Annotated in this window: 47 protein-coding genes, 1 tRNA gene and 1 pseudogene; 24 read left to right on the top strand and 25 right to left on the bottom strand. The window is 71.3% G+C overall.

Translation table 11 applies throughout. From position 1 onward, the window contains the following. Positions 1–169 precede the first annotated feature (169 nt). The 3 genes from QT196_RS21900 to bldG all read right to left on the bottom strand — a co-directional run bounded on the left by QT196_RS21900 (position 170) and on the right by bldG (position 4,449). Positions 170–2,575: a sodium-translocating pyrophosphatase gene (locus QT196_RS21900; RefSeq protein WP_168480665.1), complete on the bottom strand. Its 2,406-nt coding sequence runs from the start codon at positions 2,573–2,575 to the stop codon at positions 170–172. Positions 2,576–3,560: 985 nt separating this feature from the next. Then, positions 3,561–3,998 (bottom strand): ATP-binding protein, encoded by a 438-nt coding sequence (locus QT196_RS21895; protein WP_085923241.1) that lies wholly within the window; start codon positions 3,996–3,998, stop codon positions 3,561–3,563. 109 nt (positions 3,999–4,107) lie between these two features. Further along, complete coding sequence (gene bldG / locus QT196_RS21890; RefSeq protein WP_018089983.1) at positions 4,108–4,449, bottom strand: anti-sigma factor antagonist BldG; 342 nt, start codon at positions 4,447–4,449, stop codon at positions 4,108–4,110. Between the two features lie 81 nt (positions 4,450–4,530). On the opposite strand from bldG, the gene QT196_RS21885 reads away from it, so the two are divergent. Next, a complete protein-coding gene (locus QT196_RS21885; protein ID WP_168480664.1) occupies positions 4,531–6,975 on the top strand; it encodes a DEAD/DEAH box helicase in 2,445 nt (814 codons plus the stop codon). Positions 6,976–7,053: 78 nt separating this feature from the next. Here the strand turns inward: QT196_RS21885 and QT196_RS21880 are convergent. The 7 genes and pseudogenes from QT196_RS21880 to ssd form a co-directional block, all read right to left on the bottom strand. Then, positions 7,054–7,392 (bottom strand): annotated as a pseudogene (locus tag QT196_RS21880) (Rv3654c family TadE-like protein); the annotation flags it as partial. Next, positions 7,367–7,762, bottom strand: coding sequence for a TadE family type IV pilus minor pilin (locus tag QT196_RS21875; RefSeq protein ID WP_266737923.1), 396 nt, complete (start codon positions 7,760–7,762; stop codon positions 7,367–7,369). The pseudogene QT196_RS21880 and the gene QT196_RS21875, both read right to left, overlap by 26 nt. Beyond that, a complete protein-coding gene (locus tag QT196_RS21870) occupies positions 7,749–7,940 on the bottom strand; it encodes a DUF4244 domain-containing protein (protein WP_290355477.1) in 192 nt (63 codons plus the stop codon). Before QT196_RS21870 ends, QT196_RS21875 begins: the two co-directional genes overlap by 14 nt. Positions 7,941–8,111: 171 nt before the next feature. Continuing rightward, positions 8,112–8,951, bottom strand: coding sequence for a type II secretion system F family protein (locus tag QT196_RS21865; RefSeq protein WP_282189764.1), 840 nt, complete (start codon positions 8,949–8,951; stop codon positions 8,112–8,114). A 12-nt stretch (positions 8,952–8,963) separates the two neighbouring features. After that, the gene (locus QT196_RS21860; protein WP_266737926.1) at positions 8,964–9,884 is read right to left on the bottom strand and encodes a type II secretion system F family protein; all 921 of its coding nucleotides are present in this window, start codon (positions 9,882–9,884) and stop codon (positions 8,964–8,966) included. Continuing rightward, positions 9,881–11,047: a TadA family conjugal transfer-associated ATPase gene (locus tag QT196_RS21855; RefSeq protein ID WP_168480662.1), complete on the bottom strand. Its 1,167-nt coding sequence runs from the start codon at positions 11,045–11,047 to the stop codon at positions 9,881–9,883. Before QT196_RS21855 ends, QT196_RS21860 begins: the two co-directional genes overlap by 4 nt. Beyond that, positions 11,044–12,258 carry a septum site-determining protein Ssd gene (ssd, locus tag QT196_RS21850; RefSeq protein WP_290355476.1) on the bottom strand — a complete coding sequence of 405 codons (1,215 nt, stop codon included), beginning with the start codon at positions 12,256–12,258 and terminating at the stop codon, positions 11,044–11,046. Before ssd ends, QT196_RS21855 begins: the two co-directional genes overlap by 4 nt. A gap of 466 nt (positions 12,259–12,724) precedes the next feature. Here ssd and QT196_RS21845 point away from each other — a divergent pair, with 466 nt between their 5' ends. Further along, the gene (locus QT196_RS21845; RefSeq protein ID WP_085923234.1) at positions 12,725–13,633 is read left to right on the top strand and encodes an HAD-IB family hydrolase; all 909 of its coding nucleotides are present in this window, start codon (positions 12,725–12,727) and stop codon (positions 13,631–13,633) included. 369 nt (positions 13,634–14,002) lie between these two features. On the opposite strand, the gene QT196_RS21840 is transcribed toward QT196_RS21845, so the two are convergent. Continuing rightward, positions 14,003–14,887 carry an oxidoreductase gene (locus tag QT196_RS21840; RefSeq protein WP_290355475.1) on the bottom strand — a complete coding sequence of 295 codons (885 nt, stop codon included), beginning with the start codon at positions 14,885–14,887 and terminating at the stop codon, positions 14,003–14,005. Between the two features lie 101 nt (positions 14,888–14,988). Here QT196_RS21840 and QT196_RS21835 point away from each other — a divergent pair, with 101 nt between their 5' ends. The 7 genes from QT196_RS21835 to QT196_RS21805 all read left to right on the top strand — a co-directional run bounded on the left by QT196_RS21835 (position 14,989) and on the right by QT196_RS21805 (position 24,441). After that, on the top strand, positions 14,989–15,975 hold the full coding sequence (locus QT196_RS21835) for an ATP-binding protein (RefSeq protein ID WP_168480659.1): 987 nt from the start codon (positions 14,989–14,991) through the stop codon (positions 15,973–15,975). Between the two features lie 422 nt (positions 15,976–16,397). Further along, positions 16,398–18,728, top strand: coding sequence for a SulP family inorganic anion transporter (locus QT196_RS21830; RefSeq protein WP_290355474.1), 2,331 nt, complete (start codon positions 16,398–16,400; stop codon positions 18,726–18,728). Positions 18,729–18,876: 148 nt separating this feature from the next. Continuing rightward, the gene (gene acs / locus QT196_RS21825; protein WP_290355473.1) at positions 18,877–20,841 is read left to right on the top strand and encodes an acetate--CoA ligase; all 1,965 of its coding nucleotides are present in this window, start codon (positions 18,877–18,879) and stop codon (positions 20,839–20,841) included. A 326-nt stretch (positions 20,842–21,167) separates the two neighbouring features. Continuing rightward, on the top strand, positions 21,168–22,562 hold the full coding sequence (gene nhaA / locus QT196_RS21820; RefSeq protein WP_168480657.1) for a Na+/H+ antiporter NhaA: 1,395 nt from the start codon (positions 21,168–21,170) through the stop codon (positions 22,560–22,562). 44 nt (positions 22,563–22,606) lie between these two features. Beyond that, positions 22,607–23,065 (top strand): phage holin family protein, encoded by a 459-nt coding sequence (locus QT196_RS21815; protein ID WP_018089969.1) that lies wholly within the window; start codon positions 22,607–22,609, stop codon positions 23,063–23,065. Next, complete coding sequence (locus QT196_RS21810; protein WP_168480656.1) at positions 23,062–24,000, top strand: alpha/beta hydrolase; 939 nt, start codon at positions 23,062–23,064, stop codon at positions 23,998–24,000. Before QT196_RS21815 ends, QT196_RS21810 begins: the two co-directional genes overlap by 4 nt. A 246-nt stretch (positions 24,001–24,246) precedes the next feature. Continuing rightward, the gene (locus QT196_RS21805) at positions 24,247–24,441 is read left to right on the top strand and encodes a hypothetical protein (RefSeq protein WP_168480655.1); all 195 of its coding nucleotides are present in this window, start codon (positions 24,247–24,249) and stop codon (positions 24,439–24,441) included. Between the two features lie 120 nt (positions 24,442–24,561). Here QT196_RS21805 and QT196_RS21800 read toward each other — a convergent pair whose 3' ends face one another. Genes QT196_RS21800 through nth form a run of 3 tightly spaced genes read right to left on the bottom strand, consistent with a single transcriptional unit; the run spans position 24,562 to position 27,591 of the window. Further along, positions 24,562–25,761, bottom strand: coding sequence for a MarP family serine protease (locus tag QT196_RS21800; protein WP_168480654.1), 1,200 nt, complete (start codon positions 25,759–25,761; stop codon positions 24,562–24,564). A 13-nt stretch (positions 25,762–25,774) separates the two neighbouring features. After that, positions 25,775–26,497: a CoA pyrophosphatase gene (locus QT196_RS21795; RefSeq protein ID WP_168480653.1), complete on the bottom strand. Its 723-nt coding sequence runs from the start codon at positions 26,495–26,497 to the stop codon at positions 25,775–25,777. 53 nt (positions 26,498–26,550) lie between these two features. After that, entirely contained in the window at positions 26,551–27,591 is a 1,041-nt protein-coding gene (nth, locus tag QT196_RS21790) for an endonuclease III (protein ID WP_290355472.1), read from the bottom strand. A gap of 445 nt (positions 27,592–28,036) precedes the next feature. Between nth and QT196_RS21785 the strand changes: the two genes are divergently transcribed. Further along, a complete protein-coding gene (locus tag QT196_RS21785; protein WP_006604164.1) occupies positions 28,037–28,711 on the top strand; it encodes a Crp/Fnr family transcriptional regulator in 675 nt (224 codons plus the stop codon). A gap of 143 nt (positions 28,712–28,854) precedes the next feature. Next, entirely contained in the window at positions 28,855–29,664 is an 810-nt protein-coding gene (locus tag QT196_RS21780) for a nucleotidyltransferase (RefSeq protein WP_168480651.1), read from the top strand. A 56-nt stretch (positions 29,665–29,720) separates the two neighbouring features. On the opposite strand, the gene QT196_RS21775 is transcribed toward QT196_RS21780, so the two are convergent. The 4 genes from QT196_RS21775 to QT196_RS21760 all read right to left on the bottom strand — a co-directional run bounded on the left by QT196_RS21775 (position 29,721) and on the right by QT196_RS21760 (position 32,286). Next, a complete protein-coding gene (locus QT196_RS21775) occupies positions 29,721–30,557 on the bottom strand; it encodes an MBL fold metallo-hydrolase (protein WP_168480650.1) in 837 nt (278 codons plus the stop codon). Beyond that, positions 30,554–31,540, bottom strand: a complete 987-nt coding sequence (locus QT196_RS21770) for an NUDIX hydrolase (RefSeq protein ID WP_168480649.1) — start codon at positions 31,538–31,540, stop codon at positions 30,554–30,556. Before QT196_RS21770 ends, QT196_RS21775 begins: the two co-directional genes overlap by 4 nt. 123 nt (positions 31,541–31,663) lie before the next feature. Further along, complete coding sequence (locus QT196_RS21765) at positions 31,664–32,128, bottom strand: RidA family protein (protein ID WP_168480648.1); 465 nt, start codon at positions 32,126–32,128, stop codon at positions 31,664–31,666. Next, positions 32,125–32,286, bottom strand: a complete 162-nt coding sequence (locus QT196_RS21760) for a DUF4177 domain-containing protein (protein WP_003975360.1) — start codon at positions 32,284–32,286, stop codon at positions 32,125–32,127. Before QT196_RS21760 ends, QT196_RS21765 begins: the two co-directional genes overlap by 4 nt. A 209-nt stretch (positions 32,287–32,495) precedes the next feature. On the opposite strand from QT196_RS21760, the gene QT196_RS21755 reads away from it, so the two are divergent. Continuing rightward, positions 32,496–33,554: an ArsA-related P-loop ATPase gene (locus QT196_RS21755; RefSeq protein WP_168480647.1), complete on the top strand. Its 1,059-nt coding sequence runs from the start codon at positions 32,496–32,498 to the stop codon at positions 33,552–33,554. Next, entirely contained in the window at positions 33,551–34,939 is a 1,389-nt protein-coding gene (locus QT196_RS21750; RefSeq protein ID WP_168480646.1) for an ArsA family ATPase, read from the top strand. The genes QT196_RS21755 and QT196_RS21750 overlap by 4 nt, the downstream gene beginning before the upstream one ends. A gap of 281 nt (positions 34,940–35,220) precedes the next feature. Here the strand turns inward: QT196_RS21750 and QT196_RS21745 are convergent, their stop codons facing one another. Then, positions 35,221–35,562 (bottom strand): WhiB family transcriptional regulator, encoded by a 342-nt coding sequence (locus QT196_RS21745; protein WP_042150566.1) that lies wholly within the window; start codon positions 35,560–35,562, stop codon positions 35,221–35,223. Between the two features lie 383 nt (positions 35,563–35,945). Here QT196_RS21745 and QT196_RS21740 point away from each other — a divergent pair, with 383 nt between their 5' ends. After that, entirely contained in the window at positions 35,946–38,135 is a 2,190-nt protein-coding gene (locus QT196_RS21740) for a transglycosylase domain-containing protein (protein ID WP_168480645.1), read from the top strand. Positions 38,136–38,224: 89 nt separating this feature from the next. On the opposite strand, the gene QT196_RS21735 is transcribed toward QT196_RS21740, so the two are convergent. Next, positions 38,225–38,689 (bottom strand): GatB/YqeY domain-containing protein, encoded by a 465-nt coding sequence (locus QT196_RS21735; protein ID WP_168480644.1) that lies wholly within the window; start codon positions 38,687–38,689, stop codon positions 38,225–38,227. Between the two features lie 126 nt (positions 38,690–38,815). Here QT196_RS21735 and QT196_RS21730 point away from each other — a divergent pair, with 126 nt between their 5' ends. The 6 genes from QT196_RS21730 (at position 38,816) to QT196_RS21705 (ending at position 47,586) form a co-directional block, all read left to right on the top strand. Beyond that, the gene (locus QT196_RS21730; RefSeq protein ID WP_190143704.1) at positions 38,816–39,742 is read left to right on the top strand and encodes a metallophosphoesterase; all 927 of its coding nucleotides are present in this window, start codon (positions 38,816–38,818) and stop codon (positions 39,740–39,742) included. 153 nt (positions 39,743–39,895) lie between these two features. Beyond that, the gene (locus QT196_RS21725; protein ID WP_168480642.1) at positions 39,896–40,624 is read left to right on the top strand and encodes a Pr6Pr family membrane protein; all 729 of its coding nucleotides are present in this window, start codon (positions 39,896–39,898) and stop codon (positions 40,622–40,624) included. Positions 40,625–40,636: 12 nt separating this feature from the next. Then, positions 40,637–40,710: transfer RNA gene (locus QT196_RS21720), tRNA-Pro, on the top strand. A gap of 717 nt (positions 40,711–41,427) precedes the next feature. Then, complete coding sequence (locus tag QT196_RS21715) at positions 41,428–45,444, top strand: hypothetical protein (RefSeq protein WP_290355470.1); 4,017 nt, start codon at positions 41,428–41,430, stop codon at positions 45,442–45,444. A 589-nt stretch (positions 45,445–46,033) separates the two neighbouring features. Further along, the gene (locus QT196_RS21710; protein ID WP_168480640.1) at positions 46,034–46,822 is read left to right on the top strand and encodes a GntR family transcriptional regulator; all 789 of its coding nucleotides are present in this window, start codon (positions 46,034–46,036) and stop codon (positions 46,820–46,822) included. 5 nt (positions 46,823–46,827) lie between these two features. Further along, entirely contained in the window at positions 46,828–47,586 is a 759-nt protein-coding gene (locus QT196_RS21705; protein WP_168480639.1) for a glycosyltransferase, read from the top strand. A gap of 8 nt (positions 47,587–47,594) precedes the next feature. Here the strand turns inward: QT196_RS21705 and QT196_RS21700 are convergent, their stop codons facing one another. Then, positions 47,595–48,530, bottom strand: coding sequence for an FkbM family methyltransferase (locus tag QT196_RS21700; protein ID WP_290355469.1), 936 nt, complete (start codon positions 48,528–48,530; stop codon positions 47,595–47,597). Positions 48,531–48,775: 245 nt separating this feature from the next. On the opposite strand from QT196_RS21700, the gene QT196_RS21695 reads away from it, so the two are divergent. Next, on the top strand, positions 48,776–49,306 hold the full coding sequence (locus QT196_RS21695; RefSeq protein WP_168480638.1) for a hypothetical protein: 531 nt from the start codon (positions 48,776–48,778) through the stop codon (positions 49,304–49,306). Between the two features lie 128 nt (positions 49,307–49,434). Here the strand turns inward: QT196_RS21695 and QT196_RS21690 are convergent, their stop codons facing one another. Continuing rightward, positions 49,435–50,652, bottom strand: a complete 1,218-nt coding sequence (locus tag QT196_RS21690; RefSeq protein ID WP_266738150.1) for an amidohydrolase family protein — start codon at positions 50,650–50,652, stop codon at positions 49,435–49,437. A gap of 189 nt (positions 50,653–50,841) precedes the next feature. Here QT196_RS21690 and QT196_RS21685 point away from each other — a divergent pair, with 189 nt between their 5' ends. Together QT196_RS21685 and QT196_RS21680 are read left to right on the top strand one after the other, a co-directional pair. Next, complete coding sequence (locus QT196_RS21685) at positions 50,842–51,291, top strand: DoxX family protein (protein WP_168480637.1); 450 nt, start codon at positions 50,842–50,844, stop codon at positions 51,289–51,291. A gap of 121 nt (positions 51,292–51,412) precedes the next feature. Further along, positions 51,413–51,958 carry a hypothetical protein gene (locus QT196_RS21680; protein ID WP_168480636.1) on the top strand — a complete coding sequence of 182 codons (546 nt, stop codon included), beginning with the start codon at positions 51,413–51,415 and terminating at the stop codon, positions 51,956–51,958. 130 nt (positions 51,959–52,088) lie between these two features. On the opposite strand, the gene QT196_RS21675 is transcribed toward QT196_RS21680, so the two are convergent. The 3 genes from QT196_RS21675 to QT196_RS21665 all read right to left on the bottom strand — a co-directional run bounded on the left by QT196_RS21675 (position 52,089) and on the right by QT196_RS21665 (position 56,215). After that, positions 52,089–53,423 carry an LCP family protein gene (locus QT196_RS21675; RefSeq protein ID WP_248001253.1) on the bottom strand — a complete coding sequence of 445 codons (1,335 nt, stop codon included), beginning with the start codon at positions 53,421–53,423 and terminating at the stop codon, positions 52,089–52,091. A gap of 507 nt (positions 53,424–53,930) precedes the next feature. Then, the gene (locus QT196_RS21670) at positions 53,931–56,039 is read right to left on the bottom strand and encodes a bifunctional polysaccharide deacetylase/glycosyltransferase family 2 protein (protein WP_290355468.1); all 2,109 of its coding nucleotides are present in this window, start codon (positions 56,037–56,039) and stop codon (positions 53,931–53,933) included. Beyond that, positions 56,036–56,215, bottom strand: coding sequence for a hypothetical protein (locus QT196_RS21665; protein ID WP_168480633.1), 180 nt, complete (start codon positions 56,213–56,215; stop codon positions 56,036–56,038). Before QT196_RS21665 ends, QT196_RS21670 begins: the two co-directional genes overlap by 4 nt. A 419-nt stretch (positions 56,216–56,634) precedes the next feature. Here QT196_RS21665 and QT196_RS21660 point away from each other — a divergent pair, with 419 nt between their 5' ends. After that, complete coding sequence (locus QT196_RS21660; RefSeq protein ID WP_266737964.1) at positions 56,635–57,396, top strand: TetR/AcrR family transcriptional regulator; 762 nt, start codon at positions 56,635–56,637, stop codon at positions 57,394–57,396. Positions 57,397–57,671 lie beyond the last annotated feature (275 nt).

The raw sequence follows: 57,671 nt of genomic DNA, 5'->3' as shown, positions 1-57,671 counted from the left end.
GGGCCTCGCCCACCGGTCGGGCATCCCGCCCTGCCCTCATTGCAGCCATTTGCACCAAGGACCGCAGGGCCACCCGGGCACACGGAAGGCGGGTGGCCGGCGTCTGCAAAATACGCCGTCCACCCGCCCAGTTGAGCGGTCCGCGCGCCCTGTTGGTGCTCCTCGACGGCTAGGAAGCCACTGCCGTCTTGGCCGACTTGGCGATGCTTTCCGGATCTTCGGAGTTGTCTTCGTCACCCACGGCGATTCCACGCCGCTTCGAGACGTAGACCGCACCGACGATGACGGCGATCGCCAGCAGCGCGACCACGAGCCGGACACCCGTGCTCTTGTCCTGGCCGTAGGAGAACTGGACCACCGCGGGGGCGATCAGCAGCGCCACCAGGTTCATGACCTTCAGCAGCGGATTGATCGCCGGTCCCGCGGTGTCCTTGAACGGATCGCCGACGGTGTCACCGATGACCGTCGCGGCATGCGCCTCGCTGCCCTTGCCGCCGTGGTGCCCGTCCTCGACCAGCTTCTTGGCGTTGTCCCACGCGCCACCGGAGTTGGCGAGGAAGACCGCCATCAGCGTGCCGGTGCCGATCGCACCCGCCAGGAACGAGCCGAGCGCGCCGACGCCGAGCGAGAAGCCGACCGCGATCGGGGTGAGCACGGCCAGCAGCCCGGGAGTGGCCAGCTCACGCAGCGCGTCCTTGGTGCAGATGTCCACGACCCGCCCGTACTCGGGCTTCTCGCTGTAGTCCATGATCCCGGGGTGCTCCCGGAACTGCCGACGCACCTCGAAGACCACCGCTCCCGCCGACCGCGACACCGCGTTGATCGCCAGCCCGGAGAACAGGAAGACGACCGAGGCGCCGAGGATCAGCCCGACCAGGTTGTTGGGCTGCGAGATGTCCAGGCTGAGCCCCATGCCGGTGGCGGCGCTGCCGACGCCCCGTACGGCGGTGGCGATCGCGTCCCGGTACGAGCCGAAGAGCGCGGCCGCGGCCAATACGGCCGTCGCGATGGCGATGCCCTTGGTGATGGCCTTGGTCGTGTTGCCGACCGCGTCCAGGTCGGTCAGCACCTTCGCGCCGGCACCGGTGACATCACCGGACATCTCGGCGATGCCCTGCGCGTTGTCGGAGACCGGGCCGAAGGTGTCCATCGCCACGATCACGCCGACAGTGGTCAGCAGGCCGGTGCCGGCCAGCGCCACCGCGAACAGCGCCAGCATGATGGAGGCGCCGCCCAGCAGGAACGCTCCGTAGACGGCCAGGCCGATCAGCACCGCCGAGTAGACGGCCGACTCCAGGCCGATCGAGATACCGGAGAGGATGACGGTGGCCGGGCCGGTCAGCGAGGTCTTCCCGATGTCCCGCACGGGCCGCCGGTTGGTCTCGGTGAAGTAGCCGGTCAGCTGCTGGATCAGCGCGGCCAGCACGATGCCGATGGCGACCGCCACCAGCGCCAGCATCCGCGGGTCGCCGGCGCGGCTCAGGATCTCGACGTCGGTGACGCCCTTCAGGCCCTGGTAGCTGGACGGCAGGTAGGTGAACACCGCGACGGCCACCAGGACCAGCGAGATGCCCGCGGAGATGAAGAAGCCGCGGTTGATGGCCGTCATGCCGCTGCGGTCGCTGCGCCGGGGCGCGACCACGAAGATGCCGATCATCGCGGTGAGCACACCGATGGCCGGGACCAGCAGCGGGAAGGCGAGCCCGGCGTCGCCGAAGGCCGCCATGCCCAGGATGAGCGCGGCGACCAGGGTGACCGCGTACGACTCGAAGAGGTCGGCGGCCATACCGGCGCAGTCACCGACGTTGTCGCCCACGTTGTCCGCGATGGTCGCGGCGTTGCGCGGGTCGTCCTCGGGGATGCCCTGCTCGACCTTGCCGACGAGGTCGGCGCCGACGTCCGCGGCCTTGGTGAAGATGCCGCCGCCGACCCTCATGAACATCGCGATCAGCGCGGCGCCGAGACCGAAGCCCTCCAGCACCTTGGGCGCGTCGACCGCGTACACGAGCACCACGCAGGAGGCACCGAGCAGTCCCAGCCCCACGGTGAACATTCCGACGACGCCACCCGTACGGAAAGCGATCTTCATCGCCTTGTGCGAGACGGCCGTAAGATCCTTTTCCTTGGTTTCGCCCTCGGCCGGAGTGGCTTCCCGGGCGGCCGCCGCGACGCGCACATTGCTGCGTACGGCGAGCCACATGCCGATATAGCCGGTGGCCGCCGAGAATCCGGCGCCGATCAAGAAGAAGGCGCTGCGTCCGGCGCGCTGCGTCCAATTCTCCGCAGGCAGCAGCATGAGCAGGAAGAACACCACGACGGCGAATACGCCGAGGGTCCGCAACTGCCGGGCCAGGTAGGCATTTGCGCCTTCCTGCACGGCCGCCGCGATCTTCTTCATACTGTCGGTTCCCTCACCGGCCGCGAGCACTTGGCGGACCAGCACCGCCGCGACAGCCAGCGCCGCCAGGGCGACCACGGCGATCACCAGCACGATGCCGCGGTTGCCCGCCGTAAGTGACGGCCCGGCCAGAAAAGTGGGGGTGTCAAGCAACTGAGGGGTGTAAGGCCCCGCCATTCGTCCTCCTTGACGTTTGGCACATGGGCGCGCGGAAGCACGCTCAGGCGTCCTGAGCAAGATGTGGACGGATTGTAGGGAGCCGCGGTTGATCAAAACAGTACGCGTCAAAGGGAATTCGCCGTGAGCGGCGAAGATCAAAAGGCCGACGCGGTACGGAATTCGCCCGGACGAAGGAAAGCCACGAATTCGCTGACCACTGCCCGATGATCTCTCTGTCGTACTGATCGCCTATGGACCGCCCACTGATCGCCGCTGCTCAAGGACGCCGCCTCGACGACTGGGCCGATTGAGGTGCGCGTGACACCGGAGAGAATTGATCCACCCCACTACGGCCGAACGGGTGACCCGGGCCGCGCGACCCCCTCCCCGGCACCCCATGAAGCACCGTCAGATCGAGTCCGGATCGCAACGCATGCGACGGGAGCGATGACCGGGATGAGGTGGTGAGGGGGAGGCTGTGGCGGGGGCGCGGGGGAGGCTGTGGCGCGGCGTGCGAGGCGTGCGAGGCGGTCCGGGAGTGCGCCGGGGCGGTCTGGGGATGGGCGCGCCGGGCGGTCCGGGCAGGGCGCGGGGGCGGTCCGGTGGGGCTGCGAGAGCGGCCCGAGGGTGCGCCGGGGCGGTCCGGGGCGGGGCGCAGGGTCGGCAGCGTCCCAGCGCCTCAGGCGAACGGGGGCGGAGCCCTCACCGGGCCGGAGCCATCGGGGGACCTCAGGGGCCGGGACCGGCGGCAGCATGGGGTCTGAGGGCGGCAGAGGGCCGTATGGGCGCCTCTCCGGCGATCTCGTGGCCGGGGACATCACCCTCGTGGAGCGGGCCCGCCACAACCGCTGCCCTCGCCGCCATCGCCCTCGGGGCCTTCGGCGCGTGGATGGGTGAATGAGTGGAAGAACTGTGGGCCGGTGGACGTGACGGTTCGTGCCGCGTCACCTACGGACAGCGCGGCTCGGAGACATCCCGCTGAAGGGGCCGTCGGATCGAAGCCCTACGGCAGAACCGCGGCCGTCGTCGTGGGCCAGGTCATGCGGATCAGCCCGCCGTCCTTGCCGGCGGTGACCTCGACATCGTCGACCAGCCCGCTGATCACGGCGAGGCCCATTTCGTCCTCGCCCTCGGCGTCGCTCTCCGCGACGCCCTCGGCCTCGTCGGCACCCCGCGCCGTACCGGAGTCGCCGGTCACCCCGTCGCCCACCTCGATCGAGAACTTCTTCTCGTCCTCGATCAGCAGGACCCGGACCGGCGAGGTGATGTCATGGCTCTCGTGCAGGCCCACGGCCCGGCTGCACGCCTCACCGACGGCGAGCCGCACCTCGTCCAGCACGGCCTCGTCCACTCCCGCGCGCCGTGCCACAGCAGCCGCGACCAGACGCGCGGTGCGGACATGCTCGGGAAGGGCGCTGAAGCGAAGTTCGACGGTGGCCATGCCATCCCCCTCGATATGCGGGCGTGCGACGCAGGGGGCCGGACCTCCGTCCGGTACCCCCCACTTCTTCCTCCCCCGCGCCTGGTGGCGCGGGGGACCGGCAAGACCGTCAGTCAGTCGCTGAGACGGCTTCCTCGACCGAGGTGTGAATCGGGAACACCTTGGTCAGTCCGGTGATACGGAAGATCTTGAGAATGCGCTCCTGGTTGCAGACCAGGCGCAGCGAGCCCTCATGGGCACGCACCCGCTTGAGCCCGCCGACCAGCACGCCGAGCCCAGTGGAGTCCAGGAAGTCGACACGTTCCATGTCCACCACGAGGTGGTAGCTTCCGTCGTTCACAAGCTCGACCAGCTGCTCCCGCAGCTTGGGCGCGGTGTATACATCAATCTCGCCACCGACCTCGACGACCGTACGGTCGCCAACGGTCCGGGTCGACAGGGACAGGTCCACGGATCCTCCAGCACCTTGCTATCGAGCGGTCGCCCCCCTGGGGCCTCCCCACCGAAGGTAGGGGCGGATCTGGCAGCCGCCATGGCATTCAATCACTTACCAGCGGGCGTGCACGACGCCCTTTCAGCATTGTCCGTCACTCCGGTGACACACTCGGTGCCGATGGCCTCCATTCCACTCCCGCCGGATGCGGGCGCACGCACGTCCCCAGGCATGATTCTCGAACGTCTCGCCCGGGGCGCGACCCGCGCTGCGCGCATCACTCATACGGAGCACTTGCCCCCGCGCATCGGCCGCCATGCCGACTGGCCGGAACAGATCCGGCCGGAAGTGATCGCTGCCATCCGCTCAGCCGGAATCGAGCGCCCCTGGGCCCACCAGGCACGGACGTCCGAACACGCACTGCGCGGCGAATCGGTCGTCGTCGCCACCGGCACCGCCTCGGGGAAGTCCCTGGCGTATCTGGCGCCGGTCCTCTCCACGCTCCTGGACGGCTCCGAGGCCCCGAACGGGAGAGGGGCCACGGCCCTGTATCTGGCCCCCACGAAGGCGCTGGCGGCCGATCAGCGGCGCGCCGTCCGTGAACTGGCCGCCCCGCTGGGCACCGCCGTCCGGCCGGCGGTCTACGACGGCGACACCCCCGTCGAGGAGCGCGAATGGGTCCGCCAATACGGCAACTACGTCCTGACCAACCCCGACATGCTGCATCGCGGCATCCTGCCGTCGCACCCCCGCTGGTCCTCCTTCCTGCGGGCGCTGCGCTATGTCGTCATCGATGAATGCCACAGCTACCGCGGCGTTTTCGGCTCCCATGTCGCGCAGGTCGTCCGCCGACTGCGCCGTATCTGCGCGCGATACGGCTCCGAACCGGTCTTTCTGCTCGCCTCCGCCACGGCCGCGGAGCCGGGCCAGGCCGCGACCCGGCTCACCGGGCTGCCCGTGGTGGAGATCACCGAGGACACCTCGCCGCGCGGCGAGTTGGTCTTCGCGCTGTGGGAGCCGCCGCTGACCGAACTCCACGGCGAGCAGGGCGCCCCGGTCCGCCGGACCGCCACCGCCGAGAGCGCGGATCTGCTCACCGATCTCGCCGTCCAGGGCGTACGCACCGTCGCCTTCGTCCGCTCCCGGCGCGGCGCCGAACTGATCGCCCTCATCGCGCAGGAGCGGCTCGCGGAGGTGGACCGCTCGCTGCCCGGCCGGGTCGCCGCCTACCGGGGCGGCTACCTGCCCGAGGAACGCCGCGCCCTGGAACGTGCCCTGCACAGCGGTGAGCTGCTCGGCCTGGCCGCCACCACCGCGCTCGAACTGGGTGTGGACGTCTCCGGTCTGGACGCCGTGGTCATCGCCGGATATCCAGGGACCCGGGCGTCGTTGTGGCAGCAGGCCGGCCGGGCGGGCCGCTCCGGGCAGGGCGCGCTCGCCGTGCTCGTGGCCCGCGACGACCCGCTGGACACCTATCTCGTCCACCATCCCGAGGCGCTCTTCGACCAGCCCGTCGAGTCCACCGTCCTGGACCCCGACAACCCGTACGTGCTCGCCCCGCACCTGTGCGCGGCCGCCGCCGAACTCCCGCTCACCGCATCCGACTTCCCGCTCTTCGGGCCCACGGCCGGCGGGCTGATGCCGCAGCTGGAGGCCGCGAATCTGCTGCGCCGGCGGGCCAAGGCCTGGCACTGGACGCGCCGCGAGCGCGCCGCCGACCTCACCGACATCCGCGGGCAGGGCGGCTCGCCGGTGCAGATCGTGGAGGCCGGTACGGGGCGACTGCTGGGCACCGTGGACGCCGCCGCCGCGCACACCACCGTCCATGACGGCGCGGTGCACCTCCACCAGGGCCGTACCTATGTCGTGCAGCAGCTCGATCTCGCCGACGACGTGGCGCTCGTCGAGGAGGCCGCCCCGCCCTATTCCACGACCGCCCGGGACACCACCGCGATCAGCATCCTGGAGACCGACACCGAGATCCCCTGGGGCGACGCCCGGTTGTGCTTCGGGTCCGTCGAGGTCACCAACCAGGTCGTCTCCTTCCTGCGCCGCAAGCTGATCACCGGCGAGGTCCTCGGTGAGACCAAGCTCGATCTGCCGCCCCGTACGCTGCGCACCCGCGCGGTGTGGTGGACCGTCACCGAGGACCAACTCGACGCCGCCCGCGTCAATCCCGAGCAGCTGGGCGGCGCCCTGCACGCCGCGGAACACGCCTCCATCGGCATGCTGCCGCTCTTCGCCACCTGCGACCGCTGGGACATCGGCGGCGTCTCCGTGCCGCTCCACCCGGACACCCTGCTGCCGACCGTCTTCGTCTACGACGGCCACCCGGGCGGCGCCGGATTCGCCGAACGCGCCTTCCACACGGCCGCCGACTGGCTCACCGCCACCCGCCACGCCATCGCCTCCTGCGAATGCGAGGCCGGCTGCCCTTCCTGCATCCAGTCCCCCAAGTGCGGCAACGGCAACGACCCGCTCCACAAGCGCGGAGCCATCCGGTTGCTGAGCGAGCTGCTGCGGGGGGCGCGGCAGGGGGCGTAGGTGGGGCGCTGGTGTGGCCCGGGCGCGGGCCGTGGTGGCCGGAGCCGGTTCGGCTCGGGGCAGCGCCGGGTCGCCGGGCCCCGGTGGTCCCGCCCGTGCCCGTACCTGCGCGGTGAACGGGCGGCTGCCCGCCTCGGCCGAGACATCGGCGATCTGCCCGGTCACCGCGCAGCGCACCAGGCGGGTGTGCTGCGCGGCCGCCACCCGGCGGGCCGCCGCACAGGCCACGGCCGGGCCCTGAAGGGCCTGATCCGCGGCGGCCAGCGCAGCCAGGTCCGCGGCGCCACCCGCCCGGTGCCGCGCCGCAACGGCCTGGCCCACGCCGACCAGGGCCACGAAGACCGCGCAGAGCGCCGCCACGGCGAAGACCGTCCAGACCGTCGCCGAGCCCTCATCGCCGTACCGTCTCTTCCGCAAGAGCCACCGCCTCCCCCGTGACCTGCGCCGTCAGCCGCCATACGCCGGGCAGCTCGGCCGCGACCCGCACACGCACCAGAGCGCCCTCCCGTGCCAGGGCGATCCGCGCGCCCCGTGGTGCCGCGCTCCGGGCCGCCGAGATCACCGCCGCCCGTGGTTCCGACCGCGCCGCGGCACGCGCCCCGGCCCGCGCCGCGTCCACACACTCGATACGGGCGCAGACCGCCATCAACCCCCAGATGAGCGCCATCACCACCGCCACCAGGACGGGTATGACCACTGCCGTCTCCGCCGTCACAAAACCGGCGTCGCGAGTCCGCAGGACGCCCCGAGCCCGCAGGCCCGGGGCACCGCCGTCAGAACTGCACATTGATCGCCCTCTCGAGCGTCGACCGCAGCAATGCCTGAACCGGTCCACTCGTCACGACCTTGTAGAGCACCGCGGCCAGGGCACACGCCGCGAGCGTCCCGACGGCGTACTCCGCCGTGGTCATCCCCCGGTCGTCGCCCGCGACCGCGCGCAGCTTCGCCCACCACCGTCGCAACATTCCGCCCCGAAACATTCGAACCCCCTTTGAACGGCCCCTAGGAAGGGCCACTGATCTTTGACCTCTGGTGAATGGCTTCTTCTGATGAGTGACTTCTGAGAGCACGACTCGCCAACTCACCCCGCCGTGCCCCCCCCGTGCACCGACCCACGAACGCAGCCCGCCCGCCGCTCAGTTACGTCCCAGCAACCCGCCTGCCAGGCCGATCAGCACAGGCGCGACCCCGAGCGTCAGGAACGCCGGCAGGAAGCATGCCGACAGCGGCAGGGTGACCAGCACCCCGGCCCGTCGGGCCTGTGCGGTCGCCGTCCGGGCCTGCTCCGCCCGGAGTTCGGCGGCGATCCGGGACGCCGACTCGACGGCCGGTACCCCAGATATCCCGGCGCGCTCCATACAGCGCGCCAGCCCTTCCGCACCGGGGAGCGCGGCCAACCGTGGCCACACGACCGCCGGTTCACCGCCCAGGCGCAGTTCCGCCGCAATTTGGCGCAGCCGCTCGGCGACCGGCCCGTCGAGCGACCGACCCACCGCCTCGGCCGATTCCCGTGGTCCGGCCCCGGCCGCGAGGCAGGCCGCCAGCAGATCGCCGGCCGGCGCCAGCTCCGCCCGTACCTCGGCGGCCGCCGACCGGACCGCCTCCGCACCCCGTTGCCGCACCAGGTGACGATGCGCCCCGTAGCCCACGGCGAGTCCCACCAGGACTCCCGTCATGCCACCGACGAGGATGAACACGAGTCCGGCCGCCCCCAGGGGCCCGGCCCAGTCCAACGGGCGGCCATTCCGTGGCGTGCCGTTCGCGACCGTGGCTGTCCGCCGCCACCAGGCGCGGGCGGACGACCTGGTCCCGGCCCCGGCCCTCCCTCTCCGGTCCTGTCCGTCGGCCCACACCGCCGAGAGCCGTCTCCGCACGGCACGTCCGTCGCGTGCTTCCCGCACCAGCGCGAGGGCGCACAGCACCGCCGCCACGGCGGTGACCGCCATCCCCACCCTGTGGACAACTTCCGCACTCACACCGATCCCCTCCTACGCGCCTTCCGCGGCCGCGACGATCCGGGCCGTCCAGGCCACCCCGCCCCACTCCAGTAGCCCGCCGACCACCAGGCAGCCCCACCCGGCCGGGGTGTGCAGCAGCACCCGCAGTGGGTCGGCGCCCAGTGCGCTGCCCATCAGGAGCCCGGCCGCCGGCAGCAGTGCCAGCATCAGCGCGGTGGCCCGAGGGCCCGCCAACTGGGCCTGCAGCTCCTCGCGTTGATCCCGCTGCGCCCTGAGACCGGCCGCGATCCGCTCCAGCCCCGCGGCCAGTCCCGCGCCGCCCTCCACGGCCACCTGCCAGCACGCGGCCATACCGGTCAGCCCCGCGGCCCCCGGCTGCCGCGCCGCCACACGCAGCGCCTGGGAGACGTCCCCGCCGTACCGCGCGGCCGCCAGCACCGCCGAGCCCGACGCACCGAGTCCGGTCGCTCCCGCTGCGAGCAGGGCCTGCGCGGGCTGCCGCCCGGCCCGCAGCTCCCCCGCCACGGCCGCGCACAGCGCGATCACCGCGGCGGCCTGCCGGTCGCGCACCCGCCCCGCGCCGCGGGTGACCAGCCACCGGCGGACGAGGAACACCGTGACCACGGATGCGGCCACCGGGAACACGGATTCGCCCAGCATCCCCAGCGCCAGCCCCGCCGGCAGACACCAGATCTCCTGCCCGATGTCTCCCCTGCGGCCGAGCCTCCAGCGGCGCCCCGCGTCCCCCTCGACCAGCCGCCCCGCGCACCACTTCCGCACCCCCTCGCCGCGCAGCCGGGCCGGCCATCCGCCTTCCGGGTCCGCTGCTCCGCACCCGCCGAGCAGCGCCCGGGCCCGCCGCCGTACGTCGTCCGGCCTGCCACCGGCCGACCGGAGGGCGGCGCCCGCGCAGAGCACCGCGACCAGCAGCGCCACCCCGGCCACACTCATCCGGACACACCCCCGCCCCGCTCACACAGCTGCCTCAACCGCTCCCAGCCGCGCCCTTCTTGGAACCCGTCCGGGCCCCAGACGGCGGCCGGGACGGTCACCACGAAGCCGTCGCGGTCCCGCTCCAGGACATGGACCTCGGCGATCCGGCGCCGCCCGATCCGGTCGCGTACGAGATGCAGCACGACCGAGAGCGCGGCCGCCAGCTGGCTGTGCAGCGCGGCACGGTCCAGGCCCGCCGTCGAACCGAGGGCCTCCAGGCGCGCGGGAACATCGCAGGCGGCGTTGGCATGGACCGTGCCGCAGCCGCCCTCATGGCCCGTATTCAGAGCCGCCAGCAGGTCCGTCACCTCGGCACCGCGCACCTCGCCGACCACCAGCCGGTCCGGGCGCATCCGCAGCGCCTGCCGTACGAGGTCCCGCAGCGTCACCCGGCCGACGCCCTCCTGGTTGGCGGGCCGGCTCTCCAGCCGCACCACATGGGGATGGTCCGGCCGCAGCTCCGCCGAATCCTCGGCGAGGACGATCCGCTCGGCGGGGCCGACCAGGCCGAGCAGCGTGCTGAGCAGAGTGGTCTTGCCGCTGCCCGTACCGCCACTGATCAGGAAAGACAGCCGGGCCGCCAGTAGCGCCCGGAGCAGCCGGTCGCCACCCGGCGGGACCGTGCCGGCCGCCACCAGCTCCGCGAGGCTGAAGGCCCGCGGCCGCAGCACCCGTAGGGACAGACAGGTTCCGGCGACGGCCACCGGGGGCAACACGGCATGCAGCCGGGTGCCGTCCGGGAGTCGGGCGTCCACCCATGGCCGGGCATCGTCCAGCCGCCGGCCGGCCACCGCCGCCAGCCGCTGGGCGAGTCTGCGCACCTCCGCCGCGTCCCGGAAGCGGACGTCCGTACGCTCCAGCCCGCCACCGCGGTCCACCCACACCTCGTCCGGCGCGGTGACCAGGACATCCGTGACATCGGGCGCGGCCAGCAGCGGCTCCAGCGGCCCGCTGCCCACCATCTCGGACCGCAACGCGGCCACCACGCCCAGCACTTCGGCATCGCCCAGCAGCCGCCCCTGCTCGCGTAATGCCACGGCCACCCGGGCGGGCGTCGGCTCCGCCCCGGCCTCGGCGAGCCGCCGGCGCACCATCTCCAGCAGGTCCGTTCCGTGGCTCATCCCCGGCCTCCGCCCCGGCCGACAGCAGGTTCCCTCACACCGGCCCCGTACTCCGTGCTCTCCCCCGGCCCGCGGCCCGGTCCCGCCCCCGCGACAGACGCCGGGCCGCCGCCGTCGACCCCGCTCTCCGTCAACCGCTCCCAGAACGCCGTGCAGAACCGCGCCAGCGGCCCGCGCACCTGCGCCCCCGGTGGCACCCCTCGCGAGAGATCGGCCAACAGACCGGCCTCCCAGGGCACTTCACCGGCCAAGGGCAGCTCCATGAGGCGGGCGATCTCGTCCGGCGGCAGGCCGTGTCCATGCCGTCCGGGAGCCCCGCGCGCCACCACGCGCAGATCACCGAGCACCTTCTGCACCCCGGCGGCCACCCGCTGCGCCGCCGCGACCGCGCGCAGCTCCGTAGGGACGAGCAGCAGGCCCATGTCCACCTGGGCCAGGGCCTCCGCCACCGCTGCGTCGACCCTGCGCGGCAGGTCCACGACCACGACACCGCCGCGCCGCCGCGCCGCGGCCATGACCGCGCGCATGGCCGGGGGCGGGATGGTGACATCGGAGCCCCGGTCCCAGCTGAGGACCCGGAACGAGTGGAGCCGCGGGAGCGACTCGGCCAGGGCTCCGCAGGCGACCCGGCCCCGTGATTCGGCGAACGCGGGCCAGCGCAGGCCCTTTTCCTTCTCGCCGCCCAGCAGGACGTCCAGCCCACCGCCCAGCGGGTCACCGTCGACGAGCAGCGTGCGCCGTCCCGTACGGGCCGCGGTGACGGCCAGCGCGCCGGCCAGGGTGCTCGCTCCGGCGCCGCCGCAGCCGCCGATGACGCCGACCGTCAAGGCCGGCGGCCCGACGCCCTCGACCGCATCGGCGATCCGGTCCGCGAGCCAGCGCTCGCCGTCGGGGAGGGCCAGCACGCGCTCGGCGCCAAGGGCGACGGCCAGCCGCAGGACGGCCGGATCGTCCGCGTCCTGCCCCGTGAGGATGACGCCCGCCCGGCGTCCGGCCCCGCGCATCCGGGGCGCGCAGTCAGCGCCGACGATCACCAGAGGCGGTGCTTCCCAGTCCCCTTTACGGGCCGGCGGGCCGTGCGCCACTTCGGGCAGCGCCCCGGCCGCCGCACACAGCCGCAGAAGATCGTCGAGGAGTCTTTCGTCCTCGGTGATGATCAGCGGACCGCCCCGCTCCTCGCCGGTATGGACCGGCCGTTCCGATGGCGTCATTCCGGCCACGTTCCGTCCCCCTATCGCTACACAACTCGCGCATCCGCGAACTCGCGGACTTTTACGCTGCACCGATCGGGAAAATCTTGGGGATCTTGACCCAAAATTGTGGACAACTCCGGGGCTGTGAATATCCCTGTCACCTATTCCAGCGACGGGCGGCTACTTCTGGGGCTCAAGAGAGCCTTCCATAGAGCAGCACACTGGCTACGGTGCGTAATGAGGTGGGAGCGGAGAGACCGCGGGCGCCGAGCAGGCAAGGGGAAGTGCGGATCAGCGTCCGGCGGCGGAAAATGCGTCCGGACATGCGACGACCCCCGCCGGGGGGGAGAGCGGGGGTCGTCCCCACGGCCGACTCGGGGGGGGAGGAGCCGGACCGGGTTAGCACGGTCGCGAACGATCCGTGACTTCCATGGTGTACCCGAGAGCCTTCTCAGGCAAACCCACGCGCCACACCTTACGCCGAATGGTGGGCGCCTATGCTCGCCCCGTGGAAAACCACTCCGTGCCTCACTCGACTCCCCGTACTGCCGCGTTCTTCGACTTGGACAAGACCGTCATTGCTAAGTCAAGCACGCTGACCTTCAGCAAGTCGTTCTACCAAGGCGGCCTGATCAATCGGCGGGCCGTACTGCGCACCGCGTACGCCCAGTTCGTGTTCCTGGCGGGCGGCGCCGACCACGATCAGATGGAGCGGATGCGGGAATATCTCTCCTCGCTGTGCCGCGGCTGGGACGTGGCCCAGGTGCGGGAGATCGTCGCCGAGACGCTGCACGATCTGATCGACCCCATCATTTACGACGAGGCGGCCTCGCTCATCGAGGAACATCACGCCGCGGGGCGGGACGTCGTGATCGTCTCCACCTCGGGCGCCGAGGTCGTCGAACCGATCGGTGAACTCCTGGGCGCGGACCGGGTGGTGGCCACGCGCATGGTCGTCGGCGAGGACGGCCGTTTCACCGGCGAGGTGGAGTACTACGCCTACGGCCCGACCAAGGAGGAGGCCGTGCGGGAACTCGCCGCGTCCGAGGGCTACGACCTCGAGCGCTGCTACGCCTACAGCGATTCGGCCACCGACGTCCCGATGCTCTCGGCGGTCGGCCACCCCTTCGCCGTCAACCCGGACCGGGCGCTGCGCCGCGAGGCGGTCGCGCGGGGTTGGCCGGTTCTCTCCTTCAATCGGCCGGTCCCGCTCAAGCAGCGGCTGCCGACGCTGTCGATGCCCTCACGACCGGCGCTCGCCGTGATGGCCGCAGTGGGCGCGGCCATGGCGACCGCGACGCTGGTCTGGTACGCGAGCCGGCGGAAAACTCCAAAGCCACGCCTCGGTCTTATTGGCCGGAGCGGCCGCGTCGCCCGTAATGCCCGCGTTTGAAGTCAAACGTAAAGATCTGAGGCACGGGGTTCCGCTTCCCCCGCCCGAGGAGTACAAAGGACTTAACGGCCCGCGAGACCAAGGACATCCGAGAGGAACACCTTTAACGCAGGAAGTGGCCCACGGACCGATGCATGAATGTCGGGAACCCACGCGACGTCGACCCGTCGATTGCGGGCCAGCCGCACCAGGTAACCGGACAAAGATTCCGGCCTGATGGGCAAATATTCGAGCACGCTTGGTAACCCGGCAGACATGCCAGCGGCGGTACCACAGACTGGTACCGCCGCAACCCTTGTTCAGGGGCGAAGGAAGCAATCCTTCCGGAATTCTCCGAGCACCGCCCAAAGGGCTTCACCCGGCCGCCCGTTATGCCGCGCCGCGCTGGAGCGCCTCACAGACAGCGGTGCTCTCCCGTACGCCGAGTTCCACCGCGCGTCCACAGTGCGCGATCCACGCGGCAACGCCCTCCGGGGTACCCGAGACATAGCCCTCCAGGGCCGCGACATACGCCGCGCGCCCCAGTTCGGCGTGCCCGACCTCGGCGGGGCAGATGGACTTCGGGTCCAGTCCGCTGCCGATCAGCACGATCCGCTCGGCGGCCCGCGCGACCAGCCCGTTGCACGTGGCGAACGGCCGCAGGGCGAGCAGCTCACCGTGCACCACCGCCGCGGTCACCAGCGCCGGCGCCTCGCTGCCCGCGAGGAGCAGCCGCGCCAGCCCGTCCAGCCGCCCGGCGACCTCGTCGGCACCCGGCAGCGGCAGCTCGATCAGCGGTTCGTCCACCGGTTCGGCGCCCAGCCGGGGCCGCCCCACGGTCTCGTCGGCCACCCGGCCGGCCTCATCGGCACCGCGCCCCCCGCTGGACGCGGCCACCAGATGGAGCCGCGCCAGCACCCGCAGCGGCGACTGCCGCCACACGCTGAGCAGCTGTCCGGCCTCCGCGGTCAGCCGCAGGGCCGCGCCGACCGTGCGCGGCTCGCCCTCGACGCCGAAGTCGGTGCGGCGCCGGACCTCTTCGAGCGCCCAGTCGGCCCCTGAAAGCGCCGCGGAACCACGCGCTCCGCGCAGCGCCGCCTCGGACGTCACCTCGTTGCTGCGGCGTCGCATGACCCGGTGCCCGTAGACCCGGTCGACGCCCTTGCGTACGGAGTCCACGGAGTCGGCGACTCCCGGGAGCGAGGCCAGGGTCACGAGCGGGTCGGCGCTCGCCTGTGGGGGTTCGGGGGGCGTCCCCCGGGAGATTCCAGCCATGGGTACGACCCTACGCACCACCAGGCCGGACCCCTCGAAGGAGTGGTCTTCCTCACGCAGCCCTCTCACCCTGAGCGAGATCAAGATTACCCTTGGTGAACATGAAGATCGCTTTCGTAGGCAAGGGCGGCAGCGGCAAAACCACCCTGTCCTCCCTGTTCATCCGGCATCTCGCCGCTTCCCGGGTCCCCGTGATCGCCGTGGATGCCGATATCAACCAGCACCTGGGCGCCGCGCTCGGCCTCGACGAGGCGGAGGCCGCCACGCTTCCCGCGATGGGTGCCCAGCTGCCACTGATCAAGGACTACTTGCGCGGCAGCAATCCCCGGATCCCGTCCGCCGAATCAATGATCAAGACCACCCCGCCCGGCGAGGGCTCGCGGCTGCTGCGGGTCGGCGAGGACAACCCCGTCTACGACGCCTGCGTCCGGCCGGTGGAGCTCGACGGGGCCGCCGTGCGGCTGATGGCGACCGGCCCGTTCACCGAGTCCGATCTCGGCGTGGCCTGTTACCACTCCAAGGTCGGTGCCGTGGAGCTGTGCCTGAACCACCTCGTGGACGGCCGGGAGGAGTATGTCGTCGTCGACATGACGGCCGGTTCCGACTCCTTCGCCTCCGGGATGTTCACCCGCTTCGACATGACCTTCCTGGTCGCCGAGCCGACCCGTAAGGGCATCGCCGTCTACCGCCAGTACAAGGAGTACGCACGGGACTTCGGCGTCCCCTTGAAGGTCGTGGGCAACAAGGTGCAGGGCCCGGAGGACCTGGCCTTCCTGCGCGAGGAGACCGGCGACGACCTGCTGGTCACCGTCGGCCACTCCGACTGGGTGCGGGCCATGGAGAAGGGCCGCCCGGCCCGCTTCGACCAGCTGGAGGAGGCCAACCGGCGCGCCCTGGAAGCGCTGCACCACACCGCCGACGCCGCCTACGCGCGCCGCGACTGGGAGCGCTACACCCGGCAGATGGTGCACTTCCACCTGAAGAACGCGGAGAGCTGGGGCAATGCGAAGACCGGAGTCGATCTCGCCGCCCAGGTCGACCCCGCCTTCGTGCTCTCCGAGGGAGCTGCCACCCCACAGCCCGCCTGACCTGCCGGACGACGCGGGCGGGCGCCACCGGTTCGGCCGGTCCAGCCGGGCGGCAGCCCGTTCCGCGTCGCGACTCAGCAGCCGCCGACGTTCTTCGCGGTGCCGGTGAGCGCCGTCCCGGTGAGGGAGCGGAATCACCGCGCACCACCTTGAGACGTCAAGAAATTGAGATGTCAAGAAAAGGACGGAAAACCGCAAGCCGAAAGTCCCCACGTTCACCGGATAGGGGGATGAATTGCGGCGAATGACCGCAAAAGCTTCTCCTTGCCTTTACCTCTCATTACGGTTCATTTACCGATGCTTGAGAGTCACCGGACCATCGCCCAACAGTGATACCCGCCGGTCGGCTCACGTCCCGCCGCAGTACACCGCCGCCCCACGATCGCGCCCCGCGCGACCGCGTCGCCCCGGAGGAGACGGGAATGCCGCAGACCGAGAAGTTGCCGCCGCAGCCGCCGCGCACATCGCACCGCACCGACATCCCTCCCGAGCCCCGTACACCGTCCGATCTCGGCTCCCCGGCGAAAAAGGGCCGGGCCGCCCGCCGGGACCTCTCCGCCTCGGTCGTCGTCTTCCTGCTCGCCGTCCCGCTGTCCCTGGGCCTCGCCCTGGCCACCGGCGCCCCGCTCCAGGCCGGTCTGGTCTCCGCGGTCGTCGGCGGCATCGTCGCCGGTCTCCTCGGGGGCGCTCCGCTCCAGGTGAGCGGCGCGGCAACCGGCCTCCTGGTGGTCACCGCCGATCTGGTCCAGCGCTACGGCTGGCGCGCCACCTGCGCCCTCACGGTGCTGGCCGGCCTCACCCAACTCGCCCTCGGCGCCCTGCGCGTGGCCCGCGCGGCGCTGGCCATCAGCCCGGCGATCGTGCACGGCATGCTGGCCGGCATCGGGGCCACCATCGCCCTCGGCCAGCTCCATGTGGTGCTCGGCGGCAGCCCGGACAGCTCGGCGCTCGACAACGCCGCCGCGCTGCCCGGCCAGTTGGCGCACCCCCACGCCGTCGCGCTGCTGATCGGCGCCGTCACCGTCACCGTGCTCCTCGGCTGGGGACGGCTGCCGGGCCGCGCCGGGCGGTGGGCGCGGGTGCTGCCCGCCCCGCTGGCCGCCGTGCTCGCCGCGACGGCCGTCAGCGCGGGAACGGAGGTGGCGCGGGTGGAGCTGCCGTCCTGGCGGATGCCCGAGCTGCCGGTGCTTCCGGACGACTCCCTTCCGGCCCTTGCCGCCGCGGTACTGACCGTCACCCTCGTCGCCAGCATGGAGTCGCTGCTGTCGGCGGTGGCCGTGGACCGGCTGGCGGCCGATCGTCCGGACGCCCCCACGGGGCGCGCGCGGCTCAACCGTGAGCTGGCGGGCCAGGGCGTGGCCAATACGGTCTCCGGGCTGCTGGGCGGGCTGCCGATCTCCGGGGGCGCGATCCGCGGCTCGGCCAATGTGCGGGCCGGCGCGGTCACCCGCCGCGCCACCGTGCTGCACGGCGTCTGGGTGCTGCTGTGCGCGGGCCTGCTGGCCACGGCGCTGGAGCTGATTCCGCTGGCCGCACTGGCCGCGCTGGTGATGGTCGTCGGCGTACGGATGGTGAGCTTCGCGCACATCCGGCACGTCCAGCGGCACCGGGAATTCCCGGTGTACGCGGCCACGTTGGGCGGTGTGGTCCTGTTGGGTGTGCTCCAGGGTGTGGTGACGGGCATCGCGGTCGCGGTCTTCCTGGCGCTGCGCCGCCTGACGCACACCCGTGTCACGGTCACGGAGGAGGCGGACGGCCACCGGGTGCGGGTCAGCGGGCAGTTGACGTTCCTGGCGGTGCCGCGGCTGAGCCGGGCGCTGGCGCAGGTGCCGGCGCACACCGATGTCGTCGTCGAGCTGTGCGGTTCGTTCATGGATCACGCCGCCTACGAGGCGCTTCAGTCCTGGTCGGCCACCCACCGGGCGCACGGAGGCCGGGTGACGCTCGGCGGCCGCTCGGGGCGGCCGCTCGCCGCGCAGGCCGGTGCGCACTCCTGCCGTCCGTGGACGCCCTGGCGCAATCATCACTGCACCCGGCCCGCCCCGGACCCGGCGGCGGTCCCGGAGAGCAGCGGCAGCCAACTCATGGGCGGGGTCTCGGCATTCCAGCGCCATACGGCTCCGCTGGTGCGCGAGGAGCTGTCCCGGCTGGCGCGCGAGGGTCAGCGGCCCACCCAGCTGTTTCTGACCTGCGCCGACTCCCGGCTGGTCACGAGCATGATCACGTCCAGCGGGCCGGGCGATCTGTTCACCGTGCGCAATGTCGGCAATCTGGTGCCGCCGACCGGCTCCGACGCCTCCTGCGACTCCGTGGGCGCGGCGATCGAGTACGCGGTGGAGGTGCTGCGGGTCGGCTCGATCACGGTCTGTGGGCACTCGGGGTGCGGCGCCATGGGGGCGCTGCTGGGCGCGGCCGCACCGGCAGACGCCGAGCCGACCCCGCTCTCCCGCTGGCTGCGGCACGGCCGGCCGAGTCTGGCCCGTATGCAGCGCATCGGACGGCTGGGCCGGGGCGAAGTCGCCCTCAGCGGGCGGCCGGTGAGTGATGACCAGGAACGGCTCGCGCTCGTCAACGTCATGCAACAGCTCGACCACCTCCGGGCCCACCCGTGTGTGGCCCGCCGGGCGGCCGAGGGCACACTGACCTTGCACGGCATGTATTTCCATGTCGGCGAGGCCCAGGCATATGTGCTCGACGAGGCCGCCGGGCGGTTCTGCGCGGTGCGCGGCGAACCTGCGCCGGTCACGGTCTGACCTGCGCGGCGTCTCCTCAACAGCCCTTGAACACGCCCTGAACGAAAGGTCTACACCAATAACTGTCCACAGCCCTTGTCAGGGCCGGGCGCGGGCTGATGAGCTATGGCCTGGGGACACATCGGACGCCCTGGGATTGGGAGATGTCGTGAGCAACGAAAGCCTGGCCAACCTGCTCAAGGAGGAGCGGCGGTTCCCGCCGCCCGCCGATCTGGCCGCGAACGCCAACGTCACGGCTGCCGCGTATGAGCAGGCCGCGGCAGACCGGCTGGGCTTCTGGGCCGAGCAGGCCGAACGCCTGTCCTGGGAGACCGCGCCGACCCAGACCCTCGACTGGTCCAACGCACCCTTCGCGAAGTGGTTCGCGGACGGCAAGCTCAATGTCGCGTACAACTGCGTGGACCGGCATGTGGAGAACGGCCTGGGTGACCGGGTCGCCATCCACTTCGAGGGCGAGCCCGGCGACACCCGCGCGATCACCTACGCCGAGCTCCAGCGCGAGGTCTCCAAGGCCGCCCATGCGCTGACCGAGCTGGGCGTGCGCAGCGGCGACCGGGTCGCCATCTACCTGCCGATGATCCCGGAAGCGGTCATCGCCATGCTGGCCTGTGCGCGGCTGGGCGCTCCGCACTCGGTCGTCTTCGGCGGCTTCTCCGCGGACGCCCTGGCGACCCGCATCAACGACGCGGACGCCCGTGTGGTGATCACCGCCGACGGTGGTTACCGCCGCGGCAAGCCGTCCGCCCTCAAGCCCGCCGTCGACGCCGCACTGACCAAGCCCGGCACGGAGAACGTCCGCAGCGTCCTCGTCGTACGCCGCACCGGCCAGGAGGACGTCGACTGGCACGAGGGCCGCGACGTGTGGTGGCACGAGATCGTCGACCGGCAGAGCGACCAGCACACGCCCGAGGCCTTCGACGCCGAGCACCCGCTGTTCATCCTCTACACCTCCGGCACGACAGGTAAGCCCAAGGGCATCCTGCACACCACCGGCGGCTACCTCACCCAGGTGTCGTACACCCACCACGCCGTCTTCGACCTCAAGCCGGAGACCGACGTCTTCTGGTGCACCGCCGACGTCGGCTGGGTGACCGGCCACTCGTACATCACCTACGGCCCGCTCTCCAACGGCGCGACCGAGGTGCTCTACGAGGGCACGCCCGACTCCCCGCACCAGGGCCGCTGGTGGGAGATCGTGCAGAAGTACGGCGTGACGGTCCTCTACACCGCGCCGACCGCGATCCGCGCCTGCATGAAGTGGGGCGACGACATCCCGGCGAAGTTCGATCTGTCGTCGCTGCGCGTCCTCGGGTCGGTGGGCGAGCCCATCAACCCCGAGGCGTGGATGTGGTACCGCAAGCACATCGGGGCCGACAAGACACCGATCGTCGACACCTGGTGGCAGACCGAGACCGGCGGGATGATGCTGAGCCCGCTGCCGGGCGTCACGACGACCAAGCCCGGTTCGGCCCAGATGGCGCTGCCCGGTATCGCCGCGACGGTCGTGGACGACGACGCGCGCGAGGTCCCCGACGGCGCCGGCGGCTACCTCGTCCTGACCGAGCCCTGGCCGGCCATGCTCCGCACGATCTGGGGCGACGACCAGCGCTATCTCGACACGTACTGGTCCCGCTTCGAGGGCAAGTACTTCGCCGGTGACGGTGCCAAGAAGGACGACGACGGCGACATCTGGCTGCTCGGCCGGGTGGACGACGTGATGCTGGTGTCCGGCCACAACATCTCCACCACCGAGGTCGAGTCGGCGCTGGTGTCGCATCCGAAGGTGGCCGAGGCCGCGGTCGTCGGCGCCGCCGACCCGCAGACCACCCAGGCCATCTGCGCCTTTGTCATCCTGCGCGGCGGTGCGGCGGAGGACGAGGGCCTGGTCGAGGAGCTGCGCGCCCATGTCGCCCAGCAGCTCGGCCCGATCGCCAAGCCCAAGCGGATCCTGCCGGTCGCGGAGCTGCCCAAGACCCGGTCCGGCAAGATCATGCGGCGGCTGCTGCGCGATGTCGCCGAGAACCGCGACCTCGGTGATGTCACCACCCTCACCGACTCCTCGGTCATGGACCTGATCCAGGCGAAGCTGCCGAGCGCGTCCAGCGAGGACTGAGCGGGACGGCGTACGCAGGGGCATCCGGCCGACGCGGCCGGGTGCCCCCTTGCCGTGGGCCGGCCGCCCCTCCCCAGCGGCCCCTCGTCCGAATTGACCGTAAAGTGAGGTCACCGGATAGCCGCTTGCGCCCGCCCGGTACAGTGGGACACGCGTCAATGACACGCTAAAACTCTGGGTGCGCCGGGAAGTCTGGTCGGCAACTGCAACAGCCGTACACAGCTGCCGAAAGCCGGAGGTCATCCAGTGAGCGCGCCAAGCAATCAAACGATCAAGAAGTGTGCGCCGCGCGCCCACCGTCCCGCCGAGCGCGACGAGGCCCGCGCATGAGCGCCCCCCGGAACCGCCGCACCCCGTTCCTCGGACGGATGTCGCTGCCCGAGCGGAACTTCATCGCGGAGGCGCTACGTGCCGAAACCGTCGGCGGCGTCCTCCTCCTCGCCGCCGCCGTAGCCGCTCTGATCTGGGCAAACACCCTCGGCAAGAGCTACGAGACGGTCCGCGGCTTCCACCTGGGGCCGGCCGCGCTGGGCCTGGACCTGTCCCTCCAGCACTGGGCCGCCAACGGGCTGCTCGCGATCTTCTTCTTCGTCGCCGGTATCGAGCTCAAGCGCGAACTGGTCGCCGGCGAGCTCCGTGACCCCAAGGCCGCCGCCCTCCCCGTGGTCGCCGCGCTCTGCGGCATGGCGATGCCGGCGGTCGTCTACTTCGCGGTCAACAGCATCGGCGGCGGCTCGCTCCAGGGCTGGGCGGTCCCCACCGCCACCGACATCGCCTTCGCGCTCGCCGTACTCGCCGTGATCGGCACATCCCTGCCCGCCGCGCTGCGCGCCTTCCTGCTCACCCTCGCCGTCGTCGACGACCTCTTCGCGATCCTGATCATCGCGATCTTCTTCACCTCGAAGATCAACTTTCTGGCGCTCGGCCTCGCCCTCGCCGGCCTGGTGCTCTTTTACCTGCTGCTGCGCAAGGGTGTCCGCGGCTGGTACGTCTACGTCCCGCTCGCCCTGGTCATCTGGGGCCTGATGGAGAACAGCGGGGTGCACGCCACCATCGCCGGCGTCGCCATGGGCCTGATGCTGCGCTGCACCCGGCACGACGGTGAGACGCAGTCCCCGGGCGAACACATCGAGCATCTGGTCCGCCCGCTCTCGGCCGGCTTCGCCGTGCCGCTGTTCGCCCTGTTCTCCGCGGGCGTGTCCATATCCGGCGGTGCGGTCCACGAGGTCTTCACCCGGCCGGAGACGCTCGGGGTCGTGCTCGGCCTGGTGGTGGGCAAGGCGCTCGGCATCTTCGGCGGCACGTGGTGCGCCGCCCGCTTCACCCGGGCCGAGCTCAACCCCGACCTCAAGTGGCCGGATGTCTTCGCCGTCGCCTCCCTGGCCGGCATCGGCTTCACGGTCTCCCTGCTCATCGGCGAACTCGCCTTCGCCGGAGACCTGGTGCTGACCGACGAGATCAAGGCGTCGGTGCTGATCGGCTCGCTGCTGGCGGCCGTCCTCGCCGGCATCCTCCTCAAGGTCCGCAACACCAAGTACAAGAAGCTGTGCGAGGACGAGGAGCGGGACGAGGACCAGGACGGCATCCCCGACATCTACGAACTCGACAAGCCGGAGTACCACCTGCGGATGGCGGCGATCCACGAAGCCAAGGCCGCCGAGCACCGGCGGCTTGCCGAAGTGGCCTCCGACTCGCATGCCGGAGACGATGGTCCGGCATGATCTGAGAGGCTTTGCATCCGGGTGAAGAGAAGAGGGAGACGGCGATGAGCGCAGTCCACGACGGCACGGACCGCAGCCTCGGACAGCTGGTGGCCACGGCCACGGCCGAAATGTCCGCGCTGGTGCACGACGAGATCGCGCTGGCCAAGGCGGAGTTCCGGCAGGACGCCAAGCGCGCGGGCATCGGCAGTGCCGCGTTCATGGTGGCCGGTGCGCTGGCGCTGTTCGCGCTGCCGGTGCTGAGCTTCGCGGCGGCGTACGGCATCCACAACCTCGGCCTCGGGCTCGCCTGGTCCTTCCTGATCGTCGGGGGCGCCTTCCTGGTCCTCGCCGGACTGCTGGCCCTCATCGCGATGGCCAAGATGAAGAAGATCAAGAAGCCGGAGAAGTCGATCAACTCCGCCAAGGAGACCGCAGCCGTACTCCAGAAGGCCAAGCCGCACCCGCGTGTGGCGCCCGTGGAGCACCCGGTGCTGGAGTCTGTGACACGCTCATCGGTATGACAGCCCCTGACAGCACCGCCGCGGTCGTACGGCTCGGCATCCCCAGCGGGGAAGAGGTGTCGCACCGCGACGTCGCGGCCAACGGCGCCCGCTTCCACATCGCGGAGATGGGCGACGGCCCCCTGGTGCTGCTGCTGCACGGCTTTCCACAGTTCTGGTGGACCTGGCGGCACCAGATGCCGGCGCTCGCCGAGGCGGGCTTCCGGGCGGTCGCGATGGATCTGCGGGGCGTCGGCGGCAGCGACCGCACCCCGCGCGGCTACGACCCGGCGAACCTCGCTCTGGACATCACGGGCGTCATACGGTCCCTGGGAGAGCCGGACGCCGCCCTCGTCGGCCACGACCTGGGCGGCTATCTCGCCTGGACGGCGGCGGTGATGCGGCCCAAGCTGGTGCGCCGGCTGGCGGTGTCCTCGATGCCGCATCCGCGGCGCTGGCGCTCGGCGATGCTCGCCGACGTCCGGCAGAGCGCCCGGAGTTCGCACATCTGGAACTTCCAGCGCCCCTGGCTGCCGGAGCGCGCGCTGACGGCGGACGACGCGGCGCTGGTGGGCCGGATGATCCGCGACTGGTCCGGCCCCCGGCTGCCGGACGACGACGACCTGATGGTCTACCGCCGGGCGATGGGCATCCCCTCGACGGCGCACTGCTCGATCGAGCCGTACCGCTGGATGGTGCGCTCGATGGCCCGCCCCGACGGTCTCCAGTTCAACCGCCGGATGAAGATGCCCGTACGGGTCCCGACGCTGCATCTGCACGGCTCGCTCGACCCGGTGATGCGCACCCGCAGCGCGGCCGGCTCCGGCGAGTACGTCGAGGCGCCGTACCGCTGGCGGCTCTTCGACGGGCTGGGGCACTTCCCGCACGAGGAGGACCCGGTGGCGTTCTCCACGGAGCTGATCAACTGGCTGAAGGACCCGGAACCGGACCGGTGACGAACCGCCGTCCCGGGGCCGGGCAGAGCGCAACGCCGCCCCGGGACGGGCTGTTGAACCCACCACGCGAACCGGTTCTTCCACGCTCCCCGCGCACCTCTCAGCGGGCTTTCCGTACCGCTCGGCGGCGCGGCCGCACACCGCACTCGAACGTGCATCTGACGAACAGCCACTTGCCCGGCGCATAGGCCAATTGGCGGTCCCCGGGGCGGTTACGGACCTTGGGCCACGGGCAGAGTCGAGGGTATGGGCTGGACGCACGACTACCGTGACGTGGCACGCAACCGCCGCAGCAGTACCGTTGCCGTGGGTACTCAGGAAAGGGGCCCGGACCTCAGGTCCGGCGCAGCCCCCGACCCGGCGCACCCGATGGGGATTCCGCGCATCCTGCGCCGCAGAGCGCGCTGGATGAGCGCGCGACTACGCCATCCCCGCACCTGATTCCTCGGCCCGCCGACGGGCGCGGGACTTCCCCCGCCGGACGTCGACGGGCGGCAGCGCTTCTCCGAACCGCCAGGACCTCTCCGGTGGCCGGGCCCACGCCCGCCCACCGGAGTGGCTCTAGATCGCGCAGCCCTGGCTGTCGACCTGCTGCTGGGCCTTGCGCCCCCTGATGGCGTCCTCACGGACCTCGTCGGCGGTCAGCGCGTAGCCGGTGCGCGAGTCGTCCCGCGACTTCGCGAAGACGACGCCGTAGACCTTGCCCTGCGGGGTGAGCAGCGGGCCGCCGGAGTTGCCCTGCCGGACCGTGGCGTAGAGCGAGTAGACATCGCGGCCGACCGTGCCGCGGTTGTAGATGTCCGCGCCGTTTGCCTGGACACGGCCGCGGACCCGGGCCGCGCGGACGTCGTAGCCGCCGTTCTCCGGGAAGCCGGCGACGATGGCGCTGTTGCCGCTGCTCGCGTCGGTACCGGTGAACTGGAGCGCCGGGGCCTGGAGCGAGGGCACGTCCAGGACCGCGATATCGCGCCGCCAGTCGTAGAGCACGACCTTGGCGTCGTACGTACGGCCCACGCCGCCCACCTGGACGGTCGGCTCGCGCACTCCGCCGACGACATGGGCGTTGGTCATCACACGGTGCCGGCCGAAGACGAAACCGCTGCCTTCCAGGACCTTGCCGCAACTGGGGGCCGTGCCGACGACCTTGACGATGCTGCGCTTGGCCTGCGCCGCGACCGGGCTGGTGGCCAGCCGGGGATCGGGCGCCGGGACATTGTTGATCGGCTCGTTGGAGAACGGCGTGAAGACCTGCGGGAAGCCGTTCTGGGCGAGGACCGAGGAGAAGTCCGCGAACCAGGTGCCGGCCTGCGGGGGCAGCACCCGGGACACCCCGAGCAGCACCCTGGAGTTGCGGACCTCCTTGCCGAGCGTCGGCAGGGAGGTGCCGGCCAGCGCCGAGCCGATCAGCCAGGCGACCAGCAGCATCGCCAGGACGTTGACCAGCGCCCCGCCGGTGGCGTCCAGCGCTCTCGCCGGTGACCACGTGATGTGGCGGCGCAGTTTGTTGCCCAGATGGGTGGTGAGCGCCTGGCCCACGGATGCGCACACGATCACGATGGCGACCGCCGCGATGGCCGCGAAGGTGCCGGGAGTCGCCTCCCCGGTGATCTCGTTCCAGATCACCGGCAGCAGATAGACCGCGATCAGGCCGCCCCCGAGGAAGCCGATCACGGACAGGATGCCGACGACAAAGCCTTGCCGATAGCCGATGATGGCGAACCACACGGCCGCGACCAGCAGCAAAATGTCCAGGACGTTCACGCCGGACACCGTCTCACGAGCGCCAGTCGAGCGGGACGGCCTTGTCACGGTCCCACGGAATCTCCCAGCCCGCGTAGTGCAGGATCCGGTCGATGACTCCGGCCGTAAACCCCCAGACCAGGGCGTTCTCGACAAGGAAAGCAGGCCCGATGTGGCCGCTGGGATGGCGGGTTGTCACGCGGTGGGCCGGGTCCGTGAGATCCGCCACGGGAACCGTGAACACCCGGGCGGTCTCCGCCTGGTCGACCGCGCCGACCGGGCTCGGCCGGCGCCACCACCCCAGGACGGGCGTCACCACGAAGCCGCTGACGGGGATGTAGAGCCGCGGCAGCACGCCGAAGACCTGCACACCGGAGGGATCGAGTCCGGTCTCCTCCTCGGCCTCGCGCAGCGCCGCCTGGACCGGACCGGAGCCCTCCGGGTCGCCGTCCTCCGGGTCGAGGGCGCCACCGGGGAAGGAGGGCTGGCCTGCATGGGAGCGCAGGGTGCCGGCGCGCTCCATCAGGAGCAGCTCGGGGCCGCGGGGGCCGTGGCCGAAGAGGATCAGTACCGCGGACTGCCGGCCACCGCTCTCGGGCGGCAGAAAGCGGCTGAGCTGGGGCGGCTCGATCGTGGCGGCCACCCGGGCCACCGGGGCCAGCCACTCGGGCAGGCCCTCGGCCGTGACCGCCGCCTCCCGGCCGGACGCCTCCCCGGCGTCCTCCTTGCCGTACCGCTGCTCCCGTGCACTCCGCATCCGCGCCCCCTCAGGCCTGGCATCGATCGTCGGTCACCTCTGGGCGGCGGTCGTCAGGACGCGGCCACCGGGGGCGCCATCGGCGGCGCGGGCCGCCCCGGATAGTCGGCCGGTGGCTTCAGGCGCTGCCCCGGCTGGCCGCCCAGCTCGTACTTCAGCAGCTTCCTGGCCTTCTCCGGGTCCGTCTCGCCCTCGCCGTACGCGGGGCACAGCGGGGCGATGGCGCAGGCTCCGCAGGCGGGCTTGCGGGAGTGGCAGACGCGGCGGCCGTGGAAGACGACGCGGTGCGAGAGCATCGTCCACTCGCTCTTGGGGAAGATCTCGGCGACATCCGCCTCGACCTTCTCGGCGTCCTCGGCGGTGGTCCAGCCGAAGCGGCGGGCCAGCCGGCCGAAGTGGGTGTCGACGGTGATACCCGGGACGCCGAAGGCGTTGCCCAGCACCACGTTGGCGGTCTTGCGGCCGACTCCGGGGAGGGTGACGAGGTCCTCCAGGCGGCCCGGGACCTCACCGCCGAAGCGGTCGCGGAGCGCCGCCGACAGGCCGATCAGCGACTTCGTCTTGGCCCGGAAGAAGCCGGTCGGCCGGATCAGCTCCTCCAGCTTCTCCGGAGGCATCGCCGCCATGTCCTCGGGCGTCGGGCAGACCGCGAAGAGGCGCGGGGTGGTCTGGTTGACCCTCAGGTCGGTGGTCTGCGCGGACAGGACCGTCGCGACCAGCAGCTCGAAGGGGTTGGTGAAGTCCAGCTCGGGGTGGGCGTACGGATACAGCTCGGCCAGCTCGCGGTTGATCCGGCGGGCCCGCCGCACCATGGCGACCCGGGACTCGGGCTTGCGCGCGGGCGCCTTCTTGGCGGGCGTCTTGGCGGGCGTCTTCCCGGCGGCCGTCTTGGCGGGCGTCTTCGCCGTCGCCTTCTTGGCCGTCGACTTCTTGGCAGGCGCCTTCTTGGCCAGGGCGGTCTTCCCGGCGGCCGTCTTCTTGGCGGGGGCCTGCCCGGCGACCGCGGTGGCCTTCTTCGCGACAGGCTTTTTGGCGGTGGCCTTCTTCGTGACGGCCTTCTTGGCCGCCGCCGGCTTCTCGGGGGTTGCGTTCACGGGGCGGCCTTCTTCCCTGCCGAGGTCTTGCCTGCCGGAGTCGTCCTCGCGGCGGTCTGCACGGTCGTGTCCTGCGCCGGCGGTCGCGACGCGCCGGTTTTCCGGACCGGCGGCTTCCGGTGGGGCGCCACCCCGGAGAGGGATTTGTTACATTTATCCGAATCCGATGCGCGGCCGGACGGCTGTTCGCCCACAGCGGAATCCCGCCCTGCGCTCACTCTTCCGGCCCCCCAGTCCTCTGCTCTCACCGGCGTATTGGACACTCGGCCAGACTAAGGCCAGCCACTGACATCCGGCTTGATCGCTGTGATTCCTGACCCCAATCGGCCCCCTGCCTTATGGCTCGGGGCACCGGTCCGGCAAACTTGTGATTGATCGCACTGTTTTGCATTCCGGCATGATGGGGACCACAGTCCCCCGGAGCATGTCGACAAGGAGAGATCTCGTGGACGACGTTCTGCGGCGCGCACCGCTCTTCGCGGCGCTCGATGACGAGCAGGCGGCGGAGCTGCGCGCCTCAATGGGAGAGGTCACGCTCGCCCGCGGCGACGCCCTGTTCCACGAAGGGGACCCCGGCGACCGCCTCTACGTGGTCACCGAGGGCAAGGTGAAGCTGCACCGCACTTCCCCCGACGGACGAGAGAACATGCTCGCCGTCCTCGGCCCCGGAGAGCTGATCGGTGAGCTCTCGCTCTTCGACCCCGGCCCCCGTACGGCCACGGCTTCCGCCCTCACCGAGGTCAAGCTCCTCGGTCTGGGGCACGGCGACCTTCAGCCCTGGCTGAACGCCCGCCCCGAGGTGGCCACGGCCCTGCTGCGGGCGGTCGCCCGGCGGCTGCGCAAGACCAACGACCAGATGTCCGACCTGGTGTTCTCGGACGTACCGGGCCGCGTGGCCCGCGCCCTGCTCGACCTGTCGCGCCGCTTCGGTGTGCAGTCCGAGGAAGGCATCCACGTGGTCCACGACCTGACGCAGGAAGAGCTGGCCCAGTTGGTCGGCGCCTCCCGCGAGACGGTCAACAAGGCGCTCGCGGACTTCGCGGGCCGCGGCTGGCTGCGCCTGGAGGCGCGCGCCGTGATCCTGCTGGACGTCGAGCGGCTGGCCAAGCGCTCGCGCTGAGCCGCCCGCAGACAGCCTGGAAGGGCCCCGCTCCGGCGGGGCCCTTCGTCATGGGCGCCCGCAGGACCGCCGACGGCCCGAGGGCCCGCCACGGCCCGCTAATTCGCTCGCCGGACCACCGCGGTCCGCGCCATGGTGGCGCCATGACCCACAGCACGGGACTGGACCGGGACGGCTGCTTTCTACGGGAGGGGGCGCTGGACCGGGTGTCCGCGCCGTTCGCGCCCGTAGTGGCGGAGCTGGGCGCCCGGCTCGGCGACCACTTCGGCCCCGCCAGGCTGCACAGCGGCTATCTCTACGGCAGCGTCCCCCGTGGCACCGCCGTCCCCGGCGTCTCCGACCTCGATGTGCTGCTCGCCCTGCGGGACGCGCCCACCGAGGGCGACCGGGCCGCCGCCCGCGCCGTAGAGGACTGCCTCGACGCCGCCTTCCCCCAGGTCGACGGCGTCGGGATCCTGCTGTTCGGCGTGCAGCGCCTGCTGAGCGCGCCGGAGCGGTACGACCTGGGGTGGTTCGTGGCCTGCCTGTGCACGCCGCTCAGCGGCCCCGATCTCGCCGCTCGGCTGCCCCGCTACCGCCCCACCCCGCTCCTCGCCCGCGAGACCAACGGCGACCTCTTCCGCGGCCTGCCCGGTCTGCGCGCACAGGCCGCGGCGGCCACTACGGAAGCCGAGCGCACCCGGCTGACCCGGAGTGTGGCGCGCCGACTCGTCCGTACCGGATTCACCCTGGTCATGCCGCGCTGGCGCGGCTGGACCAGCGACCTCACCGAGTCCGCCGAGGTGTTCGGCCGCTACTACCCGGCGTACGCCGAGCAGATGCGCGCCGCGGCGCGCGCTGCCCGGACGCCGGCCGCGCACCCGGAGCTGCTGGACGAGCTGCTGTCCGGCCTCGCCCCCTGGCTGGCCGACGAGTATCTGGCCGTCCACGGGGCGAAGGCTCCCCGCCCGTAGGCGCCCTGACGGGGCCTCTCGGCGACCCGGGGCCGCCCGGCGGCCGGTCCGCCGCGTCAGTCCTCGATCAGCCCGTGCTCGCCCAGGTAGTCCAGCTGCGCGCGCACGGACAGCTCAGCGGCCGGCCACAGGGAGCGGTCGACATCGGAGTACACGTTCGCCACGACCTCGCCGGGCGTCCGGTGGCCGGCCTCGACGGCGGTCTCCACCTGGGCGAGCCGGTGCGCCCGGTGCGCCAGATAGAACTCCACCATCCCCTGGGCGTCGTTCAGCACCGGCCCGTGGCCCGGCAGGACCGTCGCCACCCCGTCGTCGACCGTGAGCGAGCGCAGCCGGCGCAGCGAGTCCAGGTAGTCGCCCAGCCGCCCGTCGGGGTGGGCGACCACCGTGGTGCCGCGCCCCAGGATCGTGTCGCCGGTGAGCACCGCACGGTCGGCCGGGAGGTGGAAGGAGAGCGAGTCCGCGGTGTGGCCCGGGGTGGGCACCACCCGCATCTCCAGGCCCCCGGTGGTGATGACATCGCCCGCTTCGAGCCCCTCGTCCCCCAGGCGCAGCGCCGGATCCAGCGCCCGTACGGAGGAACCGGTCAGCTCGGCGAAGCGGACGGCGCCGTCGGAGTGGTCCGGGTGACCGTGGGTCAGCAGCGTCAGCGCGACGCGCTTGCCGGCCCGCTCGGCGGTGTCGATGACGGCGCGCAGGTGGCTCTCGTCGAGCGGCCCGGGGTCGATGACGACGGCGAGGTCGGAGTCCGGCTCGGCGACGATCCAGGTGTTGGTGCCGTCCAGCGTCATCGGCGACGGGTTCGGCGCCAGGACGCAATGGGCGCGCGCGGTCGCGGGCCCCGAGAGCACTCCGCCGCGGGGCTGACCGGGAAGGGCGGCTGCGTCGGTCATGCGGGGGTCCCTCCCGAGGGGCCGGCGCCGTCCGCGGGCCCGTCGGGCACGTCGCCCCCAGGGGCACCGGTTCCGGCGTCCGTCCGTGTGATGTGCTTGGTGAACTCGTCGTGCCCCGGCCAGCTCAGCTCGATCTCGCCGCCCACGAGGCGGGCCCTGGCCAGTACGGGCGTCAGATCCTGGGCCTCCGCGGCGGCCAGCGCGTCCGCGGCGGTGGCGTACGGCTGGAGCCCGCGCAGGGTCGCGATGGTCGGCGGCATCATCAGCAGCTCACCGCGGTCGTAGCCGGCGGCCGCCTCCTCGGGCCGGATCCACACCGCGAGGTCGGCCTCCGTGGTGGCGAGGCGGGCCCCCTCCGGACCGGAGCCGGCCGGCGGCTCCTGTGGGAGGGTGCGCTGGCCCTCGGGCAGTGCGGCGACGAAGAACCAGGTGTCGTAGCGCCGTGGTTCGAACTCCGGGGTGATCCAGCGGGCCCAGGCGCCCAGCAGGTCGGAGCGCAGCACCAGGCCGCGGCGGCCCAGGAAGTCGGCGAAGGACAGCTCATGGGCGACCAGGGCGGCGCGGTCCGCCTCCCAGTCCTCGCCCGTGGTGTCCGCGACGACCGTGTCGGCCGAGGCACCGGCGAGCAGCACGCCCGCCTCCTCGAACGTCTCGCGGACCGCCGCGCAGACGATGGCCTGCGCGGTGGCCGGATCGACGCCCATACGGACCGCCCACTGGGCGCGCGACGGACCGGCCCAGGCCACCGGCCGCTCGTCACGGGGATCGACGGAGCCGCCCGGATAGGCGTACGCACCTCCGGCGAAGGCCATGGAGGTGCGTCTGCGCAGCATGTGGACGGCGGGGCCGGAGCCGGAGTCCCGCAGCAGCAGGACGGTGGCGGCCCGCCGGGGCTCGGCAGGGGTCAGCTCGCCGTTCGCGAGCGCCCGGATACGGTCCGGCCACTCCGGCGGGTACCACTGGCCATTGGTCGTGGACGACATGGCCGGATGCTATGCGCTCGCGCGCGGATGTTCGAGGGCCACTTTCGCGCCGGAGGGCCCCTGCTGACGCGGGGCCCTCCGGCGCACGGCACGCCACCACGGGGGCGGCGTCCCTACGGGTGCCTATTCGGCGATCTCGACCTGGATCTCGACCTCGACCGGCGCGTCGAGCGGCAGCACCGCCACGCCGACCGCGGACCGGGCGTGCACGCCCTTGTCGCCGAGGATCTCGCCCAGCAGCTCGCTGGCGCCGTTGAGGACGCCCGGCTGGCCGGTGAAGTCCGGCGCGGAGGCCACGAAGCCGACGACCTTGACGACCCGCTGGATCTTGTCGAGGTCGCCGATGACGGACTTCACGGCGGCCAGCGCGTTGAGCGCGCAGGTCGCGGCGAGTTCCTTGGCCTGCTCGGCGCTGACCTCGGCGCCGACCTTGCCGGTGGCCGGCAGTGCGCCGTCCACCATCGGCAGCTGGCCGGAGGTGTACACATAGGCGCCGGAGCGCACCGCGGGCTGGTAGGAGGCCAGCGGCGGCACGACCTGGGGCAGCTTCAGCCCGAGCGCCGCGATCTTGTCTTCCACCGCGCTCATGCCTGCTTCTCCCGCTTCAGGTAGGCCACCAGCTGCTCGGGGTTGTTCGGGCCCGGAACGACCTGGACCAGCTCCCAGCCGTCCTCGCCCCAGGTGTCCAGAATCTGCTTCGTCGCGTGCACGAGGAGCGGCACGGTCGCGTATTCCCACTTGGTCATGGGCCGAGCGTAATGCCTGTCCAGGGCCGCGCCGGACCCCGTCCACCCCGGCCCGCCCGCACCGGCCCCGGACGGCGTTCAGCGGCCCGGGACGCCGGGCCCCTACGGATCATCCCTGACCCGTCCCCGACGGATCGCGGGCAGATATCCGGGGCTTCCCAGGTGTATCCCGTGCGTAGCCGGGACGCGGACTGGTTAGGCTCCTTGGCGTGAGCAGGCTCCATGTCGTCAGCGGCAAGGGCGGCACCGGCAAGACCACGGTCGCCGCTGCCCTCGCCCTCGCCCTGGCCACCGAGGGTCGCCGTACCCTCCTGGTCGAGGTCGAGGGCCGGCAGGGCATTGCCCAGTTGTTCGAGACCGAAGCGCTTCCTTACGAGGAACGCAAGATCGCCGTGGGTCCGGCATCGGAAGGTGCCGCCCCGTGGGGTGCATCCGGCGCGCCGTCCGCCGGGGATCCCCCGCGCGGCAGTGGCGGGAGACGGGCGGGCGGCGAGGTCCATGCCCTCGCCATCGACGCCGAACGCGCCCTTCTGGACTACCTCCAGATGTTCTACAAGCTGGGCAGCGCGGGCCGGGCGCTGAAGAAGCTCGGCGCGATCGACTTCGCCACGACCATCGCACCGGGGCTGCGGGACGTCCTGCTGACCGGCAAGGCGTGCGAGGCGGTCCGCCGCAAGGACAAGAACGGCAAGTTCGTCTACGACGCGGTCGTGATGGACGCCCCGCCGACCGGCCGCATCACCCGCTTCCTGAACGTCAATGACGAGGTGGCCGGGCTGGCGAAGATCGGCCCGATCCACAATCAGGCGCAGGCCGTGATGCGGGTCCTCAAGTCGCCCGAGACCGCGGTGCACCTGGTCACGCTCCTGGAGGAGATGCCCGTCCAGGAGACCGCCGACGGGGTCGAGGAGCTGCGCGCCGCCGGCATCCCGGTGGGCGGCATCGTCATCAACATGACCCGCCCGGCGCTGCTGGACAACGGCGATCTCGACATCGCCGCCCGGGACGCCCGCGGCGGCGTCGCCAAGGCGCTCTCCCAGGCCGGTCTGGGCGGCGCCCGCCGCGGCGGCCTGGCGGAACGGCTGATCGACCCCTTGCTGGAGCAGGCCCGCGAACACGCCGAGCGGGTCGAGCTGGAGCGTGCCGAGCACGCCGAGCTGACCGCCCTCGGCCTGCCCACCTACGAGTTGGAGCTGCTCCCCGAGGGAGTGGACCTCGCCGGGCTCTATCACCTGGCGAGAGACCTGCGGAAACAGGGGCCCATATGACCTCGGACAACACGACGCTGGACGCCTCGGCCCCGCGGCTCGAGGTCGATGCGCTGCTCGACGACCCGCACACCCGCATCGTGGTGTGCTGCGGCTCGGGCGGCGTCGGCAAGACCACGACCGCCGCGGCGCTGGGTGTGCGCGCCGCCGAGCGCGGCCGCAAGGTCGTGGTGCTCACCATCGACCCGGCCCGCCGGCTGGCGCAGTCCATGGGCATCTCCGAGCTCGACAACGTCCCGCGTCAGGTCAAGGGCGTAGACGAGACATCGGGCGGCGAACTGCACGCGATGATGCTGGACATGAAGCGCACCTTCGACGAGATCGTCGAGGGCCATGCGGACGCCGACCGGGCCCGCGCGATCCTGGAGAACCCCTTCTACCAGTCCCTGTCGGCCGGTTTCGCGGGCACGCAGGAGTACATGGCCATGGAGAAGCTGGGCCAGCTCCGCGCGAACGACGAGTGGGACCTGATCATCGTCGACACCCCGCCGAGCCGCTCCGCGCTGGACTTCCTGGACGCGCCCAAGCGCCTGGGCTCCTTCCTGGACGGCAAGTTCATCCGGGTGCTGATGGCGCCGGCGAAGGTCGGCGGCCGGGCCGGCATGAAGTTCCTCAACGTCGGCATGTCGATGATGACCGGCACCCTCAGCAAGCTCATGGGCGGTCAACTGCTGCGCGATGTGCAGACGTTCGTGGCCGCGATGGACACCATGTTCGGCGGCTTCCGCACCCGCGCGGACGCCACCTACCGCCTGCTTCAGGCGCCCGGTACGGCGTTTCTCGTGGTGGCCGCGCCGGAGCGGGACGCCCTGCGCGAGGCGGCGTACTTCGTCGAGCGGCTGGCCGCCGAGCAGATGCCGCTGGCCGGCCTGGTGCTGAACCGTGTCCACGGCAGCGGCGCCGCCCAACTGAGCGCCGAGCGCGCGCTGGCCGCCGCGGAGGCCCTCACGGACCGTATGGCGGAGGACACCCACGCGGACCCGCCCGCGGACGCCGACGCGGAGGCCGGGTCGGCCCCGGACACCGTGGCCGGTCCCGCCGCCGACCGCACAGAAAATAATCTTGAAGCAAACGGCATTGTGGATCTCGACGGCGGGAAGGCTGGATCACGTACCGCCGGCGGCCTCTCCCCCGCTGCCGCGGCGGAGCATGTGACACCCACCTCGGCCTCAGCGGCGCAACTGGCCGCCGGGCTGCTTCGACTGCACGCAGAACGCATGCAGGTCCTCGCGCGCGAACGGCGCACGCGGGACCGCTTCACCGCGCTGCACCCCGAGGTTCCGGTGACGGAGGTCGCCGCGCTGCCCGGCGATGTCCATGACCTCGCGGGACTGCGTGCCATCGGCGACCGTCTGGCGCTGAACCCCACGGACACCGACGACTGAGCCGTACGGCGACTCGGCTGTACAACGACTCAGCCGTACGCCCACCCGGCCCGGTCGTTCACACGCCGAACCCTTCACACACCGACGAAGCGCCCGCACCACACCCCGGGCGCCGCACCACGTCTTCACCGGGCGCGCCGGATCAGCGCGCCCACCCCCATCCCTGCCTCCAACTCCGGTGCCGCGCACCGTGACTGATGGCACATCGCGTCTGTCGGACCGATCAGACCGCGCCATCAACCGAACCTTCTCGGCCGACTTCTCCCGGCCGGTGCCCGTGGCTAACCGACCGCCGCGAACTCGTCGAAGGCCTCGTCCTCACAGTCCACCGGCAGGATGCCCGTGCTGTGCTCATATTCCGTACGCGCTGTCTCCAGCAGCCGGCGCCATGACGTCACGGTCGGGCGGCGACGCAGCAGCGCCCTCCGCTCGCGTTCGGTCATTCCGCCCCACACGCCGAACTCCACCCGGTTGTCCAGGGCATCGGCCAGGCACTCCGTGCGCACCGGACACCCGGTGCACACCGCCTTGGCGCGGTTCTGGGCCGCCCCTTGAACGAACAGTTCATCCGGATCGGTAGTGCGGCAGGCTGCCTGTGCACTCCAGTCGGTTACCCAGCTCATGCTGGCGCCGTCCTCTCCCGAATCGAGGCTCCCCCACGGCGGCAAGCGGCATATTCACCGTTGCCAGTTGAGGACGTTACGGAAAGCAGGCAGGGCGCAACACCCCCTTCGGGCCCAATCTTGGATGGCCCGAACGGACTATGCGTATGCGGCAGATCACCCAACGGAGTGACCGGACGACATACGTCACTTTGCGCGCAAGACGGGACAGTTCACCGGCCTGACACGGGGTTTTCTTCGACGCCTGCGGTCACGTGGGGGTGCGTACCGCGGGGAGTGGGGGTTGACGAACTCGGGCGTAACCGTTCGGCTGTGGTAGCTGAGGACAGGCTAAACGAACACGTGCGCCCCTGTCCGGCGGATGGAGAACGTAGGCTGCCCTCATGCCTAAGAAGCGCGATGGCGGAGGTCTGTCCAAGACGCAGCAGGCCGCCAAGTTCCTCGGTGTCAGCGTCCTGGCCGGAGCGGTACTCGCCGGTCTTGCGCTCCCTGCGGCCGGGGCGCTCGGTCTGACCGCCAAGGGATCGGTCGAGGGCTTCGACGACATTCCCGCGAACCTCAAGACGCCGCCGCTCAGTCAGCGGACCAGGATTCTGGACGCGAAGGGCGGCGAGATCGCCAAGGTCTACTCCCGTGACCGCACGGTCGTCGGCCTCAAGGACATGTCGCCGTACGTCCGGCAGGCGATCGTCGCGATCGAGGACGCGCGCTTCTACGAGCACGGCGCGATCGACATGAAGGGCATCCTGCGGGCGGTCAACAAGAACGCCCAGTCGGGCGGCGTCTCCGAGGGCGCCTCGACGCTGACCCAGCAGTATGTGAAGAACGTCTTCATCGAGGAGGCCGGCGACAACGCGGACAAGGTCGCGCAGGCCACCCAGCAGACCCTCGGCCGCAAGGTCAGGGAGCTGAAGTACGCGATCCAGGTCGAGAAGGAACTGGGCAAGCGCAAGATCCTTCAGAACTACCTCAACATCACGTTCTTCGGGCAGCAGGCCTACGGCGTCGAGGCGGCCGCCCAGCGCTACTTCAGCAAGCACGCCAAGGACCTGAATCTGGAGGAGTCGGCGCTACTGGCCGGCATCGTCCAGTCGCCCACCCGCTACGACCCGGTCACCGCCCCGCAGGAGGCCACCCGGCGGCGCAACACCGTCCTCCAGCGGATGGCCGATCTGAAGGACGTCACCCAGGCGCAGGCCGACGCTGCCGCCAAGAAGCCGATCAAGCTGGCGGTCAGCCGTCCCAAGAACGGCTGCATCACCGCCACCGACGGCGCCGGCTTCTTCTGCGACTACATCCGCAAGGTGTTCCTCACCGACAAGCACTTCGGCAAGAGCCGGAAGGCCCGTCTGCAACGCTGGAACGAGGGCGGGATGACCATCCGCACCACCCTCGATCCGCAGTCCCAGAAGTCGGTCCAGGCCTCGCTGAAGGATCACGTCTACGAGGACGACCCGGTCGCCGGTGCGGCCACCCTCGTCGAGCCGGGCACCGGCAAGATCCTCGGCATGGGCCAGTCGCGCCCGTACGGCTTCGGCGAGAACCAGACCGTGATCAACCTCTCGGTCGATCACGACATGGGCGGCGGTGCCGGCTACCAGCCCGGGTCGACCTTCAAGCCGCTGATCGCGGCGGCCGCGCTGGAGCAGGGGACGAACCCGGAGCAGGAGTACCCCTCGCCGTACCGGATGCCGTACCCGAGCCCGGTGCAGACCTGCGACGGCGAGTGGCAGGGCAGCGCCATGACGCAGAACGAGAACCGGGAAGAGGTCGGCCCGTACGCCATGAAGGAGGCGACCGCGAAGTCGGTCAACACCTACTTCGTGCAGCTGATCAGCGATATGGGCATCTGCCCCGCGGTGAAGATGGCCCAGAAGATGGGCATCGAGCGGGCGGACGGCAAGCCGTTGGAGGAGGTCCCGTCGATGACGCTCGGTGTGCAGGAGATGTCGCCGCTGACCATGGCGGCCGGGTACGCCGCGTTCGCCAACGGCGGTGAGTACTGCTCCCCCGTCGCCATCGAGTCGATCACCGACGCACGCGGCCGGGCGCTGAAGGTCCCGCAGACCAGCTGCCGCAGCGCGATGTCCAAGAGGACCGCCGACACGATCAACACCCTCCTCAAGGGCGTGGTCGAGGACGGCACCGGCAAGGAAGCCGGTCTCCAGGGCCGTGACAGCGCCGGTAAGACGGGTACCAGCGACAGCCGCTACGCCGCCTGGTTCGTCGGCTACACCCCGAACGCGGCCGGTGCGGTCTGGGTCGGCGACCCGATGCACAAGCGCAAGATGTACGACATCACCATCGGCGGGGTCCCGCACGACAAGGTCTACGGCGCCGACACCCCCGGCCCCATCTGGCGCGATGCGATGAGCGGCGCCCTCGACGGCCGGCCCGCGCCCGGGCTGCCCACCGTCCCGATCGACGATCCCGCCAAGGACCGGCCCCAGGGCGACGACAAGGGCCACGGCAAGCACAAGCCCGGCCGGGGCCACGGCGGCGACAACAAGCCGGGCGGCTGGAGCATCCCGGGCTTCCCCGACATCCTGGGCGGCGGCAACGGCGGCTGGTAGGCGGCCGATTGGCCCGTACGGCAACGGCTGAGGGGCGCCCCACCACGGGGGCGCCCCTCAGCCGTCTTTCCGGGACCCGGTCCGGCCGCTCAGCCGGCCAGCAGCTTCTTCACCACGGCGGCCACCCGGCCGCCCTCGGCGCGGCCCGCCACCTGAGGATTGACGATCTTCATGACGGCGCCCATCGCCCGCGGGCCCTCGGCGCCGGCGCCCTTGGCCTCCGCCACGGCCGCCGCGACCAGCTGCTCCAGCTCGTCATCGGACAGCTGCTTGGGGAGATAGTCCGCGAGGATCTCGCCCTCGGCGCGCTCCCGCTCGGCCTGCGCGGCCCGGCCGCCCTGCTCGAAGGCTTCCGCGGCCTCCCGGCGCTTCTTCGCCTCCCGCGCGATGATCTTCTCGACCTCGCTGTCGGACAGCTCCCGTGCCTCGGTGCCCGCGACCTCCTCCTTCTGGACGGCGGTCAGCGTGAGACGGAGGGTGGAGGAGCGCAGCTCGTCGCGCGCCTTGATCGCGACGGTGAGGTCGTCCTTGAGCTTGGACTTGAGCGTGGTCATGCCGTTGAGTATGCCTCCCCCCACCGACAACCGCCGAGCCTTTTCCTCCCGGCCCGCCACGCCCGCCGCACGACGGCGCCGCTCCGCCGCTGCATCCACCCCCCGCACTCTGCGACGATGGGACGCATGCGCGCGCGATACGGAGTACCCCTGACCCTGACGGCAGTCGGCGCGGCCGGCCTGGCCTACGCCGCCGGCTTCGAAGTCCGCTCCTTCCGCCTCCGGCGCGTCACCGTGCCCGTACTGCCCCGCGGAATGCGGCCGTTGCGCGTCCTCCAGGTCTCCGACATCCACATGGTCAGCGGGCAGCGCAAGAAGCAGCGCTGGCTCCAGTCGCTCGCCGGGCTGCGCCCCGACTTCGTCATCAACACCGGCGACAACCTCTCCGACACCGAGGGCGTCCCCGAGACCCTGGACGCGCTCGGCCCGCTGATGGAGTTCCCCGGCGCCTACGTCTTCGGCTCGAACGACTACTACGGCCCCAAGCTCCGCAACCCTGCCCGCTACCTGATCGAGCGGGCCCAGGGCCGGCACGGCCTCAACGGCAACGCACCCGCGGTGGGCGTCGTCCACAACCCGTGGGAAGAACTGCGGGACGCGTTCGACGCGGCCGGCTGGGTCGGCCTGTCCAATTCCCGCGGCCGCCTGAAGCTGGAGGGCATCGAGATCGCCCTGACCGGCCTGGACGACCCGCACATCAAGCGGGACCGGTACGCCGAGGTGGCCGGCGGCCCGGAATCCGGCGCGGATCTCTCGCTGGCCGTCGTCCACGCCCCCTACCTGCGCTCGCTGGACGCCTTCACCGCCGACGGCTATCCGCTGATCCTGGCCGGTCACACCCACGGCGGCCAGCTCTGCATCCCCTTCTACGGCGCCCTCGTCACCAACTGCGACATCGACACCGACCGTGTGAAGGGCCTGTCCACCCACACCGCCGCCGGTCACACCTCGTTCCTCCATGTCTCCGCCGGCTGCGGCACCAACCGCTACACCCCGGTCCGCTTCGCCTGCCCCCCGGAGGCGACCCTGCTGACCCTGACGGCGCGGGACTGACGGCTCAGGGCCGAACTCAGGGGCGGGGCCGGGAACCGGCCCGGGGGCTCAGGGCCGAGGCCGGGCCCCTAGGAGGCGGGGACCCGGGGACGACGCGCGGATTTGCCGGATCGGGTCTCCCCGCCCGCTGATCATCCCCCCTAACGTGGAGGAATGTCCGACCCCACCCGGACCTCGCAGTCCACCCGCCACGCCACCGACCCCGCCGCTGCCGCCGCCCGCACCCCGGCCGCAGCCGTCGCCCCCACGATCCGCCGCCCCCTGGCGGCCGCCTTCCGCGCCGCCCTCGCCGCGGCCGCCCTGACGGGCCTGGTCCTCGCCGCCCTCGGCGACCCCGCCCCGGCCCACCTCCTCACCCGCTTCACCGTGCAGGCCAACCTCGCCGTGGCGCTGGTCTCCGCCGGTTCCGCCTATCGCGCCTGGACCGGCCGCCGCCCCGTGAGCCCCCGCCTCACCGGCGCGCTCCTCTGCTTCCTCGCCCTCCCCGCGCTCGTCCACTACGCCCTCCCCGCCGCCGACAGCACCGCCTTCACCCTGCCGGGCACCGGCACCCCCACCGCCGCCCAGGCCCTCTCGCACCTCCTCCTCCACGGCCTCACCCCGCTCGCCGCCCTCGCCGACTGGCTGCTGCTCACCGCCCCCCGCGGCTTCCGCCTGCCCTGCGCCTGGCAGTGGCCGGCCTACCCGCTCCTCTACCTCGCGTTCACCCTCGTCTCCCCCGCCACGGCCGGTGCCCCGCCGCCCACCGTCCCCACCGCGCTCACCCTCGCCTTGGCGGTCTTCCTGCTCCCCCTGATCGCCATCGGGATCGACCAGGTCAGGCCCTCTCCCCAGCTCCGCAGGAACCGGATTTCACCTACAGGGATCAGTCCGCTAAAGTAGAGCTCGTTGCTTCGGGGTGTAGCGCAGCTTGGCAGCGCGCTTCGTTCGGGACGAAGAGGTCGTGGGTTCAAATCCCGCCACCCCGACTGAAGGAACAACAGGTCAGGCCCGGCCTTCCGTCAAGGAAGACCGGGCCTGAGTTGTTTCCCGGGGCAGCTCGAGAGCGGGCGATGAGGGGTTCTTGACTTCGCACGGGACGGGCGCCGCCCGCTGACGCCCCTTCAAGGGCTTTTCTCTGCCCGGCAGACGCAATCTCGCATGTGATTCGGGCCACAGGTGGCGGTGTTCCCGCACTGCCTGGTCGCCCCGGCGGACTGCCCCCGGGCTCCACCTCCCCCACGGACGGGTCGGCAGAAGGCCCCTCCGGGTCGTACGGCGGGAACTACGCCGCGCCGTTCGCCACCGGTCCCTCCCCTGTGAGGACCGGTGCCGAACGGCGCGGGCGGCGGTGATCCGCGCCCCCCGTACCGGCGCGGATCCAGGAAGGGCCGGACCCGTGGTCGACGCGGCGGCAGTCCGGCGGGGACCGTTTCCACGGTTCCCTCGCGTGAGCGCGCCAGGACCCTCACCACTGGCTCGTGACTCCGGCGGAGAATGACCGCCAACGTGTCTCTGGAGTGGTCTGCGAGCGCTGCGCCGGTGAGCTGTCCGGGTGAGCCCGGTTGCTGTGCCGCTGCGAGGGGATCCTGCCAGCTGGGGGTCCCCACGGGGAGGTTCCGGTCTCAGTCGGACGGTGTCTCCACAGGTCAGGCAGCTAAGGTGAGTTTTCCGGTCCGGATGTCCAAGTGCGGGGGACGTAGGGGGTGGAAGCCTTGAGTTCCGACTCAGGGGCACGTACAGCCTTCGCGGAACGTCTCGCGCTGCTGTACAAGGAAGCCGGCAACCCTCCGCTCAAGAAGGTGGCCGAGGCGGTCGTCCGGCTCCAGCGGGTCGACGAACGAGGGCGCCCCGTACGGGTGTCCGTGCAGCGGATCAGTGACTGGCGACGGGCCAAGAACGTACCCGCTCAGTTCGCCGCGCTCGCCGCGGTGCTGCACATCCTGATTCCGCAGGCGCGACGGCTGCGGCCCACGCCGGTGTCGCCGGGCCTGTACGACCTGGCGCAGTGGCAGCGGCTGTGGGAGCGAGCGGTCGCCGGGCCGGTCGGCGAGCGTGCCGCGGGAGCGGGGCAGGAGGAGGAACGCCCTCCGGTCGACGCCGCGGCGGTGCCCGGTGTGTGCCCGTACCGGGGGCTGGCTTCGTATCGTCAGCAGGACGCCGGGTGGTTCTTCGGGCGGGAGCGGAGCACGGAGGCGCTCGTCGCGCAGCTGTGCACGGCGGAGGAGACCGGCGGCCTGGTCATGCTGGTGGGCGCCTCGGGGGCGGGAAAGTCCTCGCTGCTGAACGCCGGCTTGGTACCGGCGTTGCAGAACGGCGCACCGGGTGACGAGAACGGCCCGAAGCGGGAGGTTATCCAGTTCGTGCCGGGCGGTGATCCGCTCGCGGAGCTGGCACGCCGGATCCCTGAGCTGGCCGGGGTCATCTCCGCCGCGGCGGGCTCGGCGGCGACGGAGCCCGGTACTCCGCATTTCGCGCAGGCGGTGCGGGAGGCCGCCGCGGCATGGGCGGAACGCGAGGCGGCATCCTCCGCCGCCCGTCCGGTCGTGCTCGTGGATCAATTCGAGGAGGCCTTCACCCTCTGCTCCGACGAGGCGAGCACCCGCACCTTCATCCAGACCCTGCACGCCGCGTGCACGCCCTCCGATGCGGGCGAACCCGCCCCCGTGCTCGTCGTCCTCGGCATACGGGCCGACTTCTACGAGCAGTGCCTCGGGCATCCCGAACTGGCCGATGCGCTCCAGCACCGGCACATGGTGCTGGGGCCGCTGACCACCGCGGAGCTGCGCGAGGCGGTGACCGGCCCGGCCAAGGCCGTGGGCCTGGAACTCGAACCGGGGCTGACGGAACTCATCGTCCGGGAAGTCAGCGCCGACGGCGCGGGCGGGGCGCACGACGCGGGGGTGCTGCCGCTCCTCTCGCACGCCCTGCTCGCCACCTGGCAGCGGCGGAAGGCGGGACGGCTGACGATGTCCGGTTACCGCGCGGCGGGCGGGATCCAGGGGGCGGTGGCGGCGACCGCCGAGCGGGCCTGGTCCGGTCTCGACCCGACGGCGCGTACGGCCGCGCGGCTGCTCCTGCTCCGGCTGGTCCGGCTGGGCGAGGACACCCAGGCCACTCGCAGGCGGGGAAAGCGTCACCAGCTGGCGGATGAGTCGACGGACCCGGGCAAGACGGAGGAATCGCTCGAAGCGCTGGTGCACGCCCGGCTGGTGACCCTCGACGCGGAGGCGGTCGAGATCACCCATGAGGCGCTGCTGCACGCCTGGCCGCGCCTGCGCGACTGGATCGACGAGGACCGGAACGGCAATCTGCTGCGCCAGCGGCTGGAGGAGGACGGCCGGGCCTGGGAGGACTCGGACCGCGACACCTCCATGCTCTACCGGGGCTCCCGTCTGGAGCAGGCCCGCACCTGGGCCGACTCCGCCGGTGACACCTTTCTGACCCGCAGCGCGGTGGAGTTCCTGGCCGCCTCGGTCCGGCTGCGCAAGCGCACCGTCCTGCTGAGCCGTGGTGCGGTGGCGGCGCTGGTCGTCATGACGCTGCTGGCGGTCGGTTCGGCGGTGATCGCGCGGCAGCAGCGGGACGACACCGTTTTCGAGCAGGTGCTCGCCCAGGCCGACCGCGCCCAGTACACGGATCCGTCCCTGTCGGCGCAACTCGATCTGGTGGCCCACGGCTTGCGGCCCGACGACGCGGGCACGAACAACCGCTTGATCTCGATGGTGAACGCGCCGCTGGCCACACCGCTGCTGGGCCACACCGGCGCCGTCTACCTCACCTCGTTCAGCCCGAACGGACGGATCCTGGCCACCGCCAGCTACGACCGGACCGTGCGGCTGTGGGACGTGGCGGACCCGACGCATCCGAAACCCCTGGGCAAGCCCCTCACCGGCCACACGAGTTGGGTGAGCACCGCGGTCTTCAGCCCGGACGGCCGCACCCTCGCCAGCGCCGCGGACGACGGCACGGTCCGGCTGTGGGACGTGCGGGATCCCGCCCATCCGCACCGGCTCGGGGCGCCGTTGTCCGGTCACAACGGCACGGTCTTCCTGCTCGCCTTCAGCCCCGACGGGCAGACGCTGGCCGCCGCCGACGAGGACCACACCGTGCGCCTGTGGGACGTCCGCGATCCCCGGCGGCCGAAGGCGCTCGGTACGCTGACCGGCCCCACCGCCGCCGTACGCTCCGTGGCGTTCAGCCCCGACGGGCGGACGCTGGCAGCCGGCAGCGATGACAACATGGTCCGGCTGTGGGACGTGGCCGACCGGCGTCACCCGACGCCGATCGGCAAGGGGCTGACCGGGCACACGGACACGGTGCACTCCGTGGCCTTCAGCCCGGACGGCCATACGCTGGCCAGTGGCAGCGACGACAACACCATCAGGCTCTGGAACGTGTCCTCCCCCCGGCACGCGGCACCGCTCGGCGCGCCGCTCACCGGACACACCGGCCCCCTGTGGTCCGTGGCCTTCAGCCCCGACGGCAACATGCTCGCCGCCGGCAGCGCGGACAGCACGGCGAGCCTGTGGAACGTCAGCGATCCGGCGTACCCGTCGCAGGTCGGCGAGCCCCTCGCGGGCAGCAGCGGTGAGATGTACGCGGTGGGCTTCAGCCCCGACGGGCGGACCCTGGCCACGGGGAGCGGCGACAGCAAGGTCCGTCTCTGGTCGATTCCGACGTCCAACATGGTCGGCCGGATCGGAGCGTTCCGCCCGGACGGGCGGGTGCTCGCCACGGGTGCCCGCGACCGGAGGGTGCGGCTGTGGAACGTGCAGCGTCCCCACCGGCCCGTGGTGCTGGGCAAGCCGTTCGCGCCCGGCAAGGGCGATGTGCGTTCCCTGGCGTTCTTCCCCGACGGCCGCACCCTCGCGGTGCTGATGGGAAGCCAGGCCGTGGAGCTGTGGAACGTCACCGACCCGGCGCACCCGGTCCGCTACGGGAAACCCGCCAGGCTGCGGACCCGCTTCGTGGGCCCCGACGCGCTGGCCATCAGCCCCGACGGGCGCACGATGGCGAGCGCGTACGAGGACCACACCATCCAGCTGTGGGACGTCACCGCCCCGTCCCGCGTCCGTCCGCTCGGCGGGCCGCTCACCGGGCACAAGGGGTACGTCAACTCCCTCGTCTTCAGCCCGGACGGGCACACGCTGGCGAGTGGCAGCGCGGACGACACCGTACGGCTCTGGAACACCACCGACCCCCGTCATGCCGTCCTCTCCGGCAAGCCGCTCACCGGGCACCTGGGGCCCGTCAACGCGCTCGCCTACAGCCCGGACGGCCACACGCTGGCCAGTGGCAGCGACGACGACACCGTACGGCTCTGGAACACCACCGATCCCCGTAAGGCGACCCGGCTGGGCTCCCCGCTCATGGGCCACACCGAAGCGGTGGTGTCGCTGACGTTCAGCAAGGGCGGCCACACCCTGGCGAGTGGCGGAAACGACAACACGGTCCGGTTCTGGGACGTCACCCCGCCGTCCGGGGCCACGCCCATCGGACAATCGACGAGTCCCAACGCCAAGACCGGCAATTTCCTGTCGTTCAGTCCGCAAAGCCAGATGCTCGGAGTGTCGAGCGGGGCGGGAACCGTCCGGCTGTGGAACCTGGACGCCGACAAGGCCATTCGCCGCATTTGCTCGACCACCCGGGGCGTGCTGACACCGGAGAAATGGCGCGAGTATCTGCCCCATCTCGCGTACGCGCCCCCGTGCGACAAGTAACGGCGCCGGGCCCCTGTCGGACGGCAGGAGCCCGGCCGCCGGACGGGCCGCCCCCACCCGGCTGCGCGGCGACCGCGGCCCTCCGTTTCCCCTTCCGGCGGACCGCGCCACGTGACTCCAACCACAACTCCGCGTTCCACTTCCGCAGTTATCTCCCACTGCACGGCCGGCCTTGCTACTCTTGGCCACAGCCCGATCGCTGGTGCATCCCCCGTCGCCAGCGATCGGGTCCTTTCATGCCCTGTCCCCTCATGCCCTGTCCCCATTGCGCGGCGCTTTGCGCACCGGAAGAGACCGGAGACCCGAATTCCGGGCAAGGGGCCTCTCGGGCGAATGGTCTCGGTTTCACATACCGTTGCGGCCACTCAGGAAAGAGCACTCGGGCCGCCCGATTTCCCGCAGGGGAAAGCGGAGCTGATGGACTTCGCGGTGCTTCCCGGTGCTTCCCGGTGCTCTGAGGACGCCCGCCATTGCGGCACGTACGCCTCCTCGCCTCCACACTCGTCAACACCTCTTGAGGAGTCGTAAGGTGGGGCCGTCCGGCGGGGACGAGCCGTCCGGGCGCCAGGGAACGGAACGGTGAGCACCCATGGCAGTGGCGTACGAGCGGATCGCGGACGAGCTCCGCGCGGCCATCCGTGCGGGTGAGCTGAAGCCCGGGGACAGACTGCCGGCCGAGTCGAAGCTCGCCGAACGGTTCCGGCGCAGCGTGCCGACCATCCGCGAGGCACTCCGCGCCCTCCGGGACGAAGGGCTGATCGAGAAGCAGCACGGCCGCGGCAACTTCGTCCGCCGGCCACGCACCCCGGCACTGCGCTCGAACCTCCGCCACCAGTGGGAGAAGGGCCGGGCCCGCGAGCCGCTGGCGGAACGGGCCCAGACCGGCGCCACCGAGCACGACACCGGCCTGACCGTCGGCGACCTGGTCTTCCACGCGTCGTACCGCACGATCGAGGCGCACCGGGACCTCGCCGAAGCCTTCGGCCTCCCCGAGGGCACCGCCCTCCTCGAACGCACCTACCGCACCCGCTACGCGGCCGAGAACGCGCCCTTCAGCCTGGTGACCTCGTATCTGGTCCACGATCTGATCGCGCGGAACCCCGCTCTCCTGGACGAGGCGAACGAGCCGTGGCCCGGGGGCTCGCAGAGCCAGCTCCACAGCGTCGGCATCGAGCTCGACCGCGTCGAGGAGCGTGTCACCGCCCGCCCGCCGACGCCGGAGGAGGCCGCGGAGCTGGAACTCCCGCCCGGCACCTCGGTCCTCGCCCTCCGGAAGACCTCGATCGACCTCGACGACCGGGTCGTCGACGTCTCTGACGTCGTTCTGCCCGGCGACCGCACGGAATTGCTGTTCACCACTCCCCTGGAAAGGTGGTGAGTGCCGTGCGCCGGCGCATCATCATCGTCACCGCCGTCCATCCGCCCTCGGCACACTTCCTGCCGGACGCCTACCGGTCGCTCTGCCAACAGGAGCTCCCCGAGGGGTGGGAGTGGCACTGGGTCATCCAGGAGGACGGCACGAGCGACGCGGTCGCCCCTCATGTCCCCGACGACGAGCGGGTGACGTTCCGACAGGGGCGGGCCGGTGGCCCCGGCGTCGCCCGCACCATCGCCCTCGCGCACGCGGAGGGCGAGTACCTCAAGGTCCTGGACGCCGATGACCAGTTGGCGCCCGGCGCGCTGACCCGTGACCTGGCCGCCCTCGAAGGCGACCCCGGCCTCGGCTGGGCGACGTCCCGCGTCCTGGATCTGCTGCCCGACGGCTCCACCGCCGGCTTCCCCGGCGACCCCGAGCCCGGGCCGGTCGAGCGCGGAGCCGTGCTCGCCTACTGGAAGGCGAACGGCTTCCGCGCCCAGGTCCACCCGGCGACGCTCTTCATGCGCCGCGACCTGGTGCTGGCCCTCGGCGGCTGGATGGCACTGCCGGCCTCGGAGGACACCGGCCTGCTGCTCGCCCTCAGCGCCACGAGCCGCGGCTGGTTCTCCTCCGAGGTGGGCCTCCACTACCGGAAGTGGCCCGGCCAGGCGACCAGCCAGGCGTCCCACACCGAGACCGCCGAACGTGCGGCCCGTATGGCCGTCGTGGAGGCCAGGGCACGGGAGCTGGCGCGGCTGAACTGGGGGTATCCGGGGGTGGGTTGAGGGTCCCCTCAGGGCAGCGTTTCCGCGTCGACCCGCGAGAAGATCAGATCGCTCTCCTCGACCACCGGGTGCCGCCACCGCACCGGCACGCCCCCGGACCGGCGCATCGCCGCCGGATAGCTCCCCGGGTCATAGCTGTTGGGGAGGCGGTAGACGTGAAACCCGTGCTCCCGCATCGTCGTGAGCAGTTCCTCGGGCGACTCCCCCAGCGCCGCCATCCGCTCCGGGGTCACCTCCACGGTGATCTCCGCGTCCGGCCGGAGGGTGTCGAGCAGGGGGGCCAGGCCGCGGATCACGCCGCCCTCGGCGCCCTCCACATCGATTTTGATCACCCTGGCGGACGCGACCTCGGCCGGATCGAGAAGGTCGGGGAGCGGGCGTGCCTCGATCTCGCGGATGTCCTCAGCGGGGCCCCCGTACGGGACGATGCTGGCCGCCCCCATGTTGTTCGAGCTCGCAAGGATGAGGGTCACCGTTTTCCGCTCGTCGGCGACAGCGGCGTTGACGGCGCGGAGGTGGTGGCAGTCGTTGAGTTCGGCATGCCGGAGGATTCTGGCGTGAAAGGTAGGCGAGGCCTCGATCGCCACCACCCGGCCCTTCTCCCCCACGAGCTGTGCGGCGAGCAGACTGAAGTAGCCGACATTGGCGCCGACGTCGATATACGTATCCCCGGGGCGGAGCCGGCGCTTCAGCCACTGCGTCATATGCGGCTCCCACACGCCGAACATATAGACAAAGCGCTGGATCAGATCCTGGGTGTCCACGGCCATCGCGGCGCCGAATCGGGTGCGGACGACCCGCCGGCGCGGGTGCTGCCGTAACCACGGATTGAGGCAGCGCGTGGCGAGCGCCGCTTTGCCCAGCGATCCGGGGGCGTCCCTCAGATATCCGCGCCCGAGGGTGATCAGGGTCTCCCTCAGGGTGTCTCTCAGGGTCTTGCTCATCCATTCGCCTTTCCGCCGGTTCGCTCGGCGCCGTGGCGCGCCGCTGCCTCCCTGCAATCCTTATCTCCGCGGCCACGGCGCCTACTCCGCGTACGAGGGAATCGGACACCGCTCTGGTCTGTTGCGGCCCGGCGTGCCACCCTGCGCGACACCCACGGCGCGGCCTCGGCACACACGGTGCCCGGCCCCGCCAGGGGACACCCAGTCAACGCAGCACTGTCGCTCTGACAGACAAGGAGACGGCAATGAGCGAGTCCCATGGAGACGCGTCGCAACAGGGCGCCTTACCGGACCGAGCCACCCTGAGCCCCGGAACAGCGGTCCTGAGCACCGAAGAAGCGCTCAGAAAGCGGCACACCGCGCGTGCGCGAAGCGCCGCCGACCGCACCAGGGCCGCCTGCCGCGCCGCCGGGGTCGAAGCGGACCCGGCGGCCGTGATCGCCGTCCCCACGGAGGCGGCGGCGAAGGCCGCCAACGCCCTTCGCCTGTCCGCCGACGCGCTCGCCGCGCTGGCCAAGGGAGCCCCGGACCCCGCGGCCGACGCCCGGCAGGCCCGGAACGCCGCCGCTGCCGCCGTCCTCGCCGCCCAGATCGCGCAGTCCCACGGCACCGGCGCACTCGCCGATGCCGCATACGACGCCGCCCTCAGGGCCTCGCAAGCCGCCGGTACGGCCGCGGGGAGGGACGGCATGGGCAGGAGCGAGGCGCTGAACGCCGAGGCGGAGACGGCCGAGGCAGCCGCCGTCGCCGCTGCCGGGGCCGCGGGCTGGCGGTAGCACGCACCGCGACGGCCTGTCCGGCACCGCCGGCCACCAGGTGGCCGGTGCCGGTGCCGGACAGGCCGGTGGGCGGGTTGCGGCCGCTCAGCCCTGGTCGACCGGGCCGGTCTCCGGGGCGCCGCCGCTCAGCCCCGGTCGAAGGGCAGATCCAGCATCCGGATGGCATTGCCACGCAGCAGCTTGTACGTCACCTCATCCGAAAGGCCCGCCACATGCTCGGCCGCGACCTGCTTCGTATGCGGCCAGGTCGAGTCGACATGCGGGTAGTCGGTCTCGAAGGTGGCGTTGTCCACGCCCACGGTCTCGATCGACTCGACTCCGTGCTTGTCGCGGAAGAAGCAGCAGAAGATCTGCCGGTAGTAGTACGTGGACGGCGGCTCGGGGATCAGGTCCTTCACCCCGCCCCACGCCCGGTGCTCCTCCCAGACGTCGTCGGCGCGCTCCAGGGCGTACGGGATCCACCCCATCTGGCCCTCGCTGTAGGCGAGTTTGAGCCGCGGGAACTTCACGAGGACGCCGCTGAACAGGAAGTCCATCATCGACGCCATGGCGTTGTTGAAGCTCAGGGACGCCTGCACGGCGGGCGGTGCGTCCGGTGACGCCGCGGGCATCTGTGACGACGAGCCGATGTGCATGTTCACGACCGTGCCCGTCTCCTCGCACGCGGCGAAGAACGGGTCCCAGTAGCCGGAGTGGATCGACGGCAGCCCCAGGTACGTGGGAATCTCGCTGAAGGTCACCGCCCGCACCCCGCGCGCGGCATTGCGCCGGATCTCGGCGACCGCCAGATCGATGTCCCACAACGGGATGAGGCACAGCGGAATCAGCCGGCCACCGCTGTCCCCGCACCACTCCTCCACCATCCAGTCGTTGTACGCCCGCACACAGGCCAGCCCGACCTCCTTGTCCTCGGCCTCGGCGAAGGTCTGCCCGCAGAACCGCGGGAACGTCGGAAAGCAGAGCGACGCCTCGACATGGTTGAGGTCCATGTCCGCCAGCCGGGCCTTGGGGTCCCAGCATCCGCGCCGCATCTGCTCGCGGGTGATCCCGTCCAGCGTCATCTCGTCGCGGGAGAAGCCCACGGCCGCGATGATGCGCTTGTACGGGAAGATCAGCCCCTCGTACTCCCACCAGTCCGTGATCTGGCCCTCGGGGTCGGTCGTGAACCGGTACTTGCCCCCGACGTACGCCAGCTCACCGATACCGGCGGTGAAGGGCTTCGGGCCCTTGTCCTGGTACTTCTTCGGAAGCCAGGTCCTGAAGAGGTGCGCGGGCTCGATCACGTGATCATCCACGCTGATGACCCTGGGAAGCTCCGCCGTGCCGCTCTGGTTGCTGATCACGCTGTACCCCCAACTGCCTGCCGGATGGTCACGCCGCCGGACCGATATCTGACGACCCATCAGTTCGGAGGTTATGGGCTCACCCTTCTGACGACAAGGCGAGGCCGGGAACTCCACCCCTTGCGGTATCGCGCGGCGTCCGCTGAACTGACGCATCGTCAGTTCAGGTTGAGGAGTCGAGGAGGCAGCATGCAAACGATCTGGCTCAGCGGTGCCGAGTGGTTCGCCGTCCTCCGCATCGGCCTCGGCCTGTGGTGGCTGGAGAGCTGGCGCCACAAGGACAAGAAGACCTGGTTCACCGGCGGCGGCATCACCTGGGCCGCCGGAATCGCCGCCGACCACCGGTGGCCCGTGATCCGCAAGAGCTTCGACCGCCTGGTGAAGCCCCACCCCCGCCTGATGGCCTACGTCGTCGCCTACGCGGAACTGGCCCTCGGCCTCGGCCTGATCGCCGGCTTCCTGACCCCGATAGCCCTGGTCGCCGGCGCCGTCCTCAACCTGATCTACCTCGTCCTGATGATCCACGACTGGGCGGAACAGGGCCAGAACCTGATGATGGTCCTGATCTCCCTCACCGCCCTCCTCGCCATGAGCTGGCAGAGCTGGTCGCTCGATGGGGCTTGGGGGTTGTTCTTGTAGCCGGGGGCTCGGCGACCCACGGGCGACCTCGATCCGGCCACCCGCCCCCACTTGTATGATCGCCAGGCATTTTTCAGGAGTGCGTGTACCGGGGGGACGCATGAATGCCGGTGAGCAGTGGGTGACGATTGCAGCGGTGTTGCTGGGGTCGGTCTCCACGCATCTGACCACCTACGCGATGGAACGCCAGCGCAAGAGGCACGAGTTGGTGACGCGCTGGGACAGCAAGAAGCTGGAGGCGTACGAGGGGTACGTCGACAGTGTGCGGGCGTGCATCTTCCTGGCGGTGCAGCTCTTCGAGCACCGGGAAGGGCTGCGGGCCTGCGAGATGAGCGAGCCGGACATGCTGGTGGAGATGGCGGCGGCGGGCCGGTTACGGGGACGGGCTTTCGAGCGGATCATGCTGCTCGGCGGAGATGACGTCGTCGAGGCGGGGCACGATCTCAACGCCCTGGCGCTCAAGGTCGACTGGCAGGCGAACGGCCGGATCGGCGGCACCCTGGAGGAGTGGCGGGAGCGGCATCGCGCCGTGTTCCGGGGGATCAACGACTTCCATGAGGCGGCCCGTTCGGACCTGGGCGTCGACGGTGGCGTCACGGGCGAGAAGCACCCTGAACGCGATCTCCTGCTCCCGCCGGCCCAGCGCGAGGCGGGCGGCGGGTCGTAGAGCGGGGATTCGTAGGGCGGGCATAGGGGCCGGGCACCGGGGGCCGCGGCATCAGGGGCCGGGGCGTCGTAGGCCCGGTGTTCCGTCCTGCCCACCCGGGCCGTGGGGGCGCCCGGGTGGTCAGGTGCGGTCAGCCCTTCTTCCCCACGGTCACCGGGCGGTCGCTGTTCAGCTCGGTGAAGAGCTGTTGCGCCTGGCGGGCGTTCCACTGCACGGCGCTGCCCTTAGGGGTTTGCAGGGCGAGGTTCGAGACGGGGACGTTGAGCCTCTTGCCGTCACCATCGGTGACCGCCTTCATCGCCTTGAAGAGCGAGGTGAGGTTCGGCAGGCCGGTGTCCTTGTCGACGATGAGGGTGCCGAGGCCCGCGCTCATCGTCGGGTAGACCGTGCCGGGGTCGAGCAGGACGCCCGGGGTGGCGGCCTTGTGGGCGAGGGCGGCCAGGAACTTCTGCTGGTTCTGACTGCGGCCCAGATCGCCCTGGGCCTCCTGGTGGCGCTGGCGGACGAAGGCGAGCGCCGTACGGCCGTCGAGCGTGTGGCAGCCCTTCTTCAGGTTCGCGCCCGACTTCTCGTCCTTGATGTCCCGGTCCAGGCACATCGGGACGCCGCCGACCGCGTTCACGATGCCGACGAAGCCGGCGAAGCCGATCTCCGTGTAGTGGTCGACGTGCACGCCTGTGTTGGCCTCGATGGTCCGGACCAGCAGGTCGGGGCCGCCGAACGAGAACGCCGCGTTGAGCTTGTTCTTCGTCGCGCGGTAGTGCTTGCCGGTCTCGGGGCGGATGTGCGCCGGGATGGTCACCCACGAGTCACGCGGCAGGCTCACCATGGTCGTGCCGTGGGCGCCGGTGTGCAGCAGGATCATCGAGTCGGTGCGCCGGCCCGCGTCGGCCGAACCGCCGGTGTGCAGGTCCTTCCTGGCGCGTTCGGAGAGGCCCACCCGGCTGTCGGAGCCCACGATCAGGTAGTTGGTTCCCTGGCCCTGCGCCGGGCGGTCCGCGATCTTGCCGAGATCGACCTCGCGGTGGAGCTCGGTGTCGGCCCAGACGTAGGTGCCCACGGAGCCGAGGGCCAGCACGGTGGACAGGACGATCAGCGCCCGGGTGATCCGGCGGCGCCGGCTGGGCGGCTCCGCGGCGCGCCGGCCCCGGACGGTGGTGCCGCCGCCCGGGCCCGTACCGCCGGTGCGGGCAACGGGGCGTCCGTTGTCGGGGTGACCGTCGTCGGGGTGGCCGTCGCTGAGGTGGCCGTTGGTGACGTGGCCGTTGGTGAGGTAACCGTTGCTGACGTGGCCGTTGCTGAGGTGCCCGTTGCTGAGGTACCCATCGCTGAGCTGACCGTCGCTGAGGTAACCGTTGTCGAGGTAACCATCGCCGACGTGACCGTTTAAGCGGGGTGGTGGCACCAGGGTCTGCGGGCCGGTGTCGTACCCGTCGTAGGGGTTGGGTGGCCGTGCCGGGTGCACCTGAGGCGCGTATTCAGCCGGGTACGCCTGAGGCGCGTATGCGCCTGACTGCGCCTGAGACGCGTACTCACCCGGGTACGCCTGAGGCACGTATGCCCCTGGCTGCACCTGAGACGCGTACTCACCCGGGTACACGTGAGACGCATACTCGCCCGGGTGCACCTGAGGCGCGTACTCGCCCGGGTGCCATATCTGCCCGGTGCCGATGTGGTCCTGTGCGTGGCCGTCGCTCCAGTTCCCGTCGAGCGGCCTCTCCAGCCAGTCATTCATGCGCGGAAATCTCCATGCTCGTCTCTTCTCCACCAAATAGGGTGCGGATCTGCACAAGCGAACGTGGGGAACGTGGGGAACGCGGGGAACGCGCGGTCCGGCGGCGGCGTACGGGGCCACGGCCGGGCTCGCGGGCGCAGGCACGGCGGCGGGCGGGGAGCGCCCGGCCTCGCCGCGCGGGATGTCCGTCCGGTCCATGGCCGGGCGGACACCCTGGGGCCGCACTGCCGACGGTCATCACGACGGCAAACTCTCGTACGCGACCGGCTGGCCGAGCTCCGGCTGGCCGATGTGCTGCGCGGCGGTGCCGGAGCGGTGCATGCGCTGCCACTTCAGCCGGGTGCCGAGCAGGAAGGCCACCACGGACTGGATGACCACCAGGTACATCAGCTGCCGGTAGACGAAGAGCTGGAGCGGCATCGCCCACAGCTCCCGCACCGGCTCGCCGTCGAGCCGCAGGGCGTAGCCGGCGCAGGCCAGTTGGAGGGCGAGGAAGCCGACCCACACCCCGGCCGAGAACACCAGCCCCTGGAAGAGCGCCCCGTAGAGGGCGAAGACGTCGACGATCGGTGCGAACAGCGGCAGGGCGACCTGGAAGAGCGTGAGGTAGCTCAGTCCGCGGCGTCCGAAGCGGCCGGCCGGGCCCACTTCGATGACGGCACGGCGGTGCTTCCACATGGCCTGGAGCGTGCCGTAGCACCAGCGGTAGCGCTGCCGCCACAGCTGGCTGAGCGAGGTGGGCACCTCGGTCCAGGCGATCGCGGTCTCCTCGTAGACCACCCGCCAGCCCGCCTGCCACAGGGCCATGGTCAGGTCGGTGTCCTCGGCGAGGGTGTCCTCGCTGACCCCGCCGACGCCCATCAGCGCGTCCCGGCGGAAGGCGCCGATGGCGCCGGGGACCGTCGGCATGCACTCCAGCACCTCGAACATCCGCCGGTCGAGGTTGAACCCGAAGACGTACTCCAGGTGCTGCCATCTGCCCAGCAGATGGCGCCGGTTGCCGACCTTGGTGTTGCCGCTGACGGCGCCGACGGCCGGGTGGGCGAGCGGCTGGACGAGCCGGTAGATGGCGTCCGGCTCGAAGACGGTGTCGGCGTCGACCATGACGACGATGTCGCATCGCGAGTGGGCCAGACCGGTGTTGAGGGCGGCCGCCTTGCCCGCGTTGGGCTGGCGGATGACCTCCACCCGGGGGTCGTCGATGGCGGCGGCGAGGTCCGCGGTGTCGTCCGTCGACCCGTCGTCGATCACGATGATCTGTAGTTGCGGGTGGTCGGAGGCGAGCAGCGAACGGACGGTGGACTCGATGCCCGCCGCTTCGTTGTAGGCGGGGACCAGGACCGTCACCGGGTCGGTGATCTCGCGTAGCCAGGGGGAGCCCGGCCGGATGCGTACCAGCCGCCGGACGTGGGCACGGGCGAAGAAGACGAGGGAGGCCAGCCGCAGCACGCCCAGGGCGCCGGCGATGCCCAGCACCCAGGTCATCCCGTGCACGAACCCGTACCCGAGGGCCTTGATCCAGACCAGGGCCGTGCCCAGCCATCGCTCCGGGGCGGGGGCCGGGGTGTCGGCCGCGGGCAGTCCGGCCCCCCACGTCACCGTGGTGAATTTGTCGATTCTGGGGTTGTTGAGCAGTTTTTCGGTGTCGTGGTAGGCGACATCGTTGTGGGTGAACTGCCGGACCACGCCCTGGGACGGCTTACGGAACCACCGGTCGGCGGCCACCAGCGTGTAGCCGTCCTCGGCGGCCTGTTGGGCGGCCTTCCACTCCGGGCCGCACATGGTGTCCACCGCGGTGGTCTGCGGCAGCCTCAGCAGGTCGGTGTGGATGCCCGCGGTGCCCGCCAGCGCCTTCTGCGTCAGCGCCAGTTCCAGCCGGGCCCGGAAGGGCGAGGCCGCGCCCATGACCGCGCCGGTGTAGGTGTTCGACCCGATCTCATGCCCTTCGGCCTTGATGCGGCGCACCAGGTCCGGATACTGGGCGGCCTTGGCGCCCTGCACGAAGAAGGTGGCGTGCGCATGGTGCTTGTGCAGCAGATCGAGCAGGCGTGGCGTCCATACGGGGTCGGGCCCCCCGTCGTAGGTGAGGGCCACGTTGCGGGCGGGCATCCCGGCGGACTTCACCTTGCCGCCGTCGAAGCGCACCACCGGACCGCCCTTGTCCACCGCGCTCGGCACCGGCGTGGTGCAGTCGCTCCGGGTCTTCGCGGCGTCGACCTCATGGGTGGTCCAACCCTCGAAGAGCAGGGCGCCGAAGGCGAGCGGGAGGATGAGGCTCAGCAGCAGCCAGTGACCCCGGGGATCACGGGACTGCGCGTGCCGGCGACGGCTCGTGCGGCGGCTCACGTCGCTCCCGGGGTGACCTCGGTCATCGGGGGGATGAGCTGTCTTCGGACGGAGCCGCCGACGGCCGCCGAGGGCGCACCCGCGGCGTGGGTGAGGAACGTCGGGACGTCGCCGGCAGCCGCGGCGGCCGCCCGGCGGGGGGCGCCTCCGACGGCGGCGACCGACTTCCGCAGCACGTTTCCGTGCCGGACGGAAGCGTCGGCACATGGCTGGGGAAGACGTATTTTCTGCCGTTTTGCGTTCCGGCTGGCCTCACACATGGTCGGCGAGTGTACTCACCGGAAACATCGCGTAACGGTGTCCGCTCAAGATCCCTTACGACGGTGACAAGCCTCCGAGCCGACGTCCCGGCGCCGCAGCCGCGCGACATTTGCCCAGGTCAGACGGATTTCTCCCGAGGCCTTTGCCCGGTATTGCGACCTCTGCAACGCGGCACACCACCCCCTCGGCCTGAGAGTGTTGTAACACCTGACCCCACCGGGGCGCCGCCCCCGCCGGTGACTGAAAACACCCTTATCTCCGGACCGTGTCCGATCTAACTTTGACTGTGTGACCGGATTCGAAATCTGGTCACGGAGCCGGAGGGGGCCACGGCATGGAACGCGCGCAGCGCGCTGACCGCATCCTGGACGCGGCAGGGGAGTTGCTGCTCGCCTGGGGCTACCGGCGGGTGACGATCGATGAGATCGCCCGCCGCGCCAACGTCGGCAAGGGCACGGTCTATCTGCACTGGAAGACCAAGGACTCGCTGCTCCTCGCCGTGATGCTGAAGGCTCAATCCCGAATGCAAACCCGGCAGTTGGAGCGCCTGCGGGCGGATCCGCTGGAGATTCTGCCGAGCCGGATGATGAGCCGGCTCTTCCTCGAATTCCAGGCCGAACCGGTATTGCGTGCGGCCTACACCGACGACGCCGATATCCTCGGCCGGCTCAACGAGACCGCGAAGCAGGAGTTCGCGGAGCTGATCGTCGCGGGTGACCGGAATCTGCGTCACCATCTCGAAGTGCTGCGCGAGCACGGCCTGGTGCGCCGCGACACCGACGTACAACACCAGCAATACGCCTTGTTGGCGACATCCAGCGGATTCTTCACGTCCGAGGCGCTGCTCATCGACCGCGCCCCGGACGGCCTGGAGGTACGCGCCGGCATACTCGCCCACACCATCCGCAGCACGCTGGAGGTGCCGGCCGACGCCGACGCCCATCCCGGCTCCGACCTGGGATCCGACGCCGGGCCGGCCGCCGCTTCGGCCCGTCTGCGCGCCGCCGCGACCGCGGCCGCTCCCGAAATCATCGCCCGCTACGAGCGCTTCACCGAACTCTGCGCACAGGAGATGCGCCGGCAGATACGCGACTGAGGCCGCGGCGGATTTTCCGTGGGGCGGATTCCGACGATGAATTCGAACAGAGATTCCTCTCCCGCCGGATTCGGGGAGGGCTCCCTACGAGGGCCGGCACGCGACCGGCCGCCCGCCACCGGCTCCACGAAGCGGAATCCACCCGGCCCGACTCCACCCGGCGGAATATCCGGCCACGACTGCTGACACACGTTCCACCAAGGAAAAGAGCCACGTCCAAGCCCTGGCCCGGCCGGGCCCCACCCTGGTCCGCGGGCCGACTCCCAACCCGGAGG

The sequence above is a fragment of the Streptomyces sp. P9-2B-2 genome, assembly GCF_030406865.1.
Taxonomy (GTDB): Bacteria; Actinomycetota; Actinomycetes; order Streptomycetales; family Streptomycetaceae; genus Streptomyces; species Streptomyces platensis.
Note: the sequence above shows the minus strand (reverse complement) of the source record. Positions and strands in the feature narration are given on the sequence as shown.

Coding starts and splice junctions, on each gene's coding strand:
- QT196_RS21660 (WP_266737964.1), top strand. CDS start 56,635: ATGGAACGCGCGCAGCGCGCTGACCGCATCCTGGACGCGGCAGGGGAG.
- QT196_RS21735 (WP_168480644.1), bottom strand. CDS start 38,689: ATGACCACGCTCAAGTCCAAGCTCAAGGACGACCTCACCGTCGCGATC.
- QT196_RS21760 (WP_003975360.1), bottom strand. CDS start 32,286: ATGACCAAGTGGGAATACGCGACCGTGCCGCTCCTCGTGCACGCGACG.
- QT196_RS21870 (WP_290355477.1), bottom strand. CDS start 7,940: ATGTTGCGACGGTGGTGGGCGAAGCTGCGCGCGGTCGCGGGCGACGAC.
- QT196_RS21780 (WP_168480651.1), top strand. CDS start 28,855: ATGACCCACAGCACGGGACTGGACCGGGACGGCTGCTTTCTACGGGAG.
- QT196_RS21875 (WP_266737923.1), bottom strand. CDS start 7,762: ATGTGCAGTTCTGACGGCGGTGCCCCGGGCCTGCGGGCTCGGGGCGTC.
- QT196_RS21725 (WP_168480642.1), top strand. CDS start 39,896: ATGTCCGACCCCACCCGGACCTCGCAGTCCACCCGCCACGCCACCGAC.
- QT196_RS21710 (WP_168480640.1), top strand. CDS start 46,034: ATGGCAGTGGCGTACGAGCGGATCGCGGACGAGCTCCGCGCGGCCATC.
- QT196_RS21750 (WP_168480646.1), top strand. CDS start 33,551: ATGACCTCGGACAACACGACGCTGGACGCCTCGGCCCCGCGGCTCGAG.
- QT196_RS21840 (WP_290355475.1), bottom strand. CDS start 14,887: ATGGCTGGAATCTCCCGGGGGACGCCCCCCGAACCCCCACAGGCGAGC.
- QT196_RS21900 (WP_168480665.1), bottom strand. CDS start 2,575: ATGGCGGGGCCTTACACCCCTCAGTTGCTTGACACCCCCACTTTTCTG.
- QT196_RS21775 (WP_168480650.1), bottom strand. CDS start 30,557: ATGACCGACGCAGCCGCCCTTCCCGGTCAGCCCCGCGGCGGAGTGCTC.
- QT196_RS21885 (WP_168480664.1), top strand. CDS start 4,531: ATGGCATTCAATCACTTACCAGCGGGCGTGCACGACGCCCTTTCAGCA.
- QT196_RS21745 (WP_042150566.1), bottom strand. CDS start 35,562: ATGAGCTGGGTAACCGACTGGAGTGCACAGGCAGCCTGCCGCACTACC.
- QT196_RS21830 (WP_290355474.1), top strand. CDS start 16,398: ATGCCGCAGACCGAGAAGTTGCCGCCGCAGCCGCCGCGCACATCGCAC.
- ssd (WP_290355476.1), bottom strand. CDS start 12,258: ATGACGCCATCGGAACGGCCGGTCCATACCGGCGAGGAGCGGGGCGGT.
- QT196_RS21740 (WP_168480645.1), top strand. CDS start 35,946: ATGCCTAAGAAGCGCGATGGCGGAGGTCTGTCCAAGACGCAGCAGGCC.
- QT196_RS21695 (WP_168480638.1), top strand. CDS start 48,776: ATGAGCGAGTCCCATGGAGACGCGTCGCAACAGGGCGCCTTACCGGAC.
- QT196_RS21845 (WP_085923234.1), top strand. CDS start 12,725: ATGGTGGGCGCCTATGCTCGCCCCGTGGAAAACCACTCCGTGCCTCAC.
- QT196_RS21795 (WP_168480653.1), bottom strand. CDS start 26,497: ATGCGGAGTGCACGGGAGCAGCGGTACGGCAAGGAGGACGCCGGGGAG.
- QT196_RS21835 (WP_168480659.1), top strand. CDS start 14,989: ATGAAGATCGCTTTCGTAGGCAAGGGCGGCAGCGGCAAAACCACCCTG.
- QT196_RS21860 (WP_266737926.1), bottom strand. CDS start 9,884: ATGAGTGTGGCCGGGGTGGCGCTGCTGGTCGCGGTGCTCTGCGCGGGC.
- QT196_RS21700 (WP_290355469.1), bottom strand. CDS start 48,530: ATGAGCAAGACCCTGAGAGACACCCTGAGGGAGACCCTGATCACCCTC.
- QT196_RS21685 (WP_168480637.1), top strand. CDS start 50,842: ATGCAAACGATCTGGCTCAGCGGTGCCGAGTGGTTCGCCGTCCTCCGC.
- QT196_RS21765 (WP_168480648.1), bottom strand. CDS start 32,128: ATGAGCGCGGTGGAAGACAAGATCGCGGCGCTCGGGCTGAAGCTGCCC.
- QT196_RS21895 (WP_085923241.1), bottom strand. CDS start 3,998: ATGGCCACCGTCGAACTTCGCTTCAGCGCCCTTCCCGAGCATGTCCGC.
- QT196_RS21810 (WP_168480656.1), top strand. CDS start 23,062: ATGACAGCCCCTGACAGCACCGCCGCGGTCGTACGGCTCGGCATCCCC.
- nhaA (WP_168480657.1), top strand. CDS start 21,168: ATGAGCGCCCCCCGGAACCGCCGCACCCCGTTCCTCGGACGGATGTCG.
- QT196_RS21805 (WP_168480655.1), top strand. CDS start 24,247: ATGGGCTGGACGCACGACTACCGTGACGTGGCACGCAACCGCCGCAGC.
- QT196_RS21815 (WP_018089969.1), top strand. CDS start 22,607: ATGAGCGCAGTCCACGACGGCACGGACCGCAGCCTCGGACAGCTGGTG.
- QT196_RS21770 (WP_168480649.1), bottom strand. CDS start 31,540: ATGTCGTCCACGACCAATGGCCAGTGGTACCCGCCGGAGTGGCCGGAC.
- QT196_RS21730 (WP_190143704.1), top strand. CDS start 38,816: ATGCGCGCGCGATACGGAGTACCCCTGACCCTGACGGCAGTCGGCGCG.
- QT196_RS21855 (WP_168480662.1), bottom strand. CDS start 11,047: ATGAGCCACGGAACGGACCTGCTGGAGATGGTGCGCCGGCGGCTCGCC.